This window comes from Microbacterium sp. SWDP-B6 (genome assembly GCF_059803615.1).
In genome coordinates, this window is sequence record NZ_JAPFGV010000013.1 from 1 (window position 1) to 57671 (window position 57671).

Sequence of the window (57671 nt, forward strand, 5' to 3'; positions counted from 1 at the left end):
CCCCCGCAGCCCGCTGCGCCGTGACGGCGGCTCCCCCGACCGCGGCGAGCCCCAGCGAGAGCACCGCTGCGACCGAGAGAACACCGGCCGCGAGAGCAGAGCCCGCCATCAGCCGCTCTCCGCTGCGATGGTCGACATCAGAGTCCTCCGGAGAGTGCACAGCTGAACGCCTGCAGCGGGATTCGGACGAAGCCGCCGATCGCGACGTCGGCGTGCGCCTTCACGCAGACGAGGTCTCCGGATGAGCTGCTCGACATTCCGGCGCCAGGAACCGCGGTCGACACTGCATGTGAGGCCCGGCCCGCGTCCTCCCCTCGGCCGAGGAGGCGCGCGGCGTCGGCCGATGCGTCCTGGAGCGCGACCTGACGAGCGGCCGCGCCCAGCGCACCGGCCCCGAGCAGAAGAGTGAGGACCACCGCGGGCAGCGCGAGTGCGAGCTCGGCGGCCACCGACCCCCGCTCGCCGTCACGACCGGCGCTCATCACGACACCGTGAGCGCCCGACGCACCAGGTCGGTGAGGATGCCGCGCACCTCATCCGACCTCATGATGACGACGAGCAGCCCGGCGAAGGCCACAGCGGCCATCGTCGTGATCGCGTACTCGGCGGTGGCGGCGCCGCTGTCGTCTCCGAACAGCGTCGCGGAACGGCGCCGAGTGAGCGGAGGGAGTGTGTTCATGGGTTCCTTCTTTCTGTGTGCGGATGCGCGTGCATCCTGTGGTCGGCGGCCGTCAGAGCGGCAGCGGGGTCGAGAGGAGCACGCTCAGCAGCAGCGGGGCGACTCCCAGCAGAAGAAATGCCGGCAGCGTGCAGACTCCGAGCGGGATCAGCAGCGTCGTCGAGAGCTTCGCCGCGCGGAGGCGGCCGTCGATGCGGGATGCGTGCCGCTCCTGCCCGGCGGAGGCGCGGAGGAGTTCGCCGGCCGGCACCCCCGCGGCGTGCGACAGCTCGAGCACCGCGCGGACTCGCGCGTCATCTCCGCGATGAGACGCGGGACTCTCCGCGACGAGGCGCAGGGCCCGATCGATGGAGGCGCCGCCGGAGAGAGCGACGGCGATGAGCTCCGCCTGCATCCCCGGAGTGCCCGGCTCGGGTCGCGCGTTCCGAAGCAGTCGGTTCGTCCAGCCTCGGGCAGCGAGCACGAGGAGAAGCCCGGCCACGACGCAGGCCGCTCCCGCAGGCGTCCCGAAGATGACACCGAGAGTGTCGAAGCCGAGGGCGAAACCGAGCAGCAGACCGGCGAACGGCATCCACAGGAGCAGCCGCGCGGTTCCCGCCGGTTCAGCGAGAGCGATGCGCACATCATCGGCGGCGGACGCGGCGTCGCGAAGCGTCTCCGCGATCATGCGCAGCACATCGGCCAGAGGCGCCCCGACGGTGGTCGCCACCTCCCACGCCGCAGCGAGGTCTCGCCACGGGCCGCCCTCGGCCTCGATCGCGGCGATGAGCGAGACGCCGCCGTCGACTCGCTCCACAACCGATGCGGCGTGCGCGTCGCCGATCGAGGCGAGGTGCCTCCAGGCGACCAACGGCACCGCTCCGGCCTGCAGCAGCACGGCGAGCGTCTGCACCGCGGTCGCCGCGTCTGTTCCGGCGTCGGGGGCGCTTCTCCGTCGAGCGCTCACCACGGTCGCACCTCCTCGATGCCCAGCCGGTCTCCAGTGAGCGCGAGCACCCCCGCCTGCGCGATGCGTCGCCGCCCTCCGGGCGCCCTGTCGAGGTGCAGAACGATCGTGAACGCGCTCACCGCCTGGCGCGCGAGCGCCGTGGCGTCCATGGATGCGAGCGCGCCGAGTGCCTCGAGCCGGGCCGGCACATCGCTCAGACCGCTCGCGTGGAGGGTTCCGGCGCCGCCATCGTGTCCGGTGTTCAGAGCTGTCAGCAGCTCCCTCACCTCCTCGCCTCGGCACTCACCGACCACGAGACGGTCGGGGCGCATGCGCAGCGACTCGCGGACCAGCCGTGCGAGACTGATGCCGCCGGCGCCCTCGAGGTTCGGCTGTCGCGCCTCGAGAGCGACATGGTGGGGGTGCTGCGGGCGCAGCTCGGCGACGTCCTCGATCGTGACGATGCGCTCGGAGGTCGGCGCGGCCGACAGCAGCGCCGACAGCAGAGTCGTCTTGCCTGTGCCGGTGCCGCCGGTGATGAGGATGTTGGCGCGCTCAGCCACCAGACCGAGGAGCCAGCTGTGCTGCCTGGCGTCGAAGGCGCCGAGCTCCGCCAACGCATCGAGATCCGCGGCGCGCACTCTGGGCACACGGATCGATAGAGCCGTCCCCGAGGTCGAGATGGGCGCGAGGATGGCATGCACCCGGATGCCGGACTCGAGCCTCACGTCGACGCACGGTGCCTGATCGTCGAGATGGCGACCGCCGAGACCGACGAGCGCGACCGCGAGATCGCGAACCTCCCGCTCGGACGCGCTCCACCCGTGCACCGCCTCGGCGCCGCGCCCCCGGTCGATGAACAGCCCTGAGGCGCCGTTGACGAAGATGTCGGTGACCTCGTCGTCAGCGCAGTGCTCTGCGAGCGGACCGAAGACGGGATCGACCTGCAGCGGCGTGCGACCACCCCGTTCGGCGCCGTCGACGAGAGGCGACGTGCCGCGCGGCTGGATGACGAAGGGATCGGGCATCCCCCGAAGCTAGGCGCCGCGCTCAGCGCGCGACCCCCGCGTCGAGCGGCTCGGACGGCGTCTGTGGGCAACCCCGCCCGGGCGTTCAGCGTGCAGAGCAGGTCGCGAAGACGGACATGAGGAGTGAGCCCGACGTGGGAGCGCTCCCGAAAAAGAGAGGGCGGCATCTCACGGGGGGAATGAGATGCCGCCCACGGCGTCCCTCATGGGGGAATCGGGCACGCCAAGGCCAGAATGATAATTCGGCTGTCGTCGAGTGTACGCAAGGCGACCGTCCTGACAAAACCGGCCGGACTACCTACTTTCGGCAGTATGCGATGTCCCTGCCCGAGGCTAGATTCGCCCTGACCTGATCGCGTGCAGACGCGTTCATGCCCGCACGACCTGCCACGCCGCAAAGGAGCGCCTGCCGATGAGCAGCCAGATCGATCATCTTCTCGATGAGACCCGCCAGTTCCCGCCCTCCGAGGAGTTCGTCGCGCAGTCGGTCTCGTCCCCCGCGCTGTACGAGAGCGCTGCTGCAGACCGCGAGGCCTTCTGGGCCGCGCAGTCCGCCGAACTGCTCGAATGGCACAAGCCGTTCACCCGTGTGCTCGACTGGTCGACCCCTCCGTTCGCGAAGTGGTTCGACGACGGCGAGCTGAACGTGGCCTACAACTGCCTCGACCGCCATGTCGAAGCGGGCAACGGCGATCGCGTCGCCCTGCACTGGGAAGGCGAACCGGGCGACTCACGCACCATCACCTACGCAGAGCTCACCGACGAGGTCAAGCGCGTCGCCAACGTGCTCGAGGGCCTCGGCGTCGGCCACGGAGACCGCGTCGCGATCTACCTGCCGATGATCCCCGAGGCGGTCGCGTCGATGCTCGCCGTCGCTCGCGTCGGAGCCATCCACTCGGTCGTGTTCGGCGGTTTCAGCGCCGACAGCCTGCGGTCGCGCATCGACGACGCGGGCGCCAAGCTCGTCATCACCGCCGACGGCGGATACCGCAAGGGCCGCGTCTCGGCGCTGAAGCCGGCCGTCGACCAGGCCCTCGCGGACCGCGGAGACGGCGAGCAGCAGACCGTCGAGCACGTGCTCGTCGTCAAGCGCGGCGAGAACGAGGTCGACTGGCAGGACGGCCGCGACCTCTGGTGGCACGAGGTTGTTCCTGCCGCGTCGCCCGAGCACACCGCCGAGGCCTTCCCCGCCGAGAACCCGCTGTTCATCCTCTACACCTCGGGTACGACGGGAAAGCCCAAGGGCATCCTGCACACCTCGGGCGGGTACCTCACCCAGGCCGCGTACTCGCACAAATACGTGTTCGACCTGCACCCCGAGACCGACGTCTACTGGTGCACGGCCGACATCGGATGGATCACCGGGCACAGCTACGTCACCTACGGCCCGCTCGCGAACGGCGCGACCCAGGTGATCTACGAGGGCACGCCCGACGCCCCGCACCCCGGCCGCTGGTGGGAGATCATCGAGAAGTACAAGGTCTCGATCTTCTACACGGCGCCGACCGCGATCCGCTCGTTCATGAAGATCGGCCGCAGCGTCCCCGCGAAGTTCGACCTGTCGTCGCTGCGTCTGCTCGGCTCGGTCGGCGAGCCCATCAACCCCGAGGCCTGGATCTGGTACCGCGACGTGATCGGTGCGGGCACGACCCCCATCGTCGACACCTGGTGGCAGACCGAGACGGGCGCGATCATGGTCTCGGCGCTCCCCGGCGTCACCGCGACCAAGCCGGGCTCCGCGCAGGTTCCGCTCCCCGGCATCTCGATCGACGTCGTCGATGAGACCGGCGCCGAGGTGGGCAACGGCAACGGCGGCCTCCTGGTGGTCACCGAGCCGTGGCCGAGCATGCTGCGTGGCATCTGGGGCGACCCGGAGCGCTACAAGGAGACGTATTGGGAGAAGTTCGAGGAGCAGGGCTACTACTTCGCGGGCGACGGAGCTCGCCTCGACGAGGACGGCGACCTGTGGCTGCTCGGGCGGGTGGACGACGTGATGAACGTCTCGGGCCACCGCCTCTCGACCGCCGAGATCGAGTCGTCGCTCGTCGCTCACGAGGCGACGGCAGAGGCCGCGGTGGTGGGCGCCGCCGACGAGACCACGGGCCAGGCGGTCGTCGCATTCGTGATCATCAAGGAGAGCTACCTCTCGGCCCATGACCCTGCCGGTCTCGCTCAGCAGCTGCGCCTCTGGGTCGGCGAGCAGATCGGTGCGATCGCACGCCCCCGCGACGTGTACATCGTCGGCGAGCTGCCGAAGACCCGCTCGGGCAAGATCATGCGGCGCCTGCTGCGCGACGTCGCTGAGGGCCGCGAGGTCGGCGACACCACGACCCTCGCAGACACCGCCGTGATGAGCATCATCTCGGCTCAGGTCAAATAGGGCGGATGCAGAAACGCCCCCTCCCGATCCGGGAGGGGGCGTTCTTCATGTTCGGGTCAGGCGAGGATGAACGTGACCTCGACCTCGACCGGGCTGTCGAGCGGCAGCACCGGCACGCCGACAGCCGCGCGCGCATGGCGACCGGCGTCGCCGAAGATCTCGCCGAGCACGAGGCTCGCACCGTTGACGACGCCGGGCTGGCCGGTGAAGTCGGGCGTGGACGCCACGAACCCGCCGAGCCGCAGCACTCCGCCGATCCTGTCGACCCCGCCGGCGGCGTCGGCGGCCGCAGCGAGGGCGTTCAGCGCGCAGGTGCGGGCGTAGTCGTTCGCGTCTTCAGCGCTGACCTCGGCGCCGACCTTGCCCGTCGCAGGAAGCTGACCTGCGGTGAACGGCAGCTGACCGGAGGTGTAGACGAGCCCGGCGTGGACGACCGCCGGAACGTAGGCGGCGACGGGTGCCGCCACCGCCGGAAGCTCGATGCCGAGCTCGGTCAGACGCTGAGAGAGGCTCACGCGGCGCCCCCTTCGAACTGGCGCGACGCCTCGGCGGCGGCCGCGAGACCGGCGTTGCCAGCGGCATCCGCCGACACAGGACGCTTGAAGTAGGCCACGAGCCCGCCCTCGGGCCCCTGGATGACCTGCACGAGCTCCCAGCCCTGCTTGCCCCAGTTGTTGAGGATCGCAGCGGTGTTGTGGATCAGCAGCGGGGTGGTGAGGTACTCCCACGTGGTCATGGCTCTCCTGTCTGGCGGCATCCGCGATGGCGGCTGCGTCAAAGGCGGTATTCAGGGAACTCCCCTACGATCTAGCGTATGCCTCAAAAGAATCGCACGGTGAAAGGTGCGCTCGGCGGAGTCCTCGGACTCGTCGGGCTGAGCACCGTCGCCGGTCTCCTCGTCGCGGCCAGCGTCACCCCTGTGCTCGCCATGACCGGTATCGCCGGGTCGCAGGCCCTCACCATCTTCGAGGACCTCCCCGAGAACCTCCAGGTCGGCGCTCCGATGCAGCAGTCCACCATCTACGCGACCGGTCTCGACGGCAACCCCGTCGCTCTGGCGTCGTTCTACGAGCAGAAGCGCATCCCGGTCGCCTACGACCAGGTGGCACCCGTGATGTACGACGCGATCCTCTCGAGCGAGGACAAGAACTTCTACACGCACGGCGGGATCAACCTCGGCGCGACGATCAAGGCCGCAGTCGGGAACGTCGCGGGCACGACCGATCGAGGCGCCTCCACGATCACGCAGCAGTACGTGAAGAACGTCCAGGTTCAGGAGTGCGAACAGGACGTCGACCCCGGAGCCGAGGACTACTCGACGCAGATCGAGCAGTGCTTCCTCGATGCGGCAGTCGCGAAGGGCGGCGAGGGCGTCGAGCGCAAGCTGCAGGAGATGCGCTACGCGTTGAAGATCGAGAAGGAGTACTCGAAGAACGAGATCCTTCTCGGCTACCTCAACATCGCCAACTTCGGCGGCACCATCTACGGCATCGAAGCCGCAGCGAACCGCTACTTCTCGACCACGGCGGCGAACCTCACCCTCGCTCAGGCGGCCACGATCGCCGGCATGGTCCAGGAGCCCAACAGGTTCCGCATCGACCGCCCGGGCGGGATCTGGACCGATGACGCCGGAGTGGCGCACAACGGAGATGCCGACGGCTACAAGGACACGAAGGACCGCAGGGACTACGTCCTCGACCGGATGCTGCTCGACGCCAAGATCACGCAGGCCGCGCATGACGAGGCTGTGGCCACGCCGATCACCCCGGTGCTCAGCGAGCCCCAGCAGGGTTGCGGGGCCGCAGGCGACAACGCCTACTTCTGCCAGTACGTGAAGGCCGTCATCGAGAACGACGAGGCCTTCGGCGCCACCGCGGAGGAGCGTCGCGCGAACCTGCGTCGCGGAGGCATGGAGATCTACACCTCGCTCGACATGCGCGTGCAGCAGACCGCGATCGACGCGGTGAGGTCGCAGGTCCCGCAGGCGATGCCCGGGATCCTGGTCGGCGGCACCGGAGTGTCGGTCGAAGCATCCACCGGTCGCATCCTCGCGATGGCCCAGAACACCGTCTTCAACGAGACGACCGAAGCCAACCTCGCCGCCGGCGAGACCTCACAGGTCTTCGCTGCCGACAAGGCGCACGGCGGCTCGACCTACGGGTTCGAGACCGGATCGACGTACAAGCTCTTCACCCTTCTGAGCTGGCTCGAGTCAGGACACTCGGTGAACCAGGTGCTCGACGGCCGCCTCAAGACCTTCAGCCCCTTCACGAAGTGCGGCGACAGGGTCACGAACAGCGCCAAGATCAACAACTTCGGGAACTCGGGCGGGTCGGTGGGCAGCGTTCGGCAGTTCACTGCGCAGTCGCTGAACACCGGCTTCCTCGCGATGGCGCAGCAGCTCGACCTCTGCGACATCAACGAGGTCGCCAAGAGGCTCGGCGTCCACTACGGCAACGGCGATGACATCACGGTCGGTGGAACCACCTCCAACACCGCCCCGAACGATCCGTTCCCGACGGTCCTCGGCTCGAAGAGCGTGGCCCCGCTGCAGATGGCAGGCGCCTACGCGACTGTCGCCAACAACGGCGTCTACTGCGAGCCGCGCGTGATCGACCGGGTCATCGGTGAGAACGGAGCGGAGATCACGCCTCCTGCGCAGAACTGCTCCCAGCAGCTCACTCCCGAGGTGGCAGCCACCGCGGCGTTCGCGCTGCGCGGCGTGATGGAGGGGAACGGCACGGGAACGCGGGCGAACCCGTTCGACGGCACCCAGCTGATCGGCAAGACCGGTACCGCCGAGAAGGAGCACACGATGCTCGTCGAGTCGAGCACCAAGGTCACCACTGCGGTGTGGGTGGGAAACATCGACGGCCGCGTGCCGCTGAACGACTTCCGCAACGGCGATGGCACCCGACTCGGCGACATCCGCTACGGTCTCGCCAGGGCGATCCAGGGAGCCGCGAATGCCGTCTACCCCGCTGACCAGTTCCCCCGGCCCGACGACAAGCTCGTTCGTCAGGTGCTGACGGACGTTCCCGATGTCGTGGGCAAGTCGGTCGGCGAGGCGAGCTCGCTCATCGAAGCAGCGGGCTTCACCGCAGCCGTCGGCCCGGCCGTCGACGGCCCCGCAGGTGACGTGATCATGGCTCAGGACCCGTCCGGACAGGCCCCCAGCGGCGCGACCATCACGATCTCACCCAGCAATGGCCAGGGTGCGACCGTGCCGGACATCACCGGGCAGTCGAAGTCCGAAGCGCAGAGCGCGCTGTTCGGCGCAGGGTTCTCGTCGATCGATTTCGACGGATCGTGCAACGGACAGAACGCCTCCGTGACCTCGACCGACCCGGCAGCGAACACCGCGACCACCAAGAGCACCTCCATCAAGGTCAGCTGCAAGTGACGTCACGCCATGCGGCACACCCGGCCCTCATCGCGCTCGGCGCGGTGGGGGCCGCTGGTGCTGCGGCCGCCGTCTGGGGCATCGGCATCGAGCGCTACCTGTTCACGGTGCGCGAGGCGACGGCATCCGCTCTCGCGCCCGGCTCAGCCCCGCTGCGCGTGCTGCACATCTCGGATGCACACATGGCTCCGTGGCAGCATCGCAAGCAGGACTGGCTCGCCTCGCTCGCGCAGCTGAAGCCCGATCTCATCATCAACACGGGCGACAACCTGGGGCATCGCGATGGCCTCACGGGGATTCGCCGAGCCTTCGAGCCCCTCGCCGGCATCCCCGGCGTCTTCGTGCACGGCTCGAACGACGTGATCGGCCCGTCGCCGCGCAATCCGATCCGGTACTTCGCGGGCCCGTCGGAGCGACCGCGAGAGCTGAACTTCCTCGACACCGATGCGATGGACGCCTACTTCACCGACGAGCTCGGATGGACGAGTCTGAACAACGCCGCTGCGCGGCTCACGGTCGCCGGCAACCCGCTCGACCTCTTCGGCGTGAGCGACGCGCACTGCGACTGGGATCGCCTCGAGGATCTGCCGGGGGCGATCGACTCCCTCGGACCGCGACCCTCCGACACGACCGTGCTCGGGGTCACCCACGCGCCGTATCAGCGCGTACTGAACGGCTTCGTCGACCTCGGTGCCGATGCGGTCTTCGGCGGTCACACGCACGGCGGCCAGGTCTGTCTGCCGGGATTCGGTGCTCTCGTCGCGAACTGCGACATCCCTTTGAAGCAGGCGAAGGGCCTCAGCACGTGGACGCAGGGCGACCGCACGGTTCCGCTCAACGTCAGCGCCGGCTGCGGGCACTCGATCTACGCACCGGTGCGATTCGCATGCCGCCCGGAGGCGACGCTGCTCACGCTGACGGCGCGCGGTTGACGCCTCGATTCGGTGCTGAGAGCTTTTCGCTGTAGACTCGGAGGGTTGCAAAACGGGGTGTGGCGCAGCTTGGTAGCGCGCTTCGTTCGGGACGAAGAGGTCGCAGGTTCAAATCCTGTCACCCCGACCAGTAACACCGGAAGGCCGTCCTCACGGGCGGCCTTCTCTGTATCCGTCCCGAGGTGAAAGGCACCGTGTGAGTCGTCTGCTCCCTCCCCCGCGCCGGCTCACCCGCGGTATCGCGCTCGCTCTCGGCATCCCGTTCTTCGTCGGTCTGGCGCTGCTCACACTCACGCCCGAGCGCGTCGAGAAGTCGATGCCGAACCTGCTCGATCTCGTGCTGTCGGCCGCGCACCGCCTCGGGTGGGAGTCTCTCGATTTCACGCGCCTGGAGATCATCGCCAACGTGCTGGTGTTCGTGCCCATCGGCATCCTCGCGTTCCTCCTCGTGCCGCGCCGCTTCTGGCCACTGGCGATCGTGCTCGGACCGGCGCTATCGCTCTCGATCGAAGTTCTCCAGCGGCTCGTGCTGCCCCACCGTGCGGCCACCCTCACCGACGTGGTCGCGAACTCCGGCGGCGCCCTGATCGGAGTCGCCCTCGCGATCATCGGCACGCTGCTCTTCGCACCGCGTCTCTCTCAGCATCGCCCGTCTACGCTGGAGGCATCATGACCTCGCCTGCACTCGTCGCCTTCGACCTCGACGACACCCTCGCCCCGTCGAAAGAGCCCATCGACGCGCGGATGGTCTCGCTGCTGCTCGCGCTGCTGCAGAAGGTCGATGTCGCGATCATCTCGGGCGGCAACGAGGCGCAGTTCCGCGCACAGGTGGTCGCTCGGCTCGGAGCCATCGATGACGAGTCCGCCGCACGTCTGCATCTGCTGCCGACCTGCGGCACCCGATACCTGCGGCACGACGGCTCGGACTTCTCACCTCTCTACGCCCACGACCTCACCGCCGAGCAGAAGTCCGACGCCTTCACCGCACTGCGCGAAGAGGCGGAGCGCCTCGGACTCTGGGAGGCGCAGCCCTGGGGCGAGATCGTCGAAGACCGAGGATCTCAGATCACCTTCTCGGCGCTCGGGCAGAAGGCTCCCCGCGAGGCGAAACACGACTGGGACCCATCGGGTGCGAAACGTGAGGCGCTTCGAGACGCCGTGGCCGCGCGACTCCCCGACCTCGAGGTGCGATCCGGCGGCTCGACCTCGATCGACATCACCCTCGCCGGCATCGACAAGGCGTTCGGCATGAAGCAGCTCGCCGAGCACACGAGCATCCCGCTCGGCTCGATGCTCTTCTACGGCGACCGGCTCGACGAGGGCGGCAACGACTACCCCGTGCTGGCGATCGGAGTGCCCTCCGTGGCCGTGGAGGGCTGGGAGGACACCGCCGACAAGCTCGACGAGCTTCTGCGGACTCTCTGACCCTCGACGTCAGCATCCGCGCACCCCGCGCGGAGGAGTTCTAGCATGTCGGTATGGAACCGCTGCTGATCGTCGTCTGGACCGCGGGCGTCGCGAGCGCGGCATGTTGGCTGCTCTCACTCGTGACCCGTGACACCTCCTGGGTGGACCGTGCGTGGTCGATCGTGCCCGTGGTCTACCTCTGGATCTTCGCGGGATCGGCCATCGCGAGCGGCGAGGATGCCGGTCGCCTGGTGCTGATGGCATCCCTCGTGACCGCGTGGGGTGTGCGGCTGACGTTCAACTTCGCCCGCAAGGGCGGGTACACCGGCATGGAGGACTACCGATGGGCGATCCTGCGGCGCCGGATGAAACCCTGGCAGTTCCAGATCTTCAATCTGCTGTTCATCGTCGTCTACCAGATGACGCTGCTCGTGCTGATCACTCTGCCCGCCGAGATCGCGCTGCAGAACCCCGCCCCGCTGAACGCGTGGGACCTCGTCTTCGGCGCCCTCTTCCTCGCGCTGCTGGTCGGCGAGACGCTCGCCGACCGCGAGCAGTGGGAGTTCCACCGGCGAAAGAAGCAGGCCGGCGGCACACTGGCCCCTGGCTTCGCCACGGAGGGACTGTTCCGCTACAGCCGCCACCCCAACTTCTTCTTCGAGCAGAGCCAGTGGTGGGTGCTCTACGCGATCGGGGCGAGCGCCGCCGTGGCATCGGGTGCAGGCTTTCTCGGCGGCGCGATCAACTGGACGATCATCGGCCCGATCCTGCTCAGCGTCCTGTTCGTCGGGTCGACGATCTTCACCGAGTCCATCACTGCAGGAAAGTACCCGGCGTACGCCGACTATCGCCGCAGCACGTCGATGATCATCCCCTGGCCGCCGCGGGCGCGGCCGGTCACCGAGCCCGCGGCCTGACTCCGAAGTACGTCAGCGCACCACCGCGTCGGAGGCCGTGCGCGTCACCGGCACGAGGCGGGTGAGCTGCGTGACGTGCGAGGGCTCGAGCTCGGCGAGCGAGGCGACGCCCAGAAGCCGCATGGTGCGCTCGATCTCGGTGCGCAGGATCTCGATCGTCCGATCGACACCCGCACGCCCACCCGCCATGAGGCCGTAGAGATAGGCGCGACCGATCAGGGTGAAGTCCGCGCCGAGCGCCACCGCCGCCACGATGTCCGCGCCGTTCATGATCCCGGTGTCGACCATGACGGTGAAGTCGTCGCCCACCGCCCTGCGGACCTCGGGAAGGAGGTGGAACGGGATGGGCGCGCGGTCGAGCTGGCGCCCGCCGTGGTTGGAGAGCACGATGCCGTCGACGCCGGCGTCACGCAGCCGCATCGAGTCCTCGACGTTCTGCACTCCCTTGATCACGATCTTGCCGGGCCAGATGTCGCGGATCACGGCGAGGTCGTCGTAGCTGATGGTCGGGTCCATGGCGGCGTCGAGAAGCTCGCCGACCGTGCCGCCGGTGGTGCTCAGCGAGGCGAACTCGAGCTTGGGCGTCGTGAGGAAGTCGTACCACCACCATGGCCGAGGGATCGCGTTGATGATCGTGCCGAGAGTCAGCTGCGGCGGGATGCTGAAGCCGTTGCGCTTGTCACGCAGCCGCGCGCCGGCCACAGGCGTGTCGACCGTGAACTGCAGGGTGTCGAAGCCCGCTGCCGCTGCACGACGGGTGAGCTCGTACGAGATCTCACGATCGCGCATGACGTAGAGCTGGAACCAGTTGCGGCCGTGCGGGTTGGCAGCCTTCACGCCCTCGATCGACGTCGTGCCGAGCGTCGACAGCGTGAACGGGATGCCGGCCGCCGCTGCGGCCCCCGCACCGGCGACCTCGCCCTCGGTCTGCATGAGACGCGTGAACCCGGTCGGGGCGATGCCGAACGGCAGCGCCGACGGGCCGCCGAGGATGTCGACCGAGGTATCCACCGACGGAGCCGGACGAAGGATGCCGGGGTGGAACTCCACGTCCTGGAACGCCTGCCGAGCACGCGTGAGCGACAGCTCGCCCTCGGCCGCGCCGTCGGTGTAGTCGAACGCCGCCTTCGGGGTGCGACGCTTCGCGATCGTGCGCAGGTCGTCGATCGTGAGCGCCGAGTCGAGACGGCGCTTCTTGCCGTTGAACTCGGGCTTCTTGAACTTCATCAGGTCGAGAAGCTCTGCGGGGTTGGGAACCTGGCGCTGGACCATGGCTTTCCTCTCAGTCAGTGGGTCGGGTGCTGCGGGTCAGCCCCGCCGCGGTGTAGTAGCCGGTGATGTGTGCGCGCACGAGGGACCGGGCCGTCGTGGCGTCGCCCGCTTCGATGGCGTCGATGATGGCCCGGTGCTCGGCGCGGAGGACGTCAGCCATGGCGCCCCAGTCGTCGATCGCGGCGGCGCCCTGCTGCACGTACGACTCGATGGCCGTGCGCAGCCCCGCCATGATCGCCGCGACCACGCTGTTACCGCTGGACTCGGCGAGTGCGAGGTGCAGCTGTGCGTCGAGCGCGAGGAACTCGGCGGGCGTGAGCGCGCGGGCGTCCATCGCCTCGAGCACTCGGTGCGCGCCGACGAGGTCGGGGGCATCCTGACCTGCCAGCGCGGCGGCCACGGCGTCTTCGAGCAGCAGACGGGTCTGCACCACATCCGCGAGCGGGAATCCCTGTGCGGCGACCTGGAGACGCAGCAGCGTCGACATGCCGCCGGTCGGCGTGGCGATCACGATCGCACCGGACTGCGGCCCTGAGCCGGTGGACGTGCGGATCAGGCCCATCACCTCGAGCACGCGCAGAGCCTCGCGAACGCTGGAGCGGCCGACCCCGAGGTCGGCGGCGAGGTCGCGTTCGGAGGCGAGTCGGTCGCCGGGACCGATTCGCCCGTCGAGGAGATCTCGCTCGACGCGCTCGAGCACGAGGCGCCAGGCGCGTGCAGGCTGCTCCGGCATCCGCTTTCCTCGTCGTTCGCGTTCGGTGGCGTCAGCAAGGCGCCCTGTGTGGTCTGACCACAGTAGCGCGTGTGGTCAGACCACGCAATCGCCGTTCACAATTCAGCAGGAACACCGCGATCGCGGCCGCACCGGGCCGCGGCACGTGATTCCGCGAGAGCTCATGCTGAACTGTGGACGGCAGCCCGTCGTCACGGCACACAGAACCAGCGCACAGCGTCCACCGGACGCGCTGCGCCGAGTTGTCGAGCGGGCTCTCAGCCCAGGCGCCCGCCGGACTCCTCGAGGTAGCACGCACCGCACAGCGACTCGTACGTGGTGATCTCCGGCGCCGCCGACCCGTCGGCGCCCTCGTCGATGGCGACCTGATCGCCGTCGAAGACGAAGCGCCCGCCGACCACCCGGCCGTTGAAGACGGCCTTGCGCCCGCAGCGGCAGATGGTCTTCAGCTCTTCGAGAGAGTGCGCGATGGCGAGCAGCCGCGCGGAGCCGGGGAACGCGTGGGTGAGGAAGTCGTTGCGGATCCCGTAGGCGATCACCGGGATGCCGTCTTCGATCGCGATGCGGAAGAGATCGTCGACCTGCTCAGAGGTGAGGAACTGCGCCTCATCGATCAGAAGGCACGCGACGTCGAGCGCTCCCCCTGTGAGGTGCTCACCTGCAGCCGCGCTGCGCACCGCCGTCCGATGCTCGGCGAACAGCGCACGGGCGTCGACATCGGGGGCGATGAGGAAGTCGACCTCTCGGGTGACGCCCAGACGGCTCGCGATCTCGGATGCGCCCTTGGTGTCGATCGCGGGCTTGGCGAGCAGCACGTGCTGACCGCGTTCCTCGTAGTTGTACGCGGCCTGGAGCAGCGAGGTGGACTTGCCCGAGTTCATCGCCCCGTAGCGGAAGTAGAGCTTCGCCACCGGGGAGCTACTCGTTGATGCCGAGAGTGGCCGCTGTCGCCGCGGTGGACTTCGCCGCCAGCTCTGGATCCTTGTTCAGCTGCTCGCCGAACGTGGGGATGAGCTCACGCAGCTCGGACTCCCACCCGGGGTACTCGTTGGGGAAGCACTTCTTGAGCAGATCGAGCATGATCGGCACGGCAGTGGAGGCACCGGGCGACGCACCGAGCAGACCGGCGATCGAGCCGTCGGCAGCCGAGACGACCTCGGTGCCGAACTGCAGGATGCCGCCCTTCTTGGGATCCTTCTTCATGACCTGGGCGCGCTGACCTGCGTCGATGAGGGTCCAGTCCTCGTCCTTCGCGGTCGGCATGAACGTGCGCAGGCTGTCGACCTTCTTCGCATGGTTCTTGAGCAGCTCGCCGACCAGGTAGGTGATGAGGTCGGGGTTCGCGAAGGCGACCCGCAGCATCGGCCACAGGTTGTGCGTGCGCACCTGCGACACGATGTCGAGCATCGAGCCGTTCTTGAGGAACTTGGGGCTGAACGTCGCGAACGGCCCGAACATCAGCGAGGCCTCGCCATCGACCACGCGCGTGTCGAGGTGCGGCACCGACATGGGCGGTGCTCCGACGGACGCCTGCGAGTAGACCTTGGCCTTGTGCTGGGCGACGATCTTCGGGTTCGAGGTCTTGAGGAACTGCCCGCCGATCGGGAACACGCCGTACCCCTTGATCTCGGGGATGCCCGACCGCTGCAGCAGCTTGAGAGCCCAGCCGCCCGCGCCGACGAACACGAAGCGCGCCTTGATCTGGTTCGGCGTGCGCCCGATGGTCGTGCGGTAGTTGATGAGCCAGGTGCCGTCCTTCTGCTTCTTCAGGCTCTTGACCTCGTGGTTGGTGCGCAGCGTCACACCCGATTCGGTGAGGTGATCGAACAGCTGGTGCGTCAGTGCACCGAAGTCGACGTCGGTTCCCGCGGGCACCCGCGTGGCGGCGAACGGCTCGCCCTTGCGGCGCTGCTGCATCAGCAGCGGTGCCCACTTGTTGATGACGCGCGAATCCTCGCTGTACTCGATGCCGTCGAACAGCGGCTGCTTCTTGAGGACCTCGTAGCGGTCCCTGAGGTACTTGACGTCCTTCTCACCGCGGACGAACGTCATGTGCGGGGTCGCGTTGATGAAGGTCGACGGCGCGTCGAGCACTCCCCTGTCGACCAGCGACGACCAGAACTGGCGGCTCTGCTGGAACTGCTCGTTGATCGAGACGGCCTTGGCCGGGTCGAGCGGAGCACCCTTCTGCTGCGGCATGTAGTTCAGCTCGCAGAGGGCCGCGTGGCCTGTGCCCGCGTTGTTCCAGGGGTTGGACGACTCCTGAGCCACATCGGAGAGTCGCTCGAAGGCGACGATCTTCCAATCCGGCTGCAATTCGTGCAGCAGGGTACCCAGGGTGGCGCTCATGATGCCACCACCGATCAAGACGACATCGACGGTTTCGGTCACCGGAACAGTCTAGTTCGAGGTCACGGCACTGCTGACCACGCGGGCCGGCCTGACCAGACCGGTTCCGCATGACGGAGATGCGGTCAGGCTATGACGGCCAGGCGCTCAGCGAGGATCTCGGCGATCTGCACGGCGTTCAGCGCCGCGCCCTTGCGCAGGTTGTCGTTGCTGATGAACAGCACGAGACCCTTGTTCTCGGGTGCGGACTGGTCGGCGCGGATGCGGCCCACGAAGCTCGGGTCCTTGCCCGCCGCCTGCAGCGGGGTGGGCACCTCTTCGAGGACGACGCCGGGCGCTGCGGACAGCACCTCGGTGGCGCGCGCGGGGGTGATGTCTCTCGCGAACTCGACGTTGATCGAGAGGGAGTGGCCAGTGAAGACCGGCACACGCACGCAGGTGCCGGCGACGCGCAGATCGGGAAGCTCGAGGATCTTGCGGCTCTCGTTGCGAAGCTTCTTCTCTTCGTCGGTCTCGTTCTGGCCGTCGTCGACGAGGTTGCCCGCGAACGGGATGACGTCGAAGGCGATCGGGGCGATGTACTTCTCGGGCTCGGGGAAGTCGATGGACGAGCCGTCGTGCACGAGACGCAGTGTGTCGCCCTGGGCGAGCACGCCCTCGACCTGGCCGAGGAGCTCCTGGGCACCGGCGAGACCGGAGCCGGAGACGGCCTGGTAGGTCGAGACGATGAGCCGCTCGAGGCCGGCTTCGGCATCCAAGGCCTTCAGCGCCGGCATCGCGGCCATCGTGGTGCAGTTCGGGTTCGCGATGATGCCGCGAGGGCGTTCGTCGATCGCATGCGGGTTGACCTCGCTGACGACGAGCGGAACCTCGGGGTCGTTGCGCCAGGCGCTGGAGTTGTCGACGACGACGGCTCCGGCCTCGGCGAATCGCGGAGCGTACGCCCGGCTGGCGGTCGCACCGGCCGAGAAGAGGGCGATGTCGATGCCCCCGGCATCCGCGGTCTCGACGTCTTCGACGATGACCGTCGCTCCGCCGAACTCGATGGCCGTGCCCGCGGAGCGCGACGACGAGAACAGGCGCAGCTCGCGAATCGGGAAGGATCGCTCGATGAGAATCTCGCGCATCACGGTGCCCACCTGGCCGGTGGCGCCCACGATGGCGACGGAGAGTCCTGAGTCGGAGATGCGGGTCATGATGTTCCTTGGCGTCGTGCAGTGCTGCATGCGAGGCTTCGGGCGCGACGTCGGGGTGCGGATGCCGCGCCTGGCGCCGATGTCAGGGTTTCGGTGAGTCTATCGTGCCGTGCGCCGGTCGAGGACCGTCGCGGCCGCCGACCCGCTGGCCGGCGGCCGGCGGGCCGGCGTGGTACGACCGGCTGGACGATTCCCGCCCGGCGGTCAGTACCCGGGCGGAGCGTCAGCCCAGCGGGGATATCCCCGCCGTCCGTGCTCGATCAGCGGCCGGTGCCGGCGTGGACGGTCGCCTCGGCGTCGCCGTCGAGTCCGTACGCGGTGTGCACGGTGCGGGCGGCCTCGGCCAGGTCTGTGTCTCGGAGCACGACCGAGATGCGGATCTCGGAGGTCGAGATCATCTCGATGTTGATGCCACCGGCCGACAGCGCTTCGAACAGCACCGCCGAGACACCGGAGTGCGTGCGCATGCCGGCGCCCACGACCGACAGCTTGCCGATCTGGTCGTCGTGCACGAGGTTCTGGAAGCCGACCTCGGTCTGCTCTCCCGCGAGCGCCTTGAGCGCCGCGGCCGAGTCGGCCTTGGGAACCGTGAACGAGATGTCGGTGCGGCCGGTGGCCGACACGTTCTGCACGATCATGTCGACGTTCGCGCCCGATCTGGCGACGATCTTGAAGATCTCCGCGGCCTTGCCCGGAACGTCGGGGACGCCCGCGACAGTGATCTTGGCCTGGCCGAAATCGGTGGCGACACCGGCGACGATCGGTTCTTCCATGGCTGCTGCTCCCTCGGCTTCGCGAGGGTTCTTCATGCCCTCGCCCAGAACGTATGTGCCCTCGGACGACGAGAACGTCGAACGGGCGTGAATCAGGACGCCGTGACGGCGTGCGTACTCGACGGCGCGGATGTAGAGCACCTTGGCCCCGTTGGCGGCGAGTTCGAGCATCTCCTCGCTGCCGATGTGATCGAGTTTCTGCGCCTTCGGGATGACGCGGGGGTCAGCCGTGAAGATTCCGTCGACGTCGCTGTAGATCTCGCAGACATCCGCATCGAGGGCCGCGGCCAGAGCGACGGCCGTCGTGTCGGAGCCGCCACGACCGAGCGTGGTGATGTCGCGGGTGTCGCGGTTGAAGCCCTGGAACCCGGCGACGATGACGATCGCCCCCTCGTCGAGGGCTTCGCGCAGGCGGACGGGCGTGACGTCGACGATGCGCGCCGCGCCGTGCTGCGAGTCGGTGATCATTCCGGCCTGGCTGCCGGTGAACGAACGCGCCTCGAAGCCCATCGAGTGGATGGCCATGGCGAGCAGCGCCATCGAGATGCGCTCACCGCTCGAGAGCAGCATGTCGAGCTCGCGCGGGGCGGGGATCGGCGCGACCTCGTTGGCGAGATCGAGCAGCTCGTCGGTCGTGTCGCCCATCGCGCTCACGGCGACGACGACGTCGTGCCCCGCTCGTCGCGTGTCCACGATGCGCTTGGCGACGCGCTTGATGCTCTCTGCGTCGGCGACTGAGGAGCCGCCGTACTTCTGCACGATGAGGGCCACGTTCACTCCCTGGGATGTCGGGCGGATCCGCCCACCCTCATTCTACGATCGGCGCATATGCGCTTCGTCGCATGTGACGCTGCGGGCGAAGTCAGGGGTGGGCCGGCACAGCTTCGGACCTCGTGACGTAGAGGTCGGTCTCCGGAGTCACGCCGCGGCGCGTCGGCCACGGCATCCGAAGGCGTGCTCGGCGGCGAAGAGGTCAGGGAGCCGGCGGAAGTGGTGTGACGGCCAGAGCGGGGCCGGCGGATGCCTGCGGGCGGAGGCGTCCGCCCGTGGCGGCGAACCAGCAGCCCACGATGATGAGCGGGAATCCGAGGAGCAGTCCCGGGGTCAGGGGCTCGGCGAGGACGATCGCACCGAGGACGATCGCCACGACCGGGTTGACGTAGGTGAACAGCGGCGCACGAACAGGGCCGACCTCACGAATGAGCGCGAAGAACGCCAGGAAGGCGACAGCGGTGCAGATGACGGCCAGCGCCAGGAGCGCGAAGATCGAGGGAAGCGTGGGCACCTCGTGCTGCGTGAGCAGACCGATGGGCAGATAGATCACGCCGATCATGAGCAGGGACAGCGTGATGGTGCCGAGCGAGGGGACGTCGTTCAGCTTGCGCGCGACGATGAAGGGCGCGATCGCATAGAGGATGGCGACCAACAGCACCTCGCCGGCCGCGAGCAGACTGACCTCGCCGCCGAAAAGTCCTGGGCCGGCGACGACGATCGCGACGCCGATGAAGCCCACGAGAAGACCGATCCCGCGCGCCGGGCGCAGCACGCCCCGGTCTCCTCCGCCCAGGGCGATGAGGGCGGCGAACAGCGGCACGGTGGCGACGAGCAGACCGGTCATGCCGGAGGGCAGGGTCATCTCGGCGTGACCGAGCAGCACGAACGGTCCGGCCATCTCGACGAGCCCGAAGGCGAGCACCCAGGGCCAGTGCTTCCACGCCGCTCTCAGCGCACCGCCTCGGAGAGCGAACGGCAGCAGCAGCAGGGCCGCGATGAGAGTGCGCCCAGCGACGATGGCGGGAGGCGAGAACGACTCGACCGCGATGCTGATGAACAGGTAGGGCACACCCCACAGCAGCGCCATGGCCCCGAAGAGCAGCCAGCCGCGTCGTGTGAAGCCGCCCTGGGTGCTCACAGCACGCGCCGGCCCTCGAATGCGCGGCCGAGGGTGACCTCGTCGGCGTACTCGAGGTCGCCGCCGACCGGAAGGCCGGAGGCGAGGCGGGACACCGTGATCTGCATGGTGGTGAGCAGGCGGCTGAGATAGCTGGCCGTCGCCTCACCCTCGAGGTTGGGGTTGGTCGCGAGGATGACCTCTTGCACCGTGGCATCGGCGAGACGAGACATCAGCTGCGCGATGCGCAGGTCGTCCGGCCCGATGCCGGCGATCGGGCTGATCGCACCACCGAGCACGTGGTAGAGGCCACGGAACTCGCGGGTGCGTTCGATCGCGGCGACGTCCTTCGCGTCTTCGACCACGCAGATGAGGGCGGTATTGCGTCGGGGATCGCGGCAGATCGCACAGCGATCCTGCTCTGAGACGTTGCCGCAGATCTCGCAGAAACGCACCCGCACCCGCACCTCGACGAGAAGCTCGGCGAGCCGCGCGACGTCGAACGTCGGCGTCTGCAGGATGTGGAATGCGATGCGCTGCGCGGACTTGGGGCCGATTCCGGGGAGCCGGCCGAACTCGTCGATCAGCTCCTGGACGATTCCGTCATACATCAGGAGAACCTCGTCGGGGGCTCGTAGGGCTCTTCGCGAACGAACGTCGCGCCGAGCACCTGGCGGATCACGGCCTCACCGTAGCGCTGGACTCCCCCGGCGGGGGTGCGCTCGGTGATCACCGGGGCTGCTGCGGCCGAAGCCACTCTGCGCGCCGGGGCTGCCTGCACGGGCGTCTGCCCCGCGGATGCGGAGGGAGACGCCGACTGCGCGCGGGCGGCCGCCGGTGCGGCCTGCGATGTGGGCGCAGGCTCGTAAGACGGGTCGTAGGGCGGCTCGTCGTCGAAATAGGGCGGCTCGTCGTCGAGGGGAGGCGGCGGCTCGTCTCCTCCGGAGGGCCGATCGTCGCCGGGGGTCGTGGGCGTCGCCATCGGCGCCGAGGCAGGAGCGGCCTGCACGGTCGTCGCCGCGGCGGGTGCCGGAACTGCCACCGGCGCGGGCACTGCGACCTCGGATGCCGGGATCGACGCGACCGCCCATTCGGTCACCGGAGCGGCGGACGCACCGTGTGCCTGAGGTGGCGACGTCCGAGCAGCGGGCGTCTCAGCGCGCTGTACGTCAGCAGAAGAAGTCTGCGGAGGCGAGGGCTGAGCGCGCTGTGAACCCGCTGACGCAGGCTCCGATGCGGGCGCGTCATCTGTCGGGCGCGCCGCCGAGGGCGACGAGGGCTGGCGAGGCGCACCACCCGCGGGCATCGGCGCAGGCAGGTACTTGACGCGCACACCGAGTTCCTGCTCGATGGCTCCGCGCAGATGGTCGGACGGACCGGAACCCGGCGTCGTCCCCTTGAACTTCGCCACGTCGTGCTGGCTGGCGAAGCCGAGGGTGAGCACCTCGGTCTCTGTGACGAACGCGAGTGGCTGCACGGCGGTGGCCAGCAGCCACGACGTGCGGCTGACGCTCTCGAGTCGCTTGAGCACGGCCGGCCAGGCGGCGGTGATCTGCTCGAACGCGACAGGCCCCGACGGCGGGGCGGTCTCGGCGGTCGGTGCGGCCGGCGGCGTCGATGTCGCGTCACCCGATGCCGCGGGCTCGGCGTCCGCGTTCTCGACCACCGCGTTCTCGACCACCGCGGTCTCAGCCACGGCGTCCGACCCGACGTCAGCAGACCCGACGTCGGCCGACTCGGCGACGCGCTGGGTCCCGGCAGCGGGCGCACCGGCCGCAGCGGGCTGGACAGCCGCAGCACGGGGAGCGGCAGCGGGCTGAGTCCCCGCAGCAGGAGGCACCGTCGCGCGTGCCGGTGCCGCGGAGGCACTCTGCGCGGACGGGACGGCGGCGGCCGTCTCCGCTCCCCCTCCTGAGGCGAGGACACGAGCGACCATCAGCTCGAGGTGCAGTCGGGGCGACGTGGCGCCCGACATGTCGTCGAGCGCGGCGCTGACGATGTCGGCCGTGCGCGACAGCCGCGCCGATCCGAAGGAGTCCGCCTGGGTGCGCATGCGAGCGAGCTCGTCGTCGGCGATGCCGCGAAGCACGGAGGATGCCCCGGCACCGACCGCGGCGATCACGATGAGGTCACGCAGGCGTTCGAGCAGGTCGTCGACGAAACGACGGGGGTCCTGGCCGGTCTGCACCACACGGTCGATGGCGGGGAACGCCGCGGCCGCGTCGGCGGCGGCGAGCGCGTCGACGATCTCGTCGAGCAGCGCCGCATGCGTGTAGCCGAGGAGAGCGACCGCGCGCTCGTAGGCGACGGTCACCGTCTCGGAGCCCGCGGGCGAATCGGACCCGGCGATCAGCTGGTCGAGCAGCGAGAGCGTGTCTCGCGGGGAGCCGCCGCCTGCCCGAACCACCAGGGGCAGCACGCCGCGCTCAGCGACCACGCCCTCTTCACCGCACAGCTTCTCGACGTACTCGAGCATCGCGGCCGGCGGCACCAGACGGAACGGGTAGTGGTGCGTGCGCGAGCGGATGGTGCCGAGAACCTTCTCGGGCTCGGTCGTCGCGAAGATGAACTTGACGTGCTCCGGCGGCTCTTCGACGAGCTTCAGGAGAGCGTTGAACCCCTGCGGCGTCACCATGTGCGCCTCGTCGAGGATGAAGATCTTGTAACGGTCGCGGCTGGGAGCGAACGTCGCCCGCTCGCGCAGGTCGCGGGCATCGTCGACGCCGTTGTGGCTGGCCGCATCGATCTCGACGACGTCGAGTGATCCGCCGCCGGCGCGCGACAGCTCGACGCAGCTCGGGCAGGTGCCGCAGGGCACATCGGTCGGCCCCTCCGCGCAGTTGAGGCAGCGGGCGAGGATGCGCGCAGACGTCGTCTTTCCGCATCCACGGGGTCCGGAGAACAGGTAGGCGTGGCCGACACGGTCGCCGCGGAGGGCGGTCATCAGAGGTTCGGTCACCTGGGACTGCCCGATCATCTCGCCGAACGACTCGGGGCGGTAGCGGCGGTAGAGGGCTGTGGTCACCAGAACAGCCTACGGCGTGCCACGGACGTTCCGGCAGCCGGGCGCCGACGATCGTGCGGGTGATCCCCGACGCGCCGCTCAGGCCGCCGACGAGCGGCGAGGAATCAGGAAGACACGGCCTCGAAGACGCCGCCGACGACTTCGACGACCCCACCTGTCGCGTCGACGAGCTCGCCGACCGCGCTCACGAGATGCACGACGCCGCCCACCAGCTCGATCACGTCGATCACGGCCCCCGCCACCTCCATGGCGCCATCGATCCCCTCGGCGACACGCAGCTCCCGCGACTCGGTCTGCAGCACAGCCGTCCACGAGCGTTCGAGGCCGAAGAGCACCGCATAGGGCAGCAGTCGCTCGTTGAGCAGGAACCTCTGGAGTCGTGCGCTCGAGGCCTCAGCAGAGACATCCGCCCTCAGCTCTGCTCCCCCGGCGGATTGCGAGAACCGCAGCGGCTCCGCCTCGGCGAGGGCGATGTACTCGCGCATCCCGGCGAGATGCGCGCGCATCGGCTGCGCGGCCGGGCGGAATCGGCGCCACGGCCGCGGTGCGACCGCGATGGCGGCGATCGCGACGACCAGACCGGCGATCAGCACCACGTAGAGCGCGGCGCCCGGTTCGCTCACCGCCCAGGCGGCGACGAGCAGGAGCAGGCAGACCCCGATCACCAGCACGGCAGCGACGCGGATCAGGAACGTGGCCCACCCGCGTCGTCCCCGGGCGATGAGCCCCGCGGACGCGAGTCGCTTCTCCGTCTCGTCCAGGACTCCGCGCACTCGGCGGTGCAGCGCCCGAGCATCCGAGCTGAACCGTCGCACTCGCCCCGGAGTGTGATCCGGACCGAACAGCGCCTCGAGGACGCTGAGCTCCTCGGGCGTGAACGTCGCGCCGTCGACGATCTCCATGCCGACAGGCGCACGCTTTCGCGACCCGCCCGACTCCGCCGCATCTGCATCGACCAGCAGCCGCACCTTGCGGCGTACGGCCAGGTCGATCAGAGCGGCGGCGACCGCCTTCCGGTCCGCATTCAGCAGCAGTGCGTCGTACAGCACGGTCGCGCCCTCTGCGGGCGTGAACCGCGCCCCGGGCGACGCCACGCGCTGCGCGGAGCGCGCACGCTCGACCACGGCGAGCACCAGCAGGAGCAGCGCGGGCGCCAGCCCGAACAGCACTGCAGTGATCAGCACCCTCAGTCGATCGATTCGATGATGGGGATCGCGGTCGTGATCACCGGGACGGATGCCGACAGGCGCGTGCCGTCTTCACGAAGAGCGTCCGCGAACTGCCGCAGCGACGGGCGGCCGGGGATCAGCGGTCCCTGGTCCGCGAGCGGCACGACGACCTCGCGATCGGTCGTGGCGATGTACGCGACGTCGCGCACCGTGAACGGCACCGGGTCTCCGCTGTCCACGCGGACGCGCAGCTCGTCCGTCGTGAGCGTGATCTGCAACGCGGATCCCTGCCACTGCAGCGGGTACGACAGCGACGGCCAGTCGGCGGGCAGCCGCGGGTCGAAGCTGAGCTCGCCGGCGTAGTCGCGCATGCCGCCGAAGCCGCACACGAGAGCCGTCCACACGCCACCGGCGGAGGCGACGTGCACGCCGTCTGCCGCGTTGTGGTGCAGGTCGTGCAGGTCGACGAAGAGCGACTGGCGGAAGTACTGCAGAGCGAGATCCTGGTAGCCGACCTCGGCGGCGAGGATCGACTGCACGACCGCCGACAGCGTCGAGTCACCGGTGGTCAGCGGGTCGTAGTAGTCGAAGTCCGCCTTCTTCTCCTCCGGGGTGAAGTGGTTGCCCTGCAGGAACAGTGCGAGCACGACATCCGCCTGCTTCAGCACCTGGAACCGGTAGATGACGAGCGGGTGGAAGTGCAGCAGCAGCGGGCGCTGCTCCTTCGGCGTGTGGGCCAGATCCCATACCTCGCGCTCGAGGAACAGCGAGTCCTGCGGGTGGATGCCGAGGCGCTCGCTGAACGGGATGAACATCGCGTCGGCGGCGCGCTCCCATCCCTCCGCCTCGCCCTCGGCGAGCCCGGTGCGCTCGACGACCCTGGCGAACTCCTCGCCGTCGGCCTCCTGCGCCTCTCGCACGACCCTCGCCGCGTAGCGCAGGTTGTAGCGTGCCATGACGTTCGTGTAGAGGTTGTCGTTGACCACCGTCGTGTACTCGTCGGGCCCCGTCACACCGTGGATGTGGAAGGTCTCGATGCCGTCGTCGTCCTTCGTGTCGGCGACGAGCCGCGAGGTGCGCCAGAAGCCGAGCGTGGCCCACAGGCGAGCCGTCTCGATGGCGATGTCGATGCCCTCACGACGCAGGAAGTCCTCGTCGCCGGTCGCACGCACGTACTTGCCGAGCGCGAAGCTGACGTCGGCGTTGATGTGGTACTGAGCGGTGCCGGCCGCGTAGTAGGCCGACGCCTCTTCGCCGTTGATCGTGCGCCAGGGGAACAGCGCGCCCGCCTCATTGAGCTGCGCGGCCCTTCGGCGGGCTGCAGGCAGCATGAGCACTCGCGCCCGAAGCGCGTTGCGCGCCCACTGCGGCGACGTGTAGGTGAGGAACGGGAGCACATAGATCTCGGTGTCCCAGAAGTAGTGGCCGCTGTATCCGGATCCCGAGACGCCCTTCGCAGGCACACCCGTTCCGTCGGCGCGCGCCGACGCCTGAGCGAGCTGCAGGAGGCACCAGCGGGTCGCCTGCTGGATGTCGTCGTGCCCGCCGATCTGCACGTCGCTGCGACCCCAGAAGGCGGCGAGCCACTCGGCCTGCCGGTCGAACTGCGCCTGGACGCCCTCGAAGGCGACGCGGTCGAGCGACCGACGGCAGCGATCGACGAGCTCGCGAGCCGGCACGCCCCGGGAGGTGTGGTAGCTGACGAGCTTGGTGACCGTGATGGGCACTCCGGCCTTCGCCTGCACGCGGAACACGTTCTTCGAGATGTCGGCCTCGATCAGCGTGCGCGACGTGTAGTCGTTCTCGGTCTCGATGATGTGATCGGCGACGACGGCGACCGTCATTCCGGAGTCGGCGACGCTGTACGACAGCGCCGAGCGCAGTCCGTCCTGCCAGTACTCGCCGGGCTCGAGCACGCGCTCGGCGATCTTCTCGGCCTTGCGCGGATCGAATCCGCCCTTCGCCTGGTTGGGGGTGCCCGCGTAGACGCCGGCGCCGTCCTGGCGGTTGATCATCTGGCAGCTGACGGTGACGGGGGCGTCGGCGTTCTCGACGACGACCTCGAGACGGAGCACGGCGAGGTGTCGCTCCTCGAAGCTGACGATGCGCTCGTCGCGCATGCGCACACGCTTGCCCGACGGCGTCTCCCACACCACGACGCGCTCGAGCACGCCGGTGCGCATGTCGAGCGTGCGGCGGTACTCGCGCACGTCGGCCTCGTCGAACGAGATCGGCTCGTCGTCGACGTACACGCGCATGACCTTGGCATCCGGTGCGTTGACGATCGTCTGCCCGACCTCGGCGAAGCCGTACGCCTGCTCGGCGTGCCGAATCGGCCAGGTCTCGTGCAGACCGTTGATGAAGGTGCCGTGCTCATGGGCACCACGACCCTCGATGTGGTTGCCCCTGAGCCCGAGGTAGCCGTTGCCGACGGCGAACAGGGTCTCGGCCACTCCGTCTTCGGAGTATCGCATCTCGATGAGCCGCCAGGGGTCGACGGGGAAGCGGTCGCGGTCGATCATGCGGGGTCCTCGTTGTCGGAGCGGGTGTCCTGGTCGGCGGAGTCTGAATCGGAGCGCGCACCCTCGTCGGCGGCGGCGTCGACGAACACGTCGAGATCGCTGACGACGACGGTGGCACCGGCGGCGCGCAGCGCGTCGGCTCCGGTGCCGCGGTCGACGCCGACGACGACCCCGAACCCGGCGGCGGCCGCGGAGGCCGCTCCCGAGGTGGCATCCTCGACGGCGATGCTGCGGGCGGGATCGACGCCCAGCGCGGCGGCACCGGCGCTGAACATGTCGGCGGCGGGCTTCGAGGCGAGGTTGTCGCGTTCTGCGACGACACCGTCGACCACGACCCGGAAGAACGAGCGGAGGCCGGCGGCGGCGAGCACCTCTTCGGCGTTCTTGGAGCTGGAGACGACGCCGATCGGGATGCCGGCGGCGTGCAGCTTCTCGACGAGCGCCAGCGAGCCGGGGAACGGTGCGATGCCCTCGCCCCGCAGGGACTCGGCGAATGCGGCGTTCTTGCGATTGCCTATGCCGCAGATCGTCTCGGCCTCGGGCGGGTCGTCGACCGCTCCCCAGGGGATCTCGACGTTGCGGCTGCGCAGCAGGCTCGCCACGCCGTCATAGCGCTTCTTGCCGTCGACGTAGTCGAAGTAGTCAGCGTCCGAGTACGCCGGCGTGATCCCCCAGCGTTCGAACGCGTCGTCGAACACGACCTTCCACGCGCGCATGTGCACCTCGGCGGTCGGCGTCAGCACCCCGTCGAGGTCGAACAGGACGCCTTCGGCGCGGAGCGGATCGGGCAGAGCTTCGGGCACAGGAGCCTCCAGGAGAAGGACGAGGGGTTGTTCCGGCACCTCTCCGTGCCACTGTGCAAGCGTAGTGCGGCCCGGCGCCGGGCGGTAACCCCCGAGGCGTGTCGATCAGAGCATGCGAGAGGTCTGTCTCGCGATCTCGAGCTCCTCGTCGGTGGGCACGACGAGCACGGTGACCCGCGAGTCGTCGGTGGAGATCCGTCGGATGCCGCGCTGCCGCGCGGTGTTGCGCCCCTGATCGATCTCGACCCCGGCGAATCCGAGCGTGGCCATCGCCTCTGCGCGCACGACGGCCGCGTTCTCGCCGACCCCCGCGGTGAAGGAGATCACGTCGACCCCGCCGAGCTGGGCGATGTACGACCCCGCGTAGGCGCGCAGGCGGTGGATGTAGACGTCGAACGCGAGCGTTGACGCCGCGTCTCCGGCATCCCTGCCCGCGAGGATGTCGCGCATGTCGCTGTGCCCCGCGAGTCCCTTCAGGCCGCTGCGCGAGTTCAGGAGCACGTCGAGATCGTCGATCGAATATCCGGCTCTCCGCGACAGATGCACCAGCGCCGCGGGGTCGAGGTCTCCCGAGCGGGTTCCCATCACGAGCCCTTCGAGCGGCGTCAGCCCCATCGACGTCTCGACCGATCGTCCACCGTCGATCGCGGTCACCGATGCGCCGTTGCCGAGGTGGAAGACGATCTGCCGCAGTGTGCCGAGGTCGCGTCCGAGGAACGCGGCGGCCGATTCGCTCACGAACTGGTGGCTCGTGCCGTGGAATCCGTATCGACGCACCCGGTGCTCGGCGGCGAGCTCGGCGTCGATCGCGTACGTGTAGGCGGCCGGAGGGAGGGTCTGGTGGAAGGCCGTGTCGAACACGGCGACGTGCGGCACGCCGGAGAACACCGCCTTCGCCGCGACGATCCCGGCCAGGTTCGCCGGGTTGTGCAGCGGGGCGAGCACCGAGAGCTCCTCGATCTGCTCCTCGACGTTCTGAGTCACGAGCGTCGGCGCATAGAACCGCGCCCCTCCGTGCACCACGCGGTGACCGACCGCGACCGGAGGATGCTCGTCGAGCAGCGGACCATGCTCGGCGAACTGCTCGAGCATCACCGTGAAGGCCGCGCCGTGATCGGCGACGGGGCGCTCGGAGTCGTATGAGGCGTCGAGCATCGCCACGACCGCATCCGCAGTGGTGTCCGGACGGATCGTGTGCCGGACCGCGCTGAGGTCCTGACCGATCCGCTCGATGAGCCCCGCGGCGAGCTCGTTCTCGTTCTCGATGTCGATCAGGCTGTACTTGAGCGACGAGGACCCGCTGTTGATGACGAGGATCGCGCTCACACCGCCGCTCCTTCGGACTGCGCCTGGATGGCGGTGATCGCCACGGTGTTGACGATGTCGTCGACCAGCGCACCGCGCGACAGATCGTTGATCGGCTTGTTGAGCCCTTGCAGCACCGGGCCGATCGCGACGGCGCCCGCCGAGCGCTGCACGGCCTTGTAGGTGTTGTTGCCGGTGTTGAGGTCGGGGAAGACGAAGACGGTCGCGCGGCCGGCCACCGCGGAGTCGGGGAGCTTCGCCTTCGCCACCGCGGCGTCTGCGGCGGCGTCGTACTGGATCGGTCCCTCGACGAGCAGCTCCGGGGCGCGCTCGTGCACGAGGGCGGTGGCTGCGCGGACCTTGTCGACGTCGGCGCCCGATCCGGATTCGCCGGTCGAGTACGACAGCATCGCGATGCGGGGCTCGATGCCGAACTGCTGCGCGGTCGCCGCAGACGAGATCGCGATGTCGGCCAGCTGCTCGCTGGTCGGATCCTGGATCACCGCGCAGTCGCCGTACACGAGCACGCGGTCGGCGAGCGCCATGAGGAAGACGCTCGACACGACGGTGACTCCCGGCTTCGTCTTGATGATCTCGAACGACGGACGGATGGTGTGTGCTGTCGTGTGGGCGGCGCCCGAGACCATGCCGTCGGCGAGCCCGAGGTGCACCATCATCGTTCCGAAGTACGAGACGTCGGTGACGGTGTCGGCCGCCTGTGCCAGCGTGATGCCCTTGTGCGCGCGCAGCCGCGCATACTCCGTCGCGAAGCGCTCGACCATCTCGGGATCGGTCGGGCTGATCACCTGTGCCGCCGAGATGTCGACGCCGAGCTCGACGGCGCGCGCCCGGATCGCCGACTCGTCGCCGAGGATCGTGAGGTCCGCGACCTCGCGCGCCAGCAGAGTGGCGGCCGCGCGGAGGATGCGATCGTCATCGCCCTCCGGCAGCACGATGCGCCGACGGTCGGAGCGTGCGCGCTCGATGAGTCCGTACTCGAACATCAGCGGAGTCACGACGCGCGACTCGGCGAGCCCCAGCTGGGTGGTGAGCTCGGCGATGTCGACGTGGGTCTGGAAGAGCCCCAGCGCGCGATCGTAGCGGCCGCGGGACTCGGGAGAGATGCGACCCCGCGCTCCCATCACGCGCACCGCGGTGTCGTAGGTGCCCAGGTCCGTCGCGATGATCGGCACGGTCGAGGTGAAGCCGTCGAGCAGCTGCACGATCGGCTCGGGAAGAGGGAAAGGGCCGTTGAGGATGATGCCCGCGACCCGCGGGAACGTGCCGGAGGCATCGGCGAGCAGCGTCGCCAGCAGCACCTCGGTGCGGTCGGCGGGGATCACCACCACCGACTCCTCCGTGAGCCGGGGAAGCACGTTGACCATCGACATGCCCGCGACCACGATCGTCAGGGCCTCGCGGCCGAGACGATCAGGGTCGCCCTTGATGAGCCGGCCGTCGACGGCCGCGAGGATGCCGTCGATCGACGGCGCCACCAGCGTACGGTCCTCGGGGATCGCCCAGACGGGCGTGGTCTTCTGCGGACGCAACGCAGCGACGGCCTCCTCGATCCCGTCGAGCTGCTCGGGGTCGGCTCGATTCACGATCACCGCGAACAGCTCGGCGCGCTCGACCTCGAGTTCGGAGAGCGCGAGCGCCCCGATCTGCCCGACCGCGGCGGGAGTGCGGGCGGTGGTGGTTCCCAGCTGCTCTGCCTGACGCTGCTGATCGCGACCGCTCAGCACGAGCAGCACGGGCGCAGCCAGGTTCGCGGCGATCCGGGCGTTGTACCCGAGCTCTGCGGGGCTGGCGACATCGGTGTAGTCGCTGCCGATAATGACCACGGCGTCGCACTGCGCCTCGACGGCCTTGAACCGAGCGACGATCGTCGAGAGCGCCCCGTCGGGATCGTCACGCACATCGTCGTAGGTCACGCCGATGCAGTCCTCGTAGTCGAGGTGCACTCCGTCGTGCGCGAGCAGCAGCTCGAGCACGTCGTCGCGCTCGGTGACCGACCGCGCTATCGGACGGAAGACGCCGACCCGGGGCGTGACGCGCATGAGCGCATCGAGCACACCGAGGGCGATGGTCGACTTGCCTGTATGGCCTTCGGCCGAGGTGATGTATATGCTCTGCGCCACAGCTCCACCCTAGGTGCACGACCTCATGATCTCGCTGGGTTGACAGCCGTGCGAAAACGCTCAGCAGGGCGTGGAGAGAGCGTCGACCACAGCCGTGGCATCCGACGCGTAGCGCGTGTAGTAGGTGGGGTCGACGTTGATCTGCACCCGATGGATCGCGAGGGACGGATCCATCGACTGCCAGTCGGGCACCCTCGCGAGACGTTCGTAGAACAGCGTTGCGGCGGTCGCCGGGTCCATGCGCTGCTCTGCCGACCCCCACCAGTGCTGCTGCTGGAAGAGTCCGATGCTCGTCGTTCGGCTGCCGTCGGGGTTGGTGAACCCGATCGTCTCCCAGTCTCCGTAGTCGATGTTGTTCAGGCTGCTCTCCCCCATCGCCGTCATCACCCCGAGGATCTGACCGTCGCGACCGAAGCCGAGCGCGGTCGCCGTCTGCATGATGGTCGCGGCATTCTCGAGCTGCTCGCCCTGCCACCCCGCCACGCCAGACTCGGGGAACGTGGTCGGATCGGTGATGCAGATCGCCAGCGGTTTCTCGTGAGCGAGCCCCAGCGGGATCAGCACCGCGGCGAGCGCGACGACGATCACGGCCGCGACGGACACCGCGATGCGACGCAGCAGCTTCCCTCGGCGCATCCGCTGCTGCGCTCGACGACGCGGCGACGCACGACGCGTGCGCGAGCTCAGACGGGTCGGCGCCTTCCCTCTCGCCGACTTCCTGGCTGTCGGCTTTCCGCCGGCCGGCTTCTTTCCGGTCGGCTTCTTTCCGGCCGGCTTCTTGCGAGTCGCGGCTCCTCGGGTGCTCCTGGTCGTGCTCATGAGCCTCGGGTCGTGGTGCTGCCTCTGCCGACGAACGCGGCGAGGCCGCCGCCGATCGCGCCGAACAGATGCGCCTGCCACGAGATGCCCTCGCGCACGCCGACGACGCCCGCGAGCATGGATCCGCCGTAGAGACCGATGACGATGAGCGCGACGATCGCGTAGAGAACGCGGTGTGCCACTCTTCCCGGCGCGACGACCCGCATCACGGTGTATCCGAAGTATCCGAAGACGAGGCCCGACGCCCCGACCGTCAACGCCCCCGGGGAGTTCACGAGCCACGTGCCGAGGCCGCCGATCACGGCGGCGAACGCGGTGACGGTCCAGAACCGGCGTGCGCCCTCGACGGCGACGAGGCAGCCGAGCACGAGAAGCGGCACGGTGTTGCCGATCAGGTGCGCCCAATCCGCGTGCAGAAGAGGACCGACGACGATGCCGCCGAGGCCCGAGAGATCCCACGACCGGAGCCCGAAGCCCGTGAAAGAGCCGGGGAGGACCGCGTCGACGAGCTGTACAGCCCACATCAGGGCGACGAGCAGAAGAGGCGCTGCGAAACGACCGAGAGCACTGGAGCGCGGGGAATCGGCGGTGCTGATCACATCTGGCCTTGTCACGTCACGATCCTGTCAGGACTGGCCCGGAGGACGCTGACAAAAAGAAAGTGACCCTCCGCGCACCCAGCAGAGCCCGGTTACCCTTGCTGCGTTTCCGCCCTGGGGGAATTGGCCTGGATGCCGCCACGCGGAGAGCCGTCGACAAGTCTAGCCGATGTCGGCACCCGCTCTTTGACAGACTGGGCAGGTCATGGATCCCGTCACCGCCACTCCCCTGTCGACGTGGCGCTTTCCGGGCACACTTCGCACCTACCAGGCCGAGGTCCTCGAGCGTCTCGCACCGGGAGGAGCGGGTCCGCTGCACATCGTCGCCCCGCCCGGCTCCGGGAAGACCCTGCTCGGCCTGCTGCTCGCCGCACGCGAAGGCCATCGCACCCTCGTGCTCTCGCCGACGGTGACGATCCGCCAGCAGTGGGTGCGCACCGCTGGGGCGCTGGCACCGCAGGCCGCGGCCGTCTCGGACGACCCCGCGCGGATCGGCGATCTGACGGCACTGACCTATCAGCTGCTCAGCGTGACCGGAGACGGCTCGCCGTTCGACGACCTCGCGCGCTCGGTGTGGGTGGAGGAGCTCACGGCGAGCGGGCGCGTGGAGGCGGACGCGGCGACGTGGCTCGCCGAACTGGCGATCGACAACCCGGGGAGGTACCGCTCCGGCATCCGCACCCGCTCCCGGCGGCTGCGCTCGCACTTCGCGAGGCGACGGCCCGCCGACCTCGCCCGCGTGCTGCATCCGAACGCCGTCGCCCTGATCGATCGTCTCGTGGCCGCGGGTGTGCGCACGGTCGTGCTCGACGAATGCCATCACCTTCTCGATCACTGGGCCATCGTGGTCGCGTACCTCGCCGGTCGCATCCGCGAGAGCGGCGTCGGACCGCTGCTGATCGGCCTGACCGCGACCCTTCCCTCTCCCGACGACGAGACCGAGTTCGAGAACTACAGCCAGCTGCTCGGCGAGGTCGACTACGAGGTGCCGACCCCCGCCGTGGTGAAAGAGGGCCATCTGGCCCCCTATCGCGACCACGTGATGTTCACCGAGCCCACGCCCGCGGAGGCCGGATTCCTCCGTCGTCACGAGGCCCTGCTGCACGAGATGATCACGCGGGTGCTGTCGACGCCCGACGCGGTGTCGTACCTCGAGCATCAGCTGCAACCGGCAGAGGACTCCGACGGCGAGGGAACGCCGCTCACACGCCTCGACCGTGCGTTCTCTGCAGACTTCCCCCTCACACGATCCTGCGCTGTCGTGCTGCGCGAGGTCGCGCCGCGGCATCCGCTCGTCGCCGCGATCCCGCCGGTGCTGCTCGAGCGCTGCACCACCGACGACCTGCTCACGGTGCTCTCGCGCTTCGCCCAGGTGCGACTGCTGTCGGACCCCGCCGCCGCGCGACAGTGGGAGTACGTCCGACGCTCTCTGGCCGACTTCGGCTATTCCCTCACCGACCGCGGTATCCGTCGCGGCCGCAACCCGGTCGAGAGCACCCTGGCATTCTCGGCGGCGAAGGATCATGCGGCCGTCGAGATCCTCCGCCGAGAGCTCGACGGCGACGACGGCGACCGCGTCCGCGCCGTCGTCGTCACCGACTTCGTCGAGCACGGCAACAACCGAGGGCTGTCCGGCGACGCTCCGGCCGGGGCACTGCGCACGTTCGATCTGCTCGCCGTCGACGACGCCACCGCGGCGCTCCGGCCCGTGCTGCTCACCTCCGGGCACCTGCGCGTCCGCGCCGACGATGCGGTCGACCTCGCCCGGGCGCTGGCCGAGCTGATCGGCGAACCCGTCGAGGTCGCCGCGGGCATCGGGCCCGTGCGCGACCTCGAGGTGCGGGGCGTCGGAAGCGGACGTCTCGTCGGCGCGGTGTCGGAACTGATCCGCCGAGGCGACGTGCGGCTGCTCGTCGGCACCCGCGGACTTCTGGGCGAAGGCTGGGACTGCCCGGCCGTCAACACCCTGATCGACCTCACGACCGTGGCCACCTCATCGGGCACACAGCAGCTTCGGGGCCGCACCCTGCGGATGGATCCGGACTGGCCGGAGAAGGTCGCGCACAACTGGTCGGTCGTCTGCCTGATCCCCTCGGATGTCGACCTCGACGACTCGTCTGAACCGGCTCGACTGCGCCGCCGTCATTCGCACCTGTGGGGTCTGAGCGCCGACGGCGACGGTCGGATCGTGAGCGGACTCGGCCACGCGCTGCCCACCGCGGTCTCCGAGGCATGGGAGCGAGTACTCGACAAGGACACGTCCACCTCCATCGGCGATCTCGACGCGCTGCTGCGCGAACGGTGGCCGACCCGGAGCAGCACCAGGAGCGAGTGGCGGATCGGCGAGCGATATGAACCGCGCGAACGCGAGGTCGTGGCGGTGCGTCGCGCCCCGCGCGCACCGCTGCTGCGCACTGCGCAGGCAGCGGGTGCCGGCGCGGTGGGATCCTTCATCGCCGGAACGGCCGGAGTCGGCGGGCTCGTCGGCGGGCTCATCGCGTCGGGAGTCGATGTCGCCCCGCTGCTGTGGGCCGCGCTCGCGCTCGGCGGTGGCGCCGCCGCTGCCGCCGTCTCATCGCTGCGGATGCTCGCCCGGCTGCTGCGCGACCGTCGGCGGCCCGCCGGGATCTACCGGGCGGCAGCGATCGCCGTCGCCCGCACCCTGCGCGACGCGGACCGGATCGGCCCCGTCGACGACGCCATGATCGTGGCACGACCGGACGACGCGGATCCGACCCGGATCCGCATCGAACTGGGAGGCTCAGCCCACGACGCGCGCGTGATCGCAGATGCCGTGGAGGAGCTGTTCGCGCCGGTGCGCACTCCGCGTTTCCTGCTGCGCATCGACGCCGCCGGCCTGCCTCGGCTGCGGTTGCTCGAGCGGCTCGCCGATCGCCTCTCGCCCGGACGCACTCTGCTGGCGGTGCCTCGGCTGATCGCTCGCCGTCGCGGTGACGCCGAACGCTTCCGCGGGCACTGGCAGGCGCTGATCGGCACCTGCACGCTGCACGAGCTCACCGGAGTCGAGGGGCTCGCACTGCTGCGGGTCGCCCGCAGCGCCGACGATCGGCTGGACGCCGCGGAGCCCCGCGCCCGCGTCTGGGGCTGACGGTCGCGTCGCGGACCGCACCCCGCCCCGGACCCGGAGCACGGTTCCCACCCCATCCGTAGACAGCCGGGTTACGATCAGATCACGCGCACCGCAGCGCCCACGCGAGAGGGAACGCATGCCAGAGAATCCGCCCCTGACCCCGGCCGTCGTCGATGCCGAGCAGTTCGCCGCGCAGACGTCTGCCATCGTCGAGTCTGTCGGACGGGTCATCGACGGAAAGCCGGATGCCGTGCGGAGCGCTCTCGTGTGCCTGCTCGCAGAGGGCCACCTGCTGATCGAAGACGTACCGGGAGTCGGCAAGACGGTGCTGGCGCGCGCGCTGGCCGCGAGCGTGGATGCCACTGTGCGCCGCATCCAGTTCACCCCCGACCTCCTCCCCGGTGATGTGACGGGCGTGAGCGTCTACAACCCCGTCGACCGGGAGTTCGAGTTCAAGCGCGGCGCGGTGTTCGCGCACATCGTGATCGCCGACGAGATCAACCGCTCTTCTCCGAAGACGCAGTCCGCGCTGCTCGAAGCCATGGAAGAGGGGCAAGTGACCGTCGACGGATCGACGCACATGCTTCCCAACCCCTTCCTGGTCGTGGCGACCCAGAATCCTCTCGAGATGGAGGGCACCTACGCGCTGCCCGAAGCTCAACGCGACCGCTTCATGATGCGCATCTCGATGGGCTACCCCGACGCGGCGGCCGAAGCCCTCATGCTCCGCCAGCGCGACACGGTGAACCCGCTCGCCGCGGTGCGAGCCGTCGCGAACGCGGGGTCGGTCTCGGGGCTGATCGCCTGGGCTCGCTCGGTGCACGTCGCCCCGGCGCTCGAGGAGTACACGGTCGCTCTCGCCCAGGCGACCCGCGCCGACCCCAACCTGCACCTCGGCGCGAGTCCGAGGGCGACCCTGCAGCTGATCCGAGCCGCGAAGGTCTGGGCGGCGCTCGATGGACGCGACTTCGTGATCCCCGACGACGTGACGGCGCTGATCGTCCCTGTTCTCGCGCACCGTCTTCTTCCGGCCCGCGGGGCGCACCGTGCGGGCGCCCAGCCGGTAGAAGCGGCCCTGCGACAGATCGTCGAGCGCGTGCGGGTGCCCGTGACGGCGCGCTCCTGACCCTCAGCTCGCCATGCCACACCGTCGAACCCTCACCCTTCGGGGCACGGGTGCGCTCCTCTCCGGTCTCGGCTGCCTGATAGCGGCGAACATGGTCGGCGCGCCGATCCTGCTCTACATCGGCGTCCTCCTGCTCGCGCTCACCGCCTTCTCGGTGCTCGTCGTGCGGGTGCCGCGCCGTGCGGGCACGGTCACTCGTCAGATCTCGACCGACCTGCTGACGGTCTCGGAGACCTCTCGCGTCACGCTGCGCTTCACTCTGCGCGCCCTGCGCGTGCCTCGAGGTCTGTGGCGCGATGTGCTCCCGCCCGCGGTCACCGGCGATTCGGCCGGCGAGTACCCGTCGGAGACCGGCCAGCTGAGCTACCTGATCACCGGTGTGCGGCGCGGTGTATGGCCGATCGGTCCACTGGTGCTGCGAACGGTCGACCCGTTCGGCCTCGCCCAGCGCGAGCAGGCGTTCGGCGAGACCCGCTCCGTGACGGTCGTGCCCGAGGTGTTCACACTCGCGCCGCTGACCGTCAAGGTCGGCGCCGCCGGCGGCACAGCGCACACCTCGTCGAGCCGACTCGGGCAGGGCAGCGACAATCTGTCGCCGCGCCGCTACATTCCCGGCGACTCGATGCGTCGCATCCATTGGAGGGCGACCGCGCACCGCGGGCAGCTGATGGTGCGCCAGGAAGAGGAGGAGTCGAGCCCCGACGCGCTCGTGATCCTTGACCGAAGCGCGGCGCGCTGGGCGCGCCCGGGCGACGACGAGGATCGAGCGTTCGAGACCGCCGTGTCGATGTGCGCCTCCGTCGCCGTGCACCTCGTGCAGGAGGGATACGGCGTCGACGTGATCGACAGCAGCGGCACGCTCCTGGGCACCCTGCGCGGTCACGAAGACGACCGCGACGGTCTGCTCGTCGCCCTCGCGCTGGTCGGCCCGCGCGGGGACGCACGCGACATCATGACCCTGGTCGGCGGCACCCCTCCGGGCCCGCTCGTCTACATCACGGGCGAGATCGACGAAGAGGATGCCGCCCTGCTGCGTCCCTCCGGTGCCGCGGCCCCGATGCTGTTCGCGACCGCGCCGCAGCGCGGTGCCGCAGCGGCAGCCGAGCAGCACGGCTGGCGTTTCGCGCGACTGGGCGACGATGTCGCAGAGGCGTGGGAAGACGTGCTGCCCGACCGCATCGGCGGCCCCGCCGAGCAGCGGGGAGCGACCGATGTCACGAGCTGAGCGAAAGGCCGAGCGCGGATCCCGCCTGTCGTGGCACCGCGAACACGAGCTGCCCGCCGGCACGGTCGTGCCGTCGGTGCTGGCCGCGGCCGCCGGGCTCGTCGCGATGTGGCCGTTCACGTCGGTCATCGAGCCCGGCACGTGGTCGTTCGCGGTCCTGGCGGTGGTCGTCGTCACCGCGCTCACCGGCATGGCGTCGCGCACTCTGATGCGCGGCCGTCCGACCTGGGCGCGCGACCTCGTCACCATCGCCGTGCAGATCCTGGCGGTGATGGGCACCGTGACCCTGCTCGTCGCCGGCGACACCGCGGTGTTCGGCCTCATCCCCACCGACGCGACCTTGTTCACATTCCAGGCGCTCGCGGCCGCGGCGTGGGAGGAGATCACGTTCGGCTCTGCGCCGATCGCCGCCTCCCCCGGACTCGAAGCCGTGATGGGCGTGGGCTTCGGCATCGTCGCCATCCTGCTCGACCAGCTGGTCGCGCAGCGCGGAGCGATCCTCGCCAGCCTTCTCACGGCCGTCGTCGGATCCGTGCCGATGATCGTCACCCTCGGCGGAGTCAACGTCGTCTGGTTCGTGATTCTCGGCATCCTGATCCTCGCCCTGCTGGGGTACACGGCGGCTCAGAACCCCGAATCGCCCCGACGCACATCGGTGGCGATGGCCGCGGGCGTCGGCGTCGCGGCGCTCGCGGCGACCGTGATCGTCGCACCGGTCCTGCCAGTGTCGGCAAGCCTCGCGGGCACAGGCACGGGCGTCACGGTCGATGCGTCACTGCGGCTCGGCGATGACCTGCGCCAGCCGAACCCGGTCGAGGTGCTCACGTTGGCGACGACGGCGGACACGGCGCCCTACCTGCGACTCACGACGCTGTCGACGTTCAACGGACGTGTGTGGGAGCCGGATCGCGGCGACCTGCAGGCGCAGAGCGAGGGGTTCGGCCCCGCCGAGTGGACGGACGACATCGCGACCACCGACCAGAACACCTCCATCAGGGTGATCCGGATGTCGAGTTCCTGGCTTCCGGTGCCCTACCCCGCCACGAGCGTGCAGGGTCTCCCCTCGACCTGGAGGGTGAGCCCGGAGAACCGAACTCTGGCATCTCGCAGCGCGGATGCCGTGGGCAACGACTACACGGTGCGGTCGCTCGAGGTGTCGCCGACTCTCGAGCAGATTCGCGCGCTGCCCGCCGCTGCACCGATCGTCGATCCCGGCACGGAGCCCGTCGAGCTGCCTGAGGTCATCGGCGAGACGGCGGCAGGCGTCACCGCTGACGCCACGAACGACTACGACCGGCTGATCGCGTTGCAGTCGTGGTTCCGCAGTCAGTTCTCCTACTCCCTGGAGACCCCGGTCGATGAGGGTTTCGACGGCACCGGCGCGGACGCGGTCGCGCGGTTCCTCGATGTGAAGTCGGGGTACTGCATCCACTTCGCCGGCGCGTTCGCGCTCATGGCGGAGAGCCTCGACATGGAGGTGCGCATCGTCGTCGGCTACCTGCCCGGCGCCCTGACCGAGACCACGCGCGGCGACGAAGCCGTGTACTCGGTCTCCAGCGACCAGCTGCACTCGTGGCCCGAGGTCCTCTTCCCCGGCGTCGGATGGGTGCCCTTCGAGCCGACCGCCTCTCTCGGGGTGCCCACGTCCTTCTCCGCCGCGGCGACCGCAGGCGGCGGTTCGGGCGGTGCTGCCACACCGGCTCCGACCGCCGCCCCCAGCACCGAGCAGACGTCGGGGCCCGAGCTCGAGCGTGAAGACGCGGGCGACAACGCCGGCGCGACCGGAGAGCTCCGGCGACTGGACCCGACCCCTGTCGTGCTGACGACGCTCGGCGTGCTGGTGGTGCTGCTGCTGCCCGCATTCGCTCGTCTCGCACTGCGCATCGCCCGGCGCGGACGCGCACGAGGCGGTGACGCAGGGACGGCCTGGACCGAACTCCGGGCGACGATGCAGGATCTCCGCCTGCCGCTGTCGGATGCCGAGACGCCGCGCATGCGCGGCGACGATCTCATCAGGGACAGCCGGGTGGATGCCTACGCCATGCGGGTGCTCGTCGAAGCGGTCGAGCACGCCAGCTACGCGCGCCCCTCGGCGAGCGCGATGCGAGATCTCGACGCGGCTCTCGTCGAGGTGACGGCTCAGCTGCGCCGCAGTGTCGACAGGTGGACGAGACTGCACGCGTTCCTGCTTCCGCGATCGCTCTTCGCGAGCCGACGCACCGACGTGCCGCTGCTCACCTGAGCTCGCGCGTCGCGGCCCGACGAGGGCGCACGCGATGAGATCAGGCCGCGTGCAGGTCGCAGCGCACGGTGTCGCACGATTCGCAGACCACGAACTGGGTGCGGCACGCGAGATCGGGGCAGTTCGCCGTGCGCTTGGTCGCCGTGCCGCAGCCGGCGCACTCGCCGATGACGGCCGCGTGATCCGTGAAGTCGACGGATCCGCGCTTGTCGAACACGTAGAGCGAGCCCTCCCACAGGCCGTCGTCGCCGTACTGCTCGCCGTAGCGGACGATGCCGCCTTCGAGCTGGTACACCTCGCCGAATCCGCGCGCGGTCATCAGGCTGGAGAGCACCTCACAGCGGATGCCGCCTGTGCAGTAGGTGACGACCGGCTTGCCCTTGAGGTCGTCGAAAGCGCCGGAGTCGAGCAGCTGCACGAAGTCGCGTGTGGTCTCCGTGTCGGGAACGACGGCTCCCCGGAAGCGGCCGATCTGCGCTTCGAGCGCGTTGCGGCCGTCGAAGAAGACGACGTCGTCGCCCCGCTCGCCCACCAGGTCGTGCAATTCCTCGGGGGTGAGTCGGGTGCCGCCGCCGACGACGCCCTGCTCATCGACGCGCAGCTCGCCCGGCGCTCCGAATGACACGATCTCGTCGCGCACTTTGACGCTCAGCTTGGGAAAGTCGAGACTGCGACCATCGGCGTCGACGCCGGTGCCCTCGCTCCACTTGATGTCCGCGTCCGAGAACGGAGCGTAGGACCGGAACGAACGCGCCCATTTCTTGAGCGCCGGCAGGTCACCGCCGAGAGTGCCGTTGACTCCGTCCTTCGAGATCAGGAGCCGGCCACGCAGCCCGAGCGCTTCGCCGAGGTCGCGCTGCCACACCCGGATCGCGTCCGGATCGGCGAGCGGGGTGAAGACATAGAAGAGAACGATCTTGGGTGTTGCCACCCGGCGATTTTACGTCGGCCACCTGACCGCCCGCCCGCGCAGGGCGGCTTGAGACTGCTACTTCACATCGCGGTTCATGAACGACAGCCCCGCAGCGACCAGCGCCCCCAGCACCCAGGCGGCCGTCACCAGCCCAGCCGTCTGGCTGTCGATCCCCTCGTCCGGCGGGATGCCGAGCGCGGAGACATCGAACCGCAAGGCTTCGAGCATCGCGAGGAGAGGGAGGTAGACAGCGCCGGATCTCCAGAAGATCACCACGAGAACCGCCACGCTCATGGACATCGGAGCAACGAACAGCGCGACGAGATGGGCCTGCACGACGATTCCCACCCCCAACCCCCAGAGTCCGGCCAGTGCGCCGAGACTCAGGGTCGATCCGAGCGAGGACCACTCCAGCGGGAGACCACCCATGGCCACCGACAGCGCTGCGTGTCCGCCGACGGCTCCAGCGAGAGCGACGATCGCTCCGCCGACGGCGGAGGCAGGCATCCTGACGAGAAGAGTCGCCCACCGAGGCTGCAGCATCAGACGCTGAGCGACGACACCGTCTCTCCTGTCGACGGTGTATCGGAAAGAACCGTAGGCGGCCGCGAGAACTGCTCCATAGGTCGCGAGCACCGCTTCGTACGGCGCCGCGAAAGCGGCTCGGACGTCAGACGGTGCATCCGCGAGTTCCGGCGGGATGTTCGTCGCCACCGAAAGCGACAGCACGAGCCCTGCCACCGTCACCCAGAACAGCACGACATCGCGCGCGAAGCCGCGGGCGTGAGCTCGGAGGGCCCGGCCGATCACGCGACCTTCCTTCGCCCCATGCCCCATGCTGCGGCGACCAGCACGACAGCCCACGCGAGCGCGAGGCAGAGGGCGGGACCGAACTCGAGCAGTCGGTCCTGGTATCCGGGAACGCCCAGCGCGGCCAGAACCAGCCCGGGCGAGAACCTCGCCAGCTCCGGTGCAGTGCGCAGCAGGCCGAACTCCACGACCATGGGAAGGACGAGGATGATCGCTGCGGTCACGTAGTAGTTCCTGGTGATCCAGCCGATGGCCCCACCGATGAATGCGCCGAGAACCACCCCGACGAGCGCACCCGCGTAGATGCGCCACGCGCTGCCGGTGAGCGCGAGCGTCGATCCGTTCCGAGCCAGGAAGACGGAGACGCCCACCGTCCAGACCACGAAGATGCAGAGCGACAGCGCGACAGCGACGACGGCACCGGCGACGATCTTCCCCGAGAAGGCACGAGCGAACCCGACCCCGGTGAGCGTTCTGTCCATCGAGCCGTAGTAGCACTCGCGGGTGACGCCGTAGGCGCCGACGAACGCCGCGGAGATGGCCGACCAGGCGAGCGGCTCCAGAAGCCGGGCGGTGGCCGTCGCGGGATCGAGGCCGGCGAGGTCGAAGCGCGAACCGTCCGAGAACAGCACGAAGACGGGCATCAGGACGGCCACCAGGTAGACCGCCAGGATGGACGACCCGCTCACCGAGCGCAGGGCTTCGCTTCGGACGGTGTCCTTCATGCGGATGCTCCTTCAACGAGATCGAAGTACTTGCTCTCGAGCGAGTCGGCGTCGCTCGTCACGAGGTCGCCGAGCCTCCCGGCGAAGAGCGCGCGCCGCTTGATGACGACGACCTCGTCGACGACCTGCTCGAGCTCAGCGAGCTGGTGGCTGGCGATCAGGACGGTGCCGCCGCGTTCCGAATAGCCGCGCAGGAATCTGCGGAGCCAGCGGATGCCGTCGGGATCGAGCCCGTTGGCCGGCTCGTCCAGGATAAGTGTCCGTGGCGAGCCGATGAGGGCAGCAGCCAGCCCGAGTCGCTGGGTCATCCCGGTCGAGAAGGTCTTCACGCGGCGACGGGCATCTGCCGCGAGACCGACCTCCTCGAGCACCTCGTCGACTCGGCCACGAGGCGCCCCGGCCGCGAGCCGGCAGATCTCCAGATGCCGCCTGGCCGTGATGCCGCCCTCGAATCCGAAGCCGTCCATGTGGACGCCGACGTGAGACGCGGGGTTGTCGAGCTCCGAGAACGGCCTGCCGTCGATGAGGCTGTCGCCCATCGTCGGCCTCAGCAGGCCGACGATCGTTCGCAGCGTCGTCGATTTGCCTGCGCCGTTCGGCCCCAGAAGACCCACGATCGACCCGTACGGCACGGCGAACGACAGCTCTTCGACTGCGGCCCGATCTCCGTACTTCTTCGTGAGTCCTCGAACCTCGATCGCGTGATCGTTCATGCTCATTCCTTTCCCACCTCTCCGCTCTGAAGAGATGACAGTGGCATCTCCACACCGGTCACCCAGAGCGTCTGCCACAGACTTCTCACACCGAGTTCGACTCGCGCCTGCCCGGTCGCAGGCAGGGAGCGGCTCTCTCCGATCACGTCCACCCCGGCGATGATCACTGCGGCGACCGTCGCACCGTCCGCCGTGATCGGGAACAGCGCCTCGAGCGGCACACGCGTCGGCTCCGGCTCCCGCGACATGACAGTTCCTCTACCGACCTGCTCGTTCGCGAGGATGCCGTTGCTCATCAGGACCACACGCGCACCCTCAGGCGCGTCTGTCTCGACTGCCGCCGCGGTTTCGCCGGCATGCAGAAGGATCACACGGTCGCCGTGTGCGACGAATCCGAACGTGGCTGTCACCGGCACGGGAATCACGGCCCCGGCGATCACGATGCCCGCGACCAGTGCGGTGACGACGGAACAGAAACGGAGCCGCGCGACACCCGACCGCAGCACGCGACGAAGGGCCTTGCTGAGAAGCACGACGCCGGCGAGCGCGACGACGGCCTCGAGCGCGACGACGAGCACGCCGAGGACCGGTCCACCGCCGGCAAGCGCTCGAGCTATGCGTGCGACGGCGAAGACCACCAGCACGGCCGGGGTGACGAGACTCGCGAGACCGAACGGCACACTCCACCACGTGTTCAGGGTCTTGGTCATCCGCTGAGCTCCGAACAGCAGACCGGTCAGGAAGTTCGAGCCGTCGAGGATCGCGCGGCCCCGGAGGTTCGGCTCGTCCAGAGCGCTCATGAGCGCGATGTACCCGTCGAACCGCACGAAGGGGATCAGATTGAGGAGAACGATGGCGCCGCAGGAGACGGCGAGGAGCAGCACTGCCTGGTGGGTCAAGGGGTGACGGAGCATCAGCGCCGCGAGAAGTGCGGTCGCGCCGACGACAGCGTGCACCGCAGGCCCTGCCAGCGCGATCGCGACGCGCTGGCGGCGTTCGGGGAGCCGCCATCCGTCCGTCACGTCCACGAAGAACGCGGGACTCAGGTAGAAGAGCATGAAGCCCGCCCGGCGCGGTCTGCCTCCGAACCTCGTGAGCGTGAGTCCGTGGGCGCTCTCGTGGAGCAGGGTCATGAGCGAGAGCGCTCCGACGAGATACACCAGTGCGATGAGCGGCACCGGCGAGGTGAGGGCGTCCCACAGCTCCTCCGCCTGAGCAGCTGCGGCGAGAAGTCCCAGACAGATCAGCACCGCAGCGGACACCTGCATCGCTCGGCGTGGGAGCGGGACGATCAGTCGGTCCAGACGACCGAAGATGGCGGGCGCGCGAAGCGTCGCGATCTGCAGAGTGAATGGGGGCCGATAGACCAGGCGGCCGGGTGGGAGCTTCTCGCCGCCCTCAAGGAGCCCACAGGTGTGGAAGCGCTGAGCCAGTTGCAGAAAGAGCTCCCACGACTCGGAAGGGGCGAAGCGCCGGTGCAGATCCTGTAGCGCCGTTTCGCCGTTCATCGCTCGCATCAGGTCGACGACCGCTCGAGAGACCCTCGATGACGGCACACCGTGGATCATCGCGATCCACGTCCCGTCTTCGGCCGCCTGTTCGAAGTCGACTCCGGAGGCGAGGCGAGGGCGCGCGTCGGCACTGAGCGCGTCTTCCACCGAGTGAGACTGTCGGCGTCGAGGGAGGCTACCGGGAGGCATCGTCATCCCTCGCCCCCGAGTGTCCCGCGAATGTCGTGGTGAGCAGAACGATGTCCTCTCCGCCGAGCGTCCGAACGGGAGAGACGGCCGGAACGGCGAACCCCGCGTGAACGAGCTCTCGCGAGAGGAGCACGTGGTCGAGCACTCTCAGACGGCTCGTGAGAACTGTCGCGTCGCCGCCCTCCACCAGGTCGGCGACGCGAACCCAGTTGACGATGCGCGCCGCGCCATCCTCTTCCACCTGCTGAGAGAACACATAGGTCTCCGCGCCGTCAGGACCGGGGACCTCGATCTCGCAGTCTGTCGACACAGAGAAGCTCTCCGCGGAGGCGTTTCCGGCAACCGTGAAGGCGAAGACGCCGTGAGCTGTGAGGTGGCGTCGCACAGTGGCGTAGAGGAGGGACCTCCCCACACGATCGAGCAACGTGATGGAGGTCGCTCCGATGATCACGAGCCCGAACTGCTGCGGCAGCGAGAAGTCGCGCATGTCCGCGACGACGCACTCGAGCGTCGCGTGGTCCGGCAGCGTCCGACGCAGACGGGAGAGCATGTCGTCGGAAAGATCGATCGCGGTCACCCGCTTGCCCGATCTGACCAGCGGGACGGTCAACCTCCCGCTCCCCGCCGCCACATCGAGGATCGGTCCTTCGGTTCCTCTCGCGAGCGCGAGCATCTCTCTGATCTCCGCACGGTCGGACCCGACCAGCCGGTCGTAGAAATCAGTGCCGGCACCCGAATACAGATCCTGCTCCTTGGGCACCGCTCCGACCGTGCGGAGCCTCGCCACTACGGCTTCAGTAAGAGAACTGGACATTCACGCATCACCTCTCAGCGGGGAAAACGGGGTGCGGGCGCGTCGAACCCACCCGCACCCCTTCGGTCAGGTCGCGATCGCTGCCGCACCGCCGATGATGGCGATGATGTAGCTCGCGTGCTCCCACCATTCGAGTGGTGCATCGATGTGGTCGAGCTCCACGAACTCGAGCGACTCCGTCTGCATCTACTACCTCCTCGGTATGCCTTGCGAAGGCGGTTTCTATGTCAGCGCGATGATTCCGATGATCACGCCGACGGCGAATCCGCGGGTCCAATCAAGGGCGTCATCCGGCGCCTCCATGGCCTCCAGTTCGGTGAACTCGAGGGTCGGCATTGCTGCGTGCATACTCACCTCCCTCCCCTTTCGTCTTGTCTGCTCGACAGGATCACGTCGCTGCGGCAGCGCCGATCCCGATCAGCACCAGCGCACTGATCGCGCCCTGATAGAAGCTCTCCCAACTGGGGGCATCCATTCCCTCCAGCTCTTGGAACTGGACACTCGTGTGCACGCTTTCGTTCATCTCATTCACCTCCTTCGCTCCAGTAGGAATCACGGAGCAGATCGCAGAAGTCGTCCGCGAAGAGCCCCGCGAGCATCGGGTAGCGGTTTCCCCACGCCGTTTCCGCGGCGGCGGAAATGCGATGGATCGTCTGGGCTGTGGGCCGTGGCGGAGTCGGGATCCCCCAGCGGTCGATGAGCGCGGCGATACCCGCTGGGGGGTCGAGGGGCAGTGCCACCCGCCCGGCTACACCCGTCCAGAACTCTTCGAGGCTCTCGCGATCTCCCCACCGCGCGTCTCCCGAGCACACTCGACGCCACACCGCCGCGATGACCGCAACCGTGGCGACCATCTTGCGAACCTCCAGAGCGAAGGCGACTTCGTTGGCCACATACCAGTGGCGGGCGCTGTAGGGATCCTGCCCTCTCAGCGCCCCGCTGCGCTGGGTCGCCGCGCTCAGACGGGCGAGACGCAGGCGTGAGGCGGCGGCATTCACCTCGCCGGAGGCCGTTTCGAGAAGGGCGCCTCCGATCACGACCGCGTCGCGTCGCCCTCTGGCGCTTCGCCGTGAGCTCGTGGATGCGCCTGCGAGACGGAGGAACGCCTCGAGTGCGCCCTCCCTGACCGAGGCCGGCGTGAGGGTCATCAGATTGCAGGGATCGATGATGGCGTGTCGGGGTCTCAGGGAGCGCCCGACGATGAGCCGATAACCGCTTTCGTGCTTGAGGATGCCGACGCTGTTCGTCTCCGACGAGGTACCGAGCGTCGTGGGCACCGCCACGACGTCCACGGCCGGCCGGGCATCCGGCAGAAATGTCAACGCCGACCTCGACGCGCGTTCGACGGCGAAGTCGAAGATTCGCCCCGGGGCGAGCGAGAGCGATGCGATCTTGGTGGCATCGAGAATGCTCCCGCCGCCGACGGCCACGATCACGCTCGGGGGCCGACGAGCGATCTCCTGCGCTATCCCGACGACAACTGCGACGGTCATGGAGCGAGCGTCCACCTCGATGGTTCTGGCCGAACGGTCGACGACGTGTGTTGCGACCGACGAATCCGCGATCACGAGGGTCTCGCGATCGGCGGTGAGCCGCGTGGTCGTCTGCCGCGTGATACCGCGCCCGTGCCAGAGCGTCGGAACCCGACCGGCGAACTCAGAGCTCACGCTGACGCTCCGGCTCCTGCGCCTGCACCTGCGCGATGCCGGCGCGCACAGCCGAATCGATCTCGAGAAGTTCGGTCGTGCTGAACCCGTATGCCGGCATCAGTTCGATGGCGCTGGGGCCGGGCTGCACGAGTACACCGTGCTCCGCGATGGCGGCCACGACACGGAGAACCTCGGCGCCGGTGAGCTGACTCGCATCCTGGTTGCGAAGGGTCAGCCCCACGAAGCACCCCCGCCCTGTCACCTCAGCGACGACCCCGTCGGACTTCAGCCGAGTCGCCAGGTGCCACAGGTCTGCCGCCAGCGCTCGCGTGGTCGACGCCACGTCGATACGGCGCAGCTCTTCGATCACCGCGACGATGGCAGCCGCACACGCCGGCGTCCCCGCCTGCGTCTCGCCATGGACGAAGGTCCAGCCGCCGCGCACGAACTCGGACGCCACGCGAGCGCCCACCAGCAGCGCAGCGGCGCCCGTTGCGCCGTTCGTCAGCGCTTTCGACAGAACGAGCACGTCTGGCGGGGCAGCCCACTCATCTGTGGCGAACATCGTGCCGGTGCGTCCGAAGCCCGTCGCGACCTCGTCCGCGACGATCAGGAAGCCGTATTCCTCTCGCAGGTCGAGGATCCGGGATATGAAAGCGTCGGACAACGGGTGCGCGCCGCTGCCCAGGACGGGCTCCACGACCACTGACGCGACCCTGGAGCCTTCCCGCTTCAGCAGCGCCTCCAGCTCCTCTCCGTCATCGCTGTGAGACACATGCCGCACCGACCTCCGGTCGACGGAGTAGACGGATTGCAGGAGGTCGTCTCCGCTCAGTGCGTGGCTGCCGTACATCGTGCCGTGATAGCTGCCTTTCAGACCCACGACCAGCGAACGCGACGCGGCTCCTTGCTGCGCCCAGTACTGCCGTGCGAGTTTCATCGCGGAGTCGTTCGCTGCCCCGCCCGACGTGCAGAAGATGACACGGCTGTACCGGCTGGGGTCGGCAAGTTCGATCAGCGCTTCGGCCGCGACCTCGGCGTATCGATGCGGTGCGCGGAACAGGGTCAGGTACGAGGCGTCGTGCGTCGCTCTGCTGACGGCGTCAGCGACCGCACGATTTCCGAAACCGAGAGGAACGTTCCACAGTCCGCTCGTCGCGCTGAGGCGTGTGGATCCGTCCGCGAACTCGATGCGATTTCCGGCGGCCCTGACAGCGACCCGTTCTTGCGTGAAGGTGGCGTCTGCGGGGAGCATCGACGTCCACAACGCGTGCGGAACACTCATCGCCCGCTGCCCGAAGCCGTGTGGCGTGACGCGTGGGCCCGTGTGCCGAAATGGATGTTGAGTGCGGTGGCAGCGTCGCGGCACAGGGCGTTCGCGTCAGACTCGGACAAGCCGCACTCCCGAGCCAATCGATCGACCGCGATCTCAGGTGTGCTCGAGGTCTGAGTGGCATCGACGACCTTGGCTGTCATCGGCGACAGCAGCTGCCGACGCAACGTCGTCACGTCGGCGAGCACGAAGCCGTCTGAGGTCTCGAGCAGGAACGGATCCGAGGCCGACGGTTCGGCGTCGGCGCGGGCATCATCGACGAACGACCAGCCGAATCCCGAGATCTTCTCGACGCCGTTCGCCAAGCGGAGCATCTTGATGAGGTCCGTCGCGTGCAGATAGCGACCGGTCCAGCCGCGGCCGGTCAGGCCCTCGATGAGTGCCTGTCTGGGCACCATGCCTCCTAGCGCCACAGCCCGAGGCAAGCGGGACTCGATCACGGTCGCCAGCTCGTCGACCTCGCCGATGACCTCGCCCTGCAGACCGACGCTGATCCGACCGTCCGAGCCCACCCTGATCGCGCTCGGAGTCGCGAGTTCGCCCGGTGCCGCAAGCGCGCGGCGGTTCGCGAGCAGCACCCGCGGGTCGATCAATGACGACGGGAAGACTCCCGTGCGACGAGCGAGATCGGCGTCGTCGAGGAACGACTGCCAACCGGTCTCGTCGAAGAAGCCCACCGTTGTGGGTCCGATGATCTGCACGAACGCCGCAGCGACGTAGTCCTGGAGCTCGACGCCGCGTTCGCCGAAGAACAGCTCGTCACCGACCTCACTCAGCGCACCCGTGAAGCGAATGGCATCGGCCGGTCCGTCATAGGGGCCGCTCTGCGCGTGCAGCAGAACCGCGTCGTCTTCGCGGGCCACCGCGGCGACTGTCTCCGCTGAGGCGCCGCTCTCGACGAGGAACACCCGCGAGTACTGCTCCTGCTCACCGGTGATCCATTCACGGAGCGCCCGTGCCCCGACGAGCGCCGGTTCGTGCCTCTTCCGCGATGCCTCACTCGTGCTGATGTGCATTTCTCCCCAGAAATGTCGGGATGCCTTTCGGGCATCGGCGCGTCCTCATATGAGGCTATATATCCATCAAATGTGCTGCAATATTTTCCATTTAGGATGAGAAATGCGAAGTCAGAGCTCGGTTTCCGCCCGCGGAGGCGGCCTCAGGTGGTGCTCGACGACGACCTTCGGCCCGGGGGAACCCTGGTGCCGAGAAGGCGCCCCACATGGCGATGAAGCGCGGGGACGAGATGCTCGTGCTCCCCTGCGTCGGCACGGGTCAGCAGCTTCGTCATCACGTACAGCTGCGACACGATGCCGCCTTCCGACTCCAGGTCGCGCCGGAAGCGTCGGGCGATCTGATCGGCGACGTGCGGCACTGCCAGCGAGTGACCGAGCAGAAACGCGGCGTCGTAACCGCGCGGCGCGAGGCCCCACGCCTCCCAGTCGGCGATCGCGAACGGATCGCGGTGGATGTTGTTCCAGTGCAGGTCGCCGTGGCTCGGCACCCAATCATCCGAGTCGATGTCCATCTCGATGCCGAAGAAGACGCTGATCCGCCGGCGCATGATCTCAGGGTCGAGCACCATCCGATCCGTCCTCGCATCCGACAGGGCTTCGAGGTTGCGCTCCAGCTCTCCCCACCACGACTCGTCGAGCGCAGGCGCTCCTGCGAGCACGGCGTCCGTCGCGCACGCTCGCCCGGGCAGCAGGGTCATGAGTTCGGCGCGATACACGAGTGGCCCTTCCTCCCACGCCCGCACCTCGAGCAGGCGCGGCTTCGCAACCCCGTCGATCTGCGAGGCGTCCCGATTGCCGGTCCACCAGGAACCACGCGCCCGATCTCTGGCAGACCAGACGACGCGCAGCCAATACCGCCCACCCGCGCGTTCGACCACCGAGCCGATCGACCGATCGCGCCACCCGAAGCGGGCGCGACCGATCGCATTGAGTCCGAGGTCTGCGAGCGACCGGGAGTGAGCAGTGCGCAGTGCCACGCGCAGAGCCGAGCCGGGCGCGGCCGTGGTTTCGACAGTCGTCATCTAGTACCTTCCGGGACAGTAGCGCCCGATCGACGCAGGAGTGATTTCATATGACGACATTGCGTCCACTCCCGAGGCTAAGAAGGGCGTCGGTGCGAGCGCAAGACGAAGACACATCGCATATCGGTTCAACGGAATCCCGCGCGATGGCGGCAGCACCGGCATCCGAGACGCCTGGTCGGGGCCGTCCGCGCGATCGGATAGACTGTTCAGGTTGTTCCCTGGTGACGTGTCCGAGCGGCCGAAGGAGCACGCTTGGAAAGCGTGTGTTGTGCAAGCAACCGCGGGTTCGAATCCCGCCGTCACCGCCGAAAAGCACGAAGGGTCCCCGCGCCAGCGGGGGCCCTTCGTGCTTTCATCGAGCACCGGGGATTCGGGGAGGAGCGAGCGCAGCGAGCACCGGAGTCCCGCCGTCACCGGCATCCACCCCGAGATCCACACCCCGTCAGGCGGAGTTCGTCCCCTCGGGCGGAAGCGCGCACAGCACGCGTCCGCCCATCTGCAGATCAGACGAAGCGCACTCCGAAGCTCTGTCCGCCCGGCTCTGCAGGCAGGGGCGTCAGGCCGAGGCGCTCGTAGAAGGCGGCGGCACCGGTGTTGTTCGGGTCCATACCCAGGTGCAGCCCGCGCACTCCGCGGCGGGTCAACTCGGCGAACAGCGTCTCGATGAGCTGTCGTCCCAGTCCCTGCCCCTGCGTCTCGGGCAGCAGGTCGATGTGCAGGTGGGCGGGGTACTCCGCGGCATTGCCGTTGCGTCCGGGCGCTTGCGCGTAGCCGTGCTCGATCATCCGCTCTTCGCGGGTCGTCGGCTCGACGGGCTGCGGATACCGGTCCTGCCGCGTCGGCCACCACTCGTCGCGGAACCAGGTCGCGAAGGCGTCCGTGTCGTCGGTCGCCACGATGTAGCCGATCACCCGCTCGTCGTCGGTCTCGACGACCCAGGCGAGGTCGGGGTGCCTCTCCGCATAGGGCACCGCGAACAGGTCGCCCCAGAGCGAGTCATCGGAGAACAGGCCGGTCGCGTCCGCCCCGGCATCCGCTGTCCTCACGCACACCTCGTAGAGGGCATCGCGGTCGGACGGTCGATACGGACGGATGCGGGACACTGCTGCTCCTCGATGAGTGGGGTGGGCTGTCAGCCTACCGAGGTGACCGCCGGATCGTCTCGCCGCGACCCCGTCACCCACGGCAGCAGCCACGCTCCGAGCACCAGCACGACGCCGGCCCCGACCAGTGCGCCGCCGAGCGTGTCGGTGGCCCAGTGCACCGATAGCAGGGTGCGCGAGACCGCCATCGCGACGACCCACGCTATGCCGAGAATCGCGGTCCACACCCGCGGGAACACGAGCCACAGCACCATCGCGATCGTCGCTGCGTTCGCCGCATGCCCTGAAGGGAATGAACCGAAGTCGCTCGCCACGATCATGTCCTCCGGACGCGCCCGGCCGAACAGGTGCTTGAGCAGCTGCACCGCACCGGCGCTCACGAGGAACGCCACGGCGGCGAACACGGCCGCCTGCCATCGGCGCGCGATCAGGAGCGCGATGATCACCAGCAGGGGCACGAGGAGGATCGCGACCCAGCCGCCGCCGATGTGATCGAGCAGCAATGCGAACGACAGCATCCAGTCGGAGCGCGACGCGCTGATCGTGTCATTCCACCAGGTGTCGAACCCTGGCGGCTCGGTGTACCCGAACACGATCGCCGCTCCGAGGAGCGTCGCCGCGACGAGCATCCCTGTTCCCCACCACAGCAGCGTTCGTGATCTCATCGAACCATTCTGCCGGTCGGAAGCTGAAAATCAGGGAGCCAGCATGCCGACAGTCCGCGGTCGCACGATCAGCCACAGCGAAAGGATGCCGATCGCGGCGCATCCGACCATGACCGATGCCATGCTCGTGGCGGTGATTCCGGTGCCGTGCGAGATCCATCCGACGACCGGCGAGACGAGTCCCGCGACGCCGAAGTTCGTGGCGCCGATGACCGACGCCGCAGTGCCTGCCGCCTTGCCGTGGCGGTCGAGCGCGAGCACCTGCACGTTCGGGAAGGTGAAGCCGCAGGCCGTCATGAAGACGAACAGTGGGATGACCGTGCCCCAGAGGCCGAGCCCGAGCTGGTCGGTCACGATGATGGCGATACCGGCGAGCAGCAGCACGGCTGTGGAGTACGCCATCACCCATTGCGGGCCGAATCGTGCGGCGAGTCGCGAGGCGGTCTGGACGCCGGCGACGACGCCGAGCGAATTGACCGCGAACAGCAGGCCGTACTGCTGCGCATCCAGCCCGTGGGTCTGCTGGAACAGGAACGGCGATGCCGACAGATAGGAGAACAGGCCGGAGAAGGTCATGCCGCCGATGATCAGCACGCCGATGAAGACACGGTCGGAGAACACCGAGCGGTAGCGCTGCAGGACGGTCGCGCCGCCCTTCTCCTGGCGACGCGCGATCGGCAGCGTCTCGGGCACGAACACCACGGTCGACACCAGCATCACCACGCCGTAGAGGGCGAGCACGACGAAGATGCCCCGCCACGGCATGAACGTGAGCAGCCACGACCCGATCAGCGGGGCGATCACGGGCGCGACGCCCGAGACCAGAGCGAGGCGCGACAGCATCACGACCAGACGACGACCGCCGAACAGATCGCGCACGATCGCCATCGCGACGACGCCACCCGCGGCGGCTCCCACTCCCATGAGCACGCGGGCGCCGCTGAGCAGCGGAAGGGTCGGGGCGTATGCGGCGGCGACGCTGGCCAGCACATGAAGCGCGGTCACGATGATCAGCGGAATGCGCCGCCCCACCTTGTCGCTGAGCGGGCCCACCACGAGCTGGCCCAGTGCGAACCCGATCATGGTGCCGGTCAGGGTCAACTGGATGGCGGCGGCCGTGGTCTCGAAGTCCTGCTCGAGCACCGGGAAGGCAGGCAGGTACAGGTCGATCGTGAAGGGTCCGAGCGCGGTGAGAGCACCGAGCAGCACGATGTACAGTGCGCGGCGGCGGTTCGAGATCGAGTCGCCGGGGTGCAGCATGATCGGGGCCGTGGCGGGGTTCGACCCGAGGGTGCGGATCGCCCCCGTCGCCGACGGGATGCGGATGCTGCCCGTCGCCGTCCGCTCGGGCGCGGGGGTCGTCGAGATGGAATCAGTGCGTGGAGCGTCGGGCACGACGGTCCTTCCGGAGTTCTAGGGGCGTGTTCGAGGAGGGGGCGCTCGAGGGATGTGTTCGCGTCGCAAGGGCCACCGAATCGGCGAACGCTGTCGAATCGATTCGAATCGGGCGAAGAGTCCATGTTACAGCCCGCCGGCGCACACCCGCATGCCGCGAGGACGGATGGATGCCGAAACGCGCGGTCTCCGCATGCATTCGTCTTCTGAGCCAGCGCCCGTATGGTGATCCGCGCCCCGCGACCGCCGACCTCGGCGGACGGCGGACCCGGCGGACAGACCTCCGACCGCCGACCGACGACCGACGACCTGCGATCAGCGGAGGCGCGCGAGTCCCTGCTCGAGATCGGCGATGAGGTCGTCGACGCCCTCGATGCCCACCGACAGGCGCACCACGTTCTCGGGCACGGCGAGCGCGGTTCCTCTCACCGAGGCGTGGGTCATGTCCGGCGGATAGCCGATCAGCGACTCGACGCCGCCGAGGGACTCGGCGAGCTGGAAGAGCTCGGTCGACTCGGCGAACGCCTTGGCGGCATCCGCACCCGCCGACAGTCCGAGCGACAGCATCCCGCCGAAGCCGCTCATCTGCCCTGCGGCGATGTCGTGCCCCGGGTGCGAGGCGAGCCCCGGGTAGTACACGGTCGCGAACTCGGGGCGCGCCGTGGCCCACTCCGCGATGGCCTGTGCGTTCTCGGAGTGCTGGCGCACCCGCACCGCGAGCGTCTTGATGCCGCGGGTCGTGAGCCAGGCGTCGAGCGGGGCAGAGACCGCGCCCACGGCGAACTGCTGGAACTTGACCTGCTCGAAGAAGCGGTCGTCTCCGAACACCACCGCTCCGCCGAGGACGTCGGAGTGTCCGCCGAGATACTTCGTCGTGGAGTGCACGACGAGGTCGGCGCCGAGCGAGAGCGGCTGCTGCAGTGCCGGAGAGGCGAAGGTGTTGTCGACGACCGCGATGGCACCGGCGGCGTGCGCGATCTCGGCGACGAGCGCGATGTCGACGATCTTCAGCAGCGGGTTGCTGGGTGTCTCGACCCAGACGATCTTCGTCTCGGGGCGGATCGCCGCGCGCACCGCGTCGACGTCGGACAGTTCGACCGTCGAGAACTCGATCCCCCACGGTGCGAGTACGCGGGCGAACAGGCGGTAGGTGCCGCCGTAGACGTCGTTGCCGAGCACGACATGGTCGCCGGGCTTCAGGATGCCGCGCAGCAGCGCGTCCTCTGCTGCGAGCCCCGAGGCGAACGACAGGGCGTTCGCGCCGCCCTCGAGCGCCGCGAGCTGCGTCTCGAGCGAGGAGCGCGTCGGGTTGCCTGCGCGGTTGTACTCGTAGCCGTCGCGGAACCCGCCGATGCCGTCCTGCACATGGGTGGACGCCTGATAGATGGGCGGGATGATCGACCCCGTGGTCGGGTCGGGTGCCTGACCGGCGTGGATGGCTCGGGTGGCGAAGGCATGCTCTGACATGCTCCTCAGCCTACGTCCGCCCCGGGGAGGGCGGCTGGCCCTGTTACGCCGGGCGTCAGCGCGAGAGGTACGACAGCAGATCCTGCCGGGTGAGCACGGTGTGCGGCTTGCCGTCGAGCGTGACGAGCAGCGCGTCGGCGTCGGCCAGAGCGGCCCTCGCCTGCGCGAGAGGGGCATGGATGCCGAGAAGCGGCAGCCGCTCCCCCACGTGCGCTCCCACGGCATCCGCCGGTTTGGCGTCGCCGCGGAACAGCAGGTCGAGCAGACCCTTCTCGTCGACCGTGCCGATGACCTCGCCCATCATCACGGGCGGCTCCGCGCTCAGCACCACCAGCTGCGAGACGTCGTATTCGGTCATCATGCCGATGGCCTCGAGCACGGTGTCGGTCGGGTGCGCGTGCACCAGATCGGGGATCCCCTCCCCCAGCCGGGCGGTGCGGGCGGCCAGCACGTCGGCCACCGTCTCGCCCTCCTCGACCTCGCTGAAGCCGTAGGAGCGCATCCAGCCGTCGTTGAAGATCTTGCTGAGGTAGCCGCGTCCGCCGTCCGGCAGCAGCACCACCATCACAGCATCCGCCGGCAGGTCGCGAGCGACCCGCAGCGCGCCGACCACGGCCATGCCGCTGGAGCCGCCGACGAGGATTCCCTCTTCACGCGCGAGTCGCCGGGTCATCGCGAACGACTCCGCGTCGTCGACCGCGACGATCTCATGCGGAACCCTCGGATCGTAGGCGCCGGGCCAGATGTCCTCGCCGACCCCCTCGACCAGATACGGGCGTCCCGTGCCACCGCTGTAGACGCTGCCCACCGGGTCGACTCCCACGATGCGCACGCGATCTTCCGACACCTCACGCAGATAGCGACCGGTGCCCGTGATCGTGCCCCCGGTGCCGACGCCGGCGACGAAGTGCGTGATCAGTCCGTCGGTGTCGCGCCAGATCTCGGGACCGGTGGTCTCGTAGTGGCTGCGGGGTCCGTTCGGATTCTCGTACTGGTTCGGCTTGAACGCCCCGGGGATCTCGCGGGCGAGCCGATCGCTGACGCTGTAGTACGACTCCGGGCTCTCTGCCGCGACCGAGGTCGGCGTCACGACCACCTCGGCACCGTATGCCCGCAGCACGTCGATCTTGTCCTCCCCGACCTTGTCGGGCAGCACGAAGACGCACTTGTATCCGCGCTGCTGGGCGACCAGTGCGAGGCCGACGCCGGTGTTCCCGCTCGTGGGCTCCACGATGGTGCCGCCCGGCTTCAGGTCGCCCGAGGCCTCGGCGGCATCGATGATCCTCGAGGCGATGCGATCCTTCGCGGAACCGCCGGGGTTGAGGTACTCCAGCTTCACCAGCACGGTGCACGCGACGCCCTCGGTGACGTGCTGGAGCTTCACGAGGGGCGTGTCGCCGACGAGGTCGACGATGGAGTCTGCGTACTTCATGTTCACAGCGTACGTGCGACGATGCCGCGACCGGGGCTGTGTTGCGCCCGATCGCGGCATCGTGTGCTCGACCTGTCGTACGGAGCCGATCAGCCCTTCGTGGAACCCGCCAGGAGTCCTCGCACGAAGTACCGCTGGAGCGAGAAGAACACGATCAGCGGGACGATGATCGACACGAACGCACCTGCAGTCAGGAGGTACCAGCCCTCACCGCGGCCGGTGATCTCGGCGAGCACCTTGGTGATCGGCGAGGCGGCGCCGTCGGCGAACACCAGGGCGACGAGCAGGTCGTTCCATACCCACAGGAACTGGAAGATCGCCACCGACGCGATCGCCGGCATCGTCAGCGGCAGCACGATCCTGAAGAAGATCTGGCCGCGGGATGCACCGTCGACGCGCGCGGCTTCGATGATCTCGCCGGGGATCTCCGACATGAAGTTGTGCAGCAGGTAGATCGCCAGCGGCAGCGCGAACATGGTGTGGGCGATCCACACCTGCGCATAGCCGCCGGAGGCGTCGAGTCCCTGCGTCACCTGCACGCCGAACAGGTTGATCCCCCGCGAGAACGATGACAGCAGCGGCACCAGCGCCATCTGGATCGGCACGATCTGCAGTGCGAACACGAAGATGAACAGCGCGTTGCGTCCCTTGAAGTCGATCCACGAGAACGCGTACGCCGCCATCGCCGCGATCATCAGCGGGATGAGCGTGGCCGGGATCGTGATCACGATCGAGTTGAAGAAGGACTCCAGGATCGTCAGCTGCGTGGTGCCCGACTGCAGCACCGCCACGTAGTTGTCGATGGTGAACTGTGGATTGGTGAAGAACGTCCACCACCCGGTGGTCTCGATCGCATCCCTCTCGCGGAACGACGAGATGAACAGTCCGAGCGTCGGGATGGTCCACACCACGGCGATGACGATCGATGCGACCGTCGCCCACGGGCGGCTGAGCCG

Annotated in this window: 51 protein-coding genes, 2 tRNA genes and 1 other RNA gene (1 of these 54 running past the window's edge); 12 read left to right on the forward strand and 42 right to left on the reverse strand. The window is 68.8% G+C overall.

Translation table 11 applies throughout. From position 1 onward, the window contains the following. Nucleotides 1–137: 137 nt before the first annotated feature. Genes OPU70_RS14490 through OPU70_RS14505 form a run of 4 tightly spaced genes read right to left on the reverse strand, consistent with a single transcriptional unit; the run spans nt 138 to nt 2635 of the window. Entirely contained in the window at nt 138–482 is a 345-nt protein-coding gene (locus OPU70_RS14490; protein ID WP_042539674.1) for a TadE family type IV pilus minor pilin, read from the reverse strand. Next, nucleotides 482–679, reverse strand: a complete 198-nt coding sequence (locus OPU70_RS14495; protein WP_042539672.1) for a DUF4244 domain-containing protein — start codon at nt 677–679, stop codon at nt 482–484. Before OPU70_RS14495 ends, OPU70_RS14490 begins: the two co-directional genes overlap by 1 nt. A gap of 52 nt (nt 680–731) precedes the next feature. Then, entirely contained in the window at nt 732–1625 is an 894-nt protein-coding gene (locus OPU70_RS14500) for a type II secretion system F family protein (RefSeq protein ID WP_042539698.1), read from the reverse strand. Then, complete coding sequence (locus OPU70_RS14505) at nt 1622–2635, reverse strand: TadA family conjugal transfer-associated ATPase (protein ID WP_498558095.1); 1014 nt, start codon at nt 2633–2635, stop codon at nt 1622–1624. The genes OPU70_RS14500 and OPU70_RS14505 overlap by 4 nt, the downstream gene beginning before the upstream one ends. A 412-nt stretch (nt 2636–3047) precedes the next feature. Between OPU70_RS14505 and acs the strand changes: the two genes are divergently transcribed. After that, nucleotides 3048–5015 carry an acetate--CoA ligase gene (gene acs, locus OPU70_RS14510; RefSeq protein WP_498558096.1) on the forward strand — a complete coding sequence of 656 codons (1968 nt, stop codon included), beginning with the start codon at nt 3048–3050 and terminating at the stop codon, nt 5013–5015. Nucleotides 5016–5071: 56 nt separating this feature from the next. On the opposite strand, the gene OPU70_RS14515 is transcribed toward acs, so the two are convergent. Both OPU70_RS14515 and sp36 read right to left on the reverse strand, forming a co-directional pair. After that, nucleotides 5072–5530 carry a RidA family protein gene (locus OPU70_RS14515; RefSeq protein WP_079113325.1) on the reverse strand — a complete coding sequence of 153 codons (459 nt, stop codon included), beginning with the start codon at nt 5528–5530 and terminating at the stop codon, nt 5072–5074. Continuing rightward, nucleotides 5527–5751, reverse strand: a complete 225-nt coding sequence (gene sp36, locus OPU70_RS14520; protein WP_042539664.1) for a Sp36 family protein — start codon at nt 5749–5751, stop codon at nt 5527–5529. Before sp36 ends, OPU70_RS14515 begins: the two co-directional genes overlap by 4 nt. 78 nt (nt 5752–5829) lie before the next feature. On the opposite strand from sp36, the gene OPU70_RS14525 reads away from it, so the two are divergent. From OPU70_RS14525 to OPU70_RS14550, 6 genes are all read left to right on the forward strand, one after another. Further along, entirely contained in the window at nt 5830–8418 is a 2589-nt protein-coding gene (locus OPU70_RS14525) for a transglycosylase domain-containing protein (protein WP_042539662.1), read from the forward strand. Beyond that, nucleotides 8415–9350, forward strand: coding sequence for a metallophosphoesterase (locus tag OPU70_RS14530; RefSeq protein WP_042539660.1), 936 nt, complete (start codon nt 8415–8417; stop codon nt 9348–9350). The genes OPU70_RS14525 and OPU70_RS14530 overlap by 4 nt, the downstream gene beginning before the upstream one ends. A gap of 53 nt (nt 9351–9403) precedes the next feature. After that, nucleotides 9404–9480 (forward strand) — tRNA-Pro (locus OPU70_RS14535). Between the two features lie 66 nt (nt 9481–9546). Continuing rightward, nucleotides 9547–10023, forward strand: coding sequence for a VanZ family protein (locus OPU70_RS14540; protein WP_498558097.1), 477 nt, complete (start codon nt 9547–9549; stop codon nt 10021–10023). Then, complete coding sequence (locus OPU70_RS14545) at nt 10020–10775, forward strand: HAD-IIB family hydrolase (RefSeq protein ID WP_042539658.1); 756 nt, start codon at nt 10020–10022, stop codon at nt 10773–10775. Before OPU70_RS14540 ends, OPU70_RS14545 begins: the two co-directional genes overlap by 4 nt. A gap of 53 nt (nt 10776–10828) precedes the next feature. Beyond that, the gene (locus tag OPU70_RS14550) at nt 10829–11674 is read left to right on the forward strand and encodes a DUF1295 domain-containing protein (RefSeq protein ID WP_498558098.1); all 846 of its coding nucleotides are present in this window, start codon (nt 10829–10831) and stop codon (nt 11672–11674) included. A gap of 12 nt (nt 11675–11686) precedes the next feature. Here OPU70_RS14550 and OPU70_RS14555 read toward each other — a convergent pair whose 3' ends face one another. From OPU70_RS14555 to ffs, 17 genes are all read right to left on the reverse strand, one after another. Next, on the reverse strand, nt 11687–12946 hold the full coding sequence (locus OPU70_RS14555; protein ID WP_498558099.1) for an alpha-hydroxy acid oxidase: 1260 nt from the start codon (nt 12944–12946) through the stop codon (nt 11687–11689). Between the two features lie 10 nt (nt 12947–12956). Beyond that, on the reverse strand, nt 12957–13679 hold the full coding sequence (locus OPU70_RS14560; protein WP_498558100.1) for a FadR/GntR family transcriptional regulator: 723 nt from the start codon (nt 13677–13679) through the stop codon (nt 12957–12959). A gap of 257 nt (nt 13680–13936) precedes the next feature. Continuing rightward, complete coding sequence (locus OPU70_RS14565) at nt 13937–14590, reverse strand: thymidine kinase (protein WP_042539650.1); 654 nt, start codon at nt 14588–14590, stop codon at nt 13937–13939. Nucleotides 14591–14597: 7 nt separating this feature from the next. Continuing rightward, nucleotides 14598–16070, reverse strand: coding sequence for a malate:quinone oxidoreductase (locus OPU70_RS14570; protein WP_079113328.1), 1473 nt, complete (start codon nt 16068–16070; stop codon nt 14598–14600). Nucleotides 16071–16153: 83 nt separating this feature from the next. Next, on the reverse strand, nt 16154–17224 hold the full coding sequence (locus OPU70_RS14575) for an aspartate-semialdehyde dehydrogenase (RefSeq protein ID WP_498558101.1): 1071 nt from the start codon (nt 17222–17224) through the stop codon (nt 16154–16156). Between the two features lie 260 nt (nt 17225–17484). Further along, nucleotides 17485–18768, reverse strand: coding sequence for an aspartate kinase (locus OPU70_RS14580; RefSeq protein ID WP_042539694.1), 1284 nt, complete (start codon nt 18766–18768; stop codon nt 17485–17487). A gap of 202 nt (nt 18769–18970) precedes the next feature. Further along, nucleotides 18971–19909, reverse strand: a complete 939-nt coding sequence (locus tag OPU70_RS14585) for a DMT family transporter (protein WP_498558102.1) — start codon at nt 19907–19909, stop codon at nt 18971–18973. Next, on the reverse strand, nt 19906–20499 hold the full coding sequence (gene recR, locus OPU70_RS14590; RefSeq protein ID WP_042539643.1) for a recombination mediator RecR: 594 nt from the start codon (nt 20497–20499) through the stop codon (nt 19906–19908). Before recR ends, OPU70_RS14585 begins: the two co-directional genes overlap by 4 nt. Beyond that, a complete protein-coding gene (locus OPU70_RS14595; protein WP_498558103.1) occupies nt 20499–22913 on the reverse strand; it encodes a DNA polymerase III subunit gamma and tau in 2415 nt (804 codons plus the stop codon). Before OPU70_RS14595 ends, recR begins: the two co-directional genes overlap by 1 nt. A gap of 104 nt (nt 22914–23017) precedes the next feature. Then, nucleotides 23018–24097, reverse strand: coding sequence for a DUF2207 family protein (locus OPU70_RS14600; protein WP_367823562.1), 1080 nt, complete (start codon nt 24095–24097; stop codon nt 23018–23020). Between the two features lie 2 nt (nt 24098–24099). Then, nucleotides 24100–26604 (reverse strand): glycoside hydrolase family 65 protein, encoded by a 2505-nt coding sequence (locus OPU70_RS14605; protein WP_498558104.1) that lies wholly within the window; start codon nt 26602–26604, stop codon nt 24100–24102. Then, nucleotides 26601–27407, reverse strand: a complete 807-nt coding sequence (locus OPU70_RS14610) for an HAD family hydrolase (protein WP_079113333.1) — start codon at nt 27405–27407, stop codon at nt 26601–26603. Before OPU70_RS14610 ends, OPU70_RS14605 begins: the two co-directional genes overlap by 4 nt. Before the next feature lie 105 nt (nt 27408–27512). Then, complete coding sequence (locus tag OPU70_RS14615) at nt 27513–28733, reverse strand: acetate/propionate family kinase (protein ID WP_498558105.1); 1221 nt, start codon at nt 28731–28733, stop codon at nt 27513–27515. Further along, nucleotides 28730–30853, reverse strand: a complete 2124-nt coding sequence (pta, locus tag OPU70_RS14620; RefSeq protein ID WP_498558106.1) for a phosphate acetyltransferase — start codon at nt 30851–30853, stop codon at nt 28730–28732. Before pta ends, OPU70_RS14615 begins: the two co-directional genes overlap by 4 nt. A 60-nt stretch (nt 30854–30913) precedes the next feature. Next, complete coding sequence (locus OPU70_RS14625; protein ID WP_498558107.1) at nt 30914–31672, reverse strand: hypothetical protein; 759 nt, start codon at nt 31670–31672, stop codon at nt 30914–30916. Beyond that, on the reverse strand, nt 31669–32286 hold the full coding sequence (locus tag OPU70_RS14630) for a rhomboid family intramembrane serine protease (RefSeq protein WP_498558108.1): 618 nt from the start codon (nt 32284–32286) through the stop codon (nt 31669–31671). The genes OPU70_RS14625 and OPU70_RS14630 overlap by 4 nt, the downstream gene beginning before the upstream one ends. Before the next feature lie 43 nt (nt 32287–32329). After that, an RNA gene (ffs, locus tag OPU70_RS14635) (signal recognition particle sRNA small type) lies at nt 32330–32426 on the reverse strand. Between the two features lie 50 nt (nt 32427–32476). Here ffs and OPU70_RS14640 point away from each other — a divergent pair. From OPU70_RS14640 to OPU70_RS14655, 4 genes are all read left to right on the forward strand, one after another. Further along, a complete protein-coding gene (locus OPU70_RS14640; protein WP_498558109.1) occupies nt 32477–35380 on the forward strand; it encodes a hypothetical protein in 2904 nt (967 codons plus the stop codon). Nucleotides 35381–35498: 118 nt separating this feature from the next. Next, nucleotides 35499–36488 carry an AAA family ATPase gene (locus tag OPU70_RS14645; RefSeq protein WP_042539622.1) on the forward strand — a complete coding sequence of 330 codons (990 nt, stop codon included), beginning with the start codon at nt 35499–35501 and terminating at the stop codon, nt 36486–36488. 13 nt (nt 36489–36501) lie between these two features. Then, entirely contained in the window at nt 36502–37713 is a 1212-nt protein-coding gene (locus OPU70_RS14650; protein ID WP_042539620.1) for a DUF58 domain-containing protein, read from the forward strand. Then, nucleotides 37700–39955 (forward strand): transglutaminase TgpA family protein, encoded by a 2256-nt coding sequence (locus OPU70_RS14655; protein ID WP_498558110.1) that lies wholly within the window; start codon nt 37700–37702, stop codon nt 39953–39955. The genes OPU70_RS14650 and OPU70_RS14655 overlap by 14 nt, the downstream gene beginning before the upstream one ends. A 40-nt stretch (nt 39956–39995) precedes the next feature. Here the strand turns inward: OPU70_RS14655 and trhO are convergent, their stop codons facing one another. The 13 genes from trhO to OPU70_RS14720 all read right to left on the reverse strand — a co-directional run bounded on the left by trhO (nt 39996) and on the right by OPU70_RS14720 (nt 50650). After that, nucleotides 39996–40886, reverse strand: a complete 891-nt coding sequence (trhO, locus tag OPU70_RS14660) for an oxygen-dependent tRNA uridine(34) hydroxylase TrhO (protein ID WP_042539616.1) — start codon at nt 40884–40886, stop codon at nt 39996–39998. 57 nt (nt 40887–40943) lie between these two features. Next, nucleotides 40944–41678, reverse strand: coding sequence for a hypothetical protein (locus tag OPU70_RS14665; RefSeq protein WP_498558111.1), 735 nt, complete (start codon nt 41676–41678; stop codon nt 40944–40946). Next, nucleotides 41675–42403, reverse strand: coding sequence for an ABC transporter permease (locus OPU70_RS14670; RefSeq protein WP_498558112.1), 729 nt, complete (start codon nt 42401–42403; stop codon nt 41675–41677). Before OPU70_RS14670 ends, OPU70_RS14665 begins: the two co-directional genes overlap by 4 nt. After that, a complete protein-coding gene (locus OPU70_RS14675; RefSeq protein WP_079113341.1) occupies nt 42400–43116 on the reverse strand; it encodes an ATP-binding cassette domain-containing protein in 717 nt (238 codons plus the stop codon). The genes OPU70_RS14670 and OPU70_RS14675 overlap by 4 nt, the downstream gene beginning before the upstream one ends. Nucleotides 43117–43118: 2 nt before the next feature. Then, nucleotides 43119–44774, reverse strand: coding sequence for a daptide biosynthesis intramembrane metalloprotease (mpaP, locus tag OPU70_RS14680; RefSeq protein WP_498558113.1), 1656 nt, complete (start codon nt 44772–44774; stop codon nt 43119–43121). A gap of 28 nt (nt 44775–44802) precedes the next feature. After that, the gene (gene mpaM, locus OPU70_RS14685) at nt 44803–45630 is read right to left on the reverse strand and encodes a daptide-type RiPP biosynthesis methyltransferase (protein WP_498558114.1); all 828 of its coding nucleotides are present in this window, start codon (nt 45628–45630) and stop codon (nt 44803–44805) included. A gap of 66 nt (nt 45631–45696) precedes the next feature. Next, nucleotides 45697–45816, reverse strand: a complete 120-nt coding sequence (mpaA3, locus tag OPU70_RS14690) for an MpaA3 family daptide-type RiPP (RefSeq protein ID WP_309690458.1) — start codon at nt 45814–45816, stop codon at nt 45697–45699. Nucleotides 45817–45852: 36 nt separating this feature from the next. Then, complete coding sequence (gene mpaA2, locus OPU70_RS14695) at nt 45853–45978, reverse strand: MpaA2 family daptide-type RiPP (RefSeq protein ID WP_258184265.1); 126 nt, start codon at nt 45976–45978, stop codon at nt 45853–45855. Nucleotides 45979–46018: 40 nt separating this feature from the next. Then, complete coding sequence (gene mpaA1, locus OPU70_RS14700; protein WP_257788257.1) at nt 46019–46153, reverse strand: MpaA1 family daptide-type RiPP; 135 nt, start codon at nt 46151–46153, stop codon at nt 46019–46021. Between the two features lies 1 nt (nt 46154). Further along, entirely contained in the window at nt 46155–47297 is a 1143-nt protein-coding gene (mpaC, locus tag OPU70_RS14705; protein ID WP_498558115.1) for a daptide-type RiPP biosynthesis dehydogenase, read from the reverse strand. Beyond that, the gene (mpaD, locus tag OPU70_RS14710; protein ID WP_498558116.1) at nt 47287–48564 is read right to left on the reverse strand and encodes a daptide-type RiPP biosynthesis aminotransferase; all 1278 of its coding nucleotides are present in this window, start codon (nt 48562–48564) and stop codon (nt 47287–47289) included. Before mpaD ends, mpaC begins: the two co-directional genes overlap by 11 nt. Further along, on the reverse strand, nt 48561–49628 hold the full coding sequence (gene mpaB, locus OPU70_RS14715; protein WP_498558117.1) for a daptide biosynthesis RiPP recognition protein: 1068 nt from the start codon (nt 49626–49628) through the stop codon (nt 48561–48563). The genes mpaD and mpaB overlap by 4 nt, the downstream gene beginning before the upstream one ends. Nucleotides 49629–49771: 143 nt before the next feature. Further along, nucleotides 49772–50650 (reverse strand): hypothetical protein, encoded by an 879-nt coding sequence (locus tag OPU70_RS14720; RefSeq protein WP_475434610.1) that lies wholly within the window; start codon nt 50648–50650, stop codon nt 49772–49774. Between the two features lie 223 nt (nt 50651–50873). Here OPU70_RS14720 and OPU70_RS14725 point away from each other — a divergent pair. Next, nucleotides 50874–50958, forward strand: a tRNA-Ser gene (locus OPU70_RS14725). A 198-nt stretch (nt 50959–51156) separates the two neighbouring features. Here OPU70_RS14725 and OPU70_RS14730 read toward each other — a convergent pair. The 6 genes from OPU70_RS14730 to OPU70_RS14755 all read right to left on the reverse strand — a co-directional run. Continuing rightward, on the reverse strand, nt 51157–51756 hold the full coding sequence (locus tag OPU70_RS14730; RefSeq protein ID WP_079113348.1) for a GNAT family N-acetyltransferase: 600 nt from the start codon (nt 51754–51756) through the stop codon (nt 51157–51159). Between the two features lie 29 nt (nt 51757–51785). Then, entirely contained in the window at nt 51786–52421 is a 636-nt protein-coding gene (locus tag OPU70_RS14735; RefSeq protein ID WP_079113349.1) for a phosphatase PAP2 family protein, read from the reverse strand. A gap of 30 nt (nt 52422–52451) precedes the next feature. After that, nucleotides 52452–53816, reverse strand: coding sequence for a multidrug effflux MFS transporter (locus OPU70_RS14740; RefSeq protein ID WP_498558118.1), 1365 nt, complete (start codon nt 53814–53816; stop codon nt 52452–52454). A 315-nt stretch (nt 53817–54131) separates the two neighbouring features. Beyond that, nucleotides 54132–55283 (reverse strand): cystathionine gamma-synthase, encoded by a 1152-nt coding sequence (locus OPU70_RS14745; RefSeq protein ID WP_079113350.1) that lies wholly within the window; start codon nt 55281–55283, stop codon nt 54132–54134. 55 nt (nt 55284–55338) lie between these two features. Next, nucleotides 55339–56715 (reverse strand): cystathionine beta-synthase, encoded by a 1377-nt coding sequence (locus OPU70_RS14750; RefSeq protein ID WP_079113351.1) that lies wholly within the window; start codon nt 56713–56715, stop codon nt 55339–55341. Between the two features lie 89 nt (nt 56716–56804). Continuing rightward, nucleotides 56805–57671, reverse strand: the 3' portion of a protein-coding gene (locus OPU70_RS14755) for a carbohydrate ABC transporter permease (RefSeq protein WP_042539587.1). It continues 93 nt past the right edge of the window; 867 of the gene's 960 nt are visible here — the last part of the coding sequence; its start codon lies beyond the right edge, outside the window; its stop codon occupies nt 56805–56807.

Coding starts and splice junctions, on each gene's coding strand:
- OPU70_RS14490 (WP_042539674.1), bottom strand. CDS start 482: ATGAGCGCCGGTCGTGACGGCGAGCGGGGGTCGGTGGCCGCCGAGCTC.
- OPU70_RS14495 (WP_042539672.1), bottom strand. CDS start 679: ATGAACACACTCCCTCCGCTCACTCGGCGCCGTTCCGCGACGCTGTTC.
- OPU70_RS14505 (WP_498558095.1), bottom strand. CDS start 2,635: ATGCCCGATCCCTTCGTCATCCAGCCGCGCGGCACGTCGCCTCTCGTC.
- acs (WP_498558096.1), top strand. CDS start 3,048: ATGAGCAGCCAGATCGATCATCTTCTCGATGAGACCCGCCAGTTCCCG.
- sp36 (WP_042539664.1), bottom strand. CDS start 5,751: ATGACCACGTGGGAGTACCTCACCACCCCGCTGCTGATCCACAACACC.
- OPU70_RS14525 (WP_042539662.1), top strand. CDS start 5,830: ATGCCTCAAAAGAATCGCACGGTGAAAGGTGCGCTCGGCGGAGTCCTC.
- OPU70_RS14545 (WP_042539658.1), top strand. CDS start 10,020: ATGACCTCGCCTGCACTCGTCGCCTTCGACCTCGACGACACCCTCGCC.
- OPU70_RS14550 (WP_498558098.1), top strand. CDS start 10,829: ATGGAACCGCTGCTGATCGTCGTCTGGACCGCGGGCGTCGCGAGCGCG.
- OPU70_RS14555 (WP_498558099.1), bottom strand. CDS start 12,946: ATGGTCCAGCGCCAGGTTCCCAACCCCGCAGAGCTTCTCGACCTGATG.
- OPU70_RS14560 (WP_498558100.1), bottom strand. CDS start 13,679: ATGCCGGAGCAGCCTGCACGCGCCTGGCGCCTCGTGCTCGAGCGCGTC.
- OPU70_RS14575 (WP_498558101.1), bottom strand. CDS start 17,224: ATGACCCGCATCTCCGACTCAGGACTCTCCGTCGCCATCGTGGGCGCC.
- recR (WP_042539643.1), bottom strand. CDS start 20,499: ATGTATGACGGAATCGTCCAGGAGCTGATCGACGAGTTCGGCCGGCTC.
- OPU70_RS14605 (WP_498558104.1), bottom strand. CDS start 26,604: ATGATCGACCGCGACCGCTTCCCCGTCGACCCCTGGCGGCTCATCGAG.
- OPU70_RS14625 (WP_498558107.1), bottom strand. CDS start 31,672: ATGAGCACGACCAGGAGCACCCGAGGAGCCGCGACTCGCAAGAAGCCG.
- OPU70_RS14640 (WP_498558109.1), top strand. CDS start 32,477: ATGGATCCCGTCACCGCCACTCCCCTGTCGACGTGGCGCTTTCCGGGC.
- OPU70_RS14645 (WP_042539622.1), top strand. CDS start 35,499: ATGCCAGAGAATCCGCCCCTGACCCCGGCCGTCGTCGATGCCGAGCAG.
- OPU70_RS14650 (WP_042539620.1), top strand. CDS start 36,502: ATGCCACACCGTCGAACCCTCACCCTTCGGGGCACGGGTGCGCTCCTC.
- OPU70_RS14655 (WP_498558110.1), top strand. CDS start 37,700: ATGTCACGAGCTGAGCGAAAGGCCGAGCGCGGATCCCGCCTGTCGTGG.
- OPU70_RS14670 (WP_498558112.1), bottom strand. CDS start 42,403: ATGAAGGACACCGTCCGAAGCGAAGCCCTGCGCTCGGTGAGCGGGTCG.
- OPU70_RS14675 (WP_079113341.1), bottom strand. CDS start 43,116: ATGAACGATCACGCGATCGAGGTTCGAGGACTCACGAAGAAGTACGGA.
- mpaM (WP_498558114.1), bottom strand. CDS start 45,630: ATGTCCAGTTCTCTTACTGAAGCCGTAGTGGCGAGGCTCCGCACGGTC.
- mpaA3 (WP_309690458.1), bottom strand. CDS start 45,816: ATGCAGACGGAGTCGCTCGAGTTCGTGGAGCTCGACCACATCGATGCA.
- mpaA2 (WP_258184265.1), bottom strand. CDS start 45,978: ATGCACGCAGCAATGCCGACCCTCGAGTTCACCGAACTGGAGGCCATG.
- mpaA1 (WP_257788257.1), bottom strand. CDS start 46,153: ATGAACGAAAGCGTGCACACGAGTGTCCAGTTCCAAGAGCTGGAGGGA.
- mpaD (WP_498558116.1), bottom strand. CDS start 48,564: ATGAGTGTTCCGCACGCGTTGTGGACGTCGATGCTCCCCGCAGACGCC.
- mpaB (WP_498558117.1), bottom strand. CDS start 49,628: ATGCACATCAGCACGAGTGAGGCATCGCGGAAGAGGCACGAACCGGCG.
- OPU70_RS14720 (WP_475434610.1), bottom strand. CDS start 50,650: ATGACGACTGTCGAAACCACGGCCGCGCCCGGCTCGGCTCTGCGCGTG.
- OPU70_RS14735 (WP_079113349.1), bottom strand. CDS start 52,421: ATGAGATCACGAACGCTGCTGTGGTGGGGAACAGGGATGCTCGTCGCG.
- OPU70_RS14745 (WP_079113350.1), bottom strand. CDS start 55,283: ATGTCAGAGCATGCCTTCGCCACCCGAGCCATCCACGCCGGTCAGGCA.
- OPU70_RS14750 (WP_079113351.1), bottom strand. CDS start 56,715: ATGAAGTACGCAGACTCCATCGTCGACCTCGTCGGCGACACGCCCCTC.